Origin of the sequence: Cryobacterium tepidiphilum, from assembly GCF_003716325.1 — a bacterium.
Lineage (GTDB): Bacteria > Actinomycetota > Actinomycetes > Actinomycetales > Microbacteriaceae > Cryobacterium > Cryobacterium tepidiphilum.
This window is the reverse complement of sequence record NZ_RDSR01000024.1, coordinates 1-51,562: the sequence shown is the minus strand read 5'-3', so window position 1 is coordinate 51,562 and position 51,562 is coordinate 1. Positions and strand designations below refer to the sequence as shown.

The 51,562-nt window shown below is 69.2% G+C and carries 49 protein-coding genes, 3 tRNA genes and 1 pseudogene; 17 read left to right on the top strand and 36 right to left on the bottom strand.

Annotated features, from left to right (window positions below; genetic code table 11):
• Window positions 1-462: pseudogene (locus EEJ31_RS12475) on the bottom strand (hypothetical protein); the annotation flags it as partial.
• A gap of 315 nt (window positions 463-777) precedes the next feature.
• Between EEJ31_RS12475 and EEJ31_RS12470 the strand changes: the two are divergent.
• The gene (locus EEJ31_RS12470; protein ID WP_123046619.1) at window positions 778-1,446 is read left to right on the top strand and encodes an SDR family oxidoreductase; all 669 of its coding nucleotides are present in this window, start codon (window positions 778-780) and stop codon (window positions 1,444-1,446) included.
• Between the two features lie 71 nt (window positions 1,447-1,517).
• On the opposite strand, the gene EEJ31_RS12465 is transcribed toward EEJ31_RS12470, so the two are convergent.
• The 10 genes from EEJ31_RS12465 to rplU all read right to left on the bottom strand — a co-directional run bounded on the left by EEJ31_RS12465 (window position 1,518) and on the right by rplU (window position 8,352).
• Window positions 1,518-1,593 (bottom strand) — tRNA-Ala (locus tag EEJ31_RS12465).
• A gap of 71 nt (window positions 1,594-1,664) precedes the next feature.
• The gene (rsfS, locus tag EEJ31_RS12460) at window positions 1,665-2,042 is read right to left on the bottom strand and encodes a ribosome silencing factor (RefSeq protein ID WP_123046618.1); all 378 of its coding nucleotides are present in this window, start codon (window positions 2,040-2,042) and stop codon (window positions 1,665-1,667) included.
• Between the two features lie 47 nt (window positions 2,043-2,089).
• Window positions 2,090-3,073, bottom strand: coding sequence for a hypothetical protein (locus tag EEJ31_RS12455; protein WP_123046617.1), 984 nt, complete (start codon window positions 3,071-3,073; stop codon window positions 2,090-2,092).
• Window positions 3,070-3,672, bottom strand: a complete 603-nt coding sequence (nadD, locus tag EEJ31_RS12450) for a nicotinate-nucleotide adenylyltransferase (protein ID WP_199727348.1) — start codon at window positions 3,670-3,672, stop codon at window positions 3,070-3,072. The genes EEJ31_RS12455 and nadD overlap by 4 nt, the downstream gene beginning before the upstream one ends.
• Window positions 3,673-3,728: 56 nt before the next feature.
• The gene (locus EEJ31_RS12445) at window positions 3,729-3,959 is read right to left on the bottom strand and encodes a hypothetical protein (protein WP_123046616.1); all 231 of its coding nucleotides are present in this window, start codon (window positions 3,957-3,959) and stop codon (window positions 3,729-3,731) included.
• A 55-nt stretch (window positions 3,960-4,014) separates the two neighbouring features.
• Window positions 4,015-5,280 (bottom strand): glutamate-5-semialdehyde dehydrogenase, encoded by a 1,266-nt coding sequence (locus EEJ31_RS12440; protein WP_123046615.1) that lies wholly within the window; start codon window positions 5,278-5,280, stop codon window positions 4,015-4,017.
• Between the two features lie 9 nt (window positions 5,281-5,289).
• Window positions 5,290-6,114 carry a glutamate 5-kinase gene (proB, locus tag EEJ31_RS12435; RefSeq protein WP_123046614.1) on the bottom strand — a complete coding sequence of 275 codons (825 nt, stop codon included), beginning with the start codon at window positions 6,112-6,114 and terminating at the stop codon, window positions 5,290-5,292.
• Window positions 6,111-7,691 carry a GTPase ObgE gene (gene obgE, locus EEJ31_RS12430; protein ID WP_123046613.1) on the bottom strand — a complete coding sequence of 527 codons (1,581 nt, stop codon included), beginning with the start codon at window positions 7,689-7,691 and terminating at the stop codon, window positions 6,111-6,113. Before obgE ends, proB begins: the two co-directional genes overlap by 4 nt.
• A 76-nt stretch (window positions 7,692-7,767) precedes the next feature.
• On the bottom strand, window positions 7,768-8,025 hold the full coding sequence (gene rpmA, locus EEJ31_RS12425) for a 50S ribosomal protein L27 (protein WP_123046612.1): 258 nt from the start codon (window positions 8,023-8,025) through the stop codon (window positions 7,768-7,770).
• An 18-nt stretch (window positions 8,026-8,043) separates the two neighbouring features.
• Window positions 8,044-8,352 carry a 50S ribosomal protein L21 gene (gene rplU / locus EEJ31_RS12420; protein WP_123046611.1) on the bottom strand — a complete coding sequence of 103 codons (309 nt, stop codon included), beginning with the start codon at window positions 8,350-8,352 and terminating at the stop codon, window positions 8,044-8,046.
• A gap of 212 nt (window positions 8,353-8,564) precedes the next feature.
• Here rplU and EEJ31_RS12415 point away from each other — a divergent pair, with 212 nt between their 5' ends.
• Together EEJ31_RS12415 and EEJ31_RS12410 are read left to right on the top strand one after the other, a co-directional pair.
• A complete protein-coding gene (locus EEJ31_RS12415) occupies window positions 8,565-8,837 on the top strand; it encodes a DUF4031 domain-containing protein (RefSeq protein ID WP_123046610.1) in 273 nt (90 codons plus the stop codon).
• A gap of 60 nt (window positions 8,838-8,897) precedes the next feature.
• Complete coding sequence (locus EEJ31_RS12410) at window positions 8,898-9,575, top strand: GntR family transcriptional regulator (protein WP_123046609.1); 678 nt, start codon at window positions 8,898-8,900, stop codon at window positions 9,573-9,575.
• Here the strand turns inward: EEJ31_RS12410 and EEJ31_RS12405 are convergent.
• Window positions 9,572-10,414 (bottom strand): HpcH/HpaI aldolase/citrate lyase family protein, encoded by an 843-nt coding sequence (locus tag EEJ31_RS12405; RefSeq protein WP_123046608.1) that lies wholly within the window; start codon window positions 10,412-10,414, stop codon window positions 9,572-9,574. The two genes, EEJ31_RS12410 and EEJ31_RS12405, sit on opposite strands and share 4 nt — an antisense overlap.
• On the bottom strand, window positions 10,411-11,601 hold the full coding sequence (locus EEJ31_RS12400; protein ID WP_123046607.1) for a CaiB/BaiF CoA transferase family protein: 1,191 nt from the start codon (window positions 11,599-11,601) through the stop codon (window positions 10,411-10,413). The genes EEJ31_RS12405 and EEJ31_RS12400 overlap by 4 nt, the downstream gene beginning before the upstream one ends.
• 127 nt (window positions 11,602-11,728) lie before the next feature.
• Here EEJ31_RS12400 and EEJ31_RS12395 point away from each other — a divergent pair, with 127 nt between their 5' ends.
• The gene (locus tag EEJ31_RS12395; RefSeq protein ID WP_123046606.1) at window positions 11,729-12,310 is read left to right on the top strand and encodes an RraA family protein; all 582 of its coding nucleotides are present in this window, start codon (window positions 11,729-11,731) and stop codon (window positions 12,308-12,310) included.
• Window positions 12,311-12,400: 90 nt separating this feature from the next.
• On the opposite strand, the gene EEJ31_RS12390 is transcribed toward EEJ31_RS12395, so the two are convergent.
• A complete protein-coding gene (locus EEJ31_RS12390) occupies window positions 12,401-14,902 on the bottom strand; it encodes an Rne/Rng family ribonuclease (protein WP_123046605.1) in 2,502 nt (833 codons plus the stop codon).
• 272 nt (window positions 14,903-15,174) lie between these two features.
• On the opposite strand from EEJ31_RS12390, the gene EEJ31_RS12385 reads away from it, so the two are divergent.
• Entirely contained in the window at window positions 15,175-15,777 is a 603-nt protein-coding gene (locus EEJ31_RS12385; RefSeq protein WP_123046604.1) for a vitamin K epoxide reductase family protein, read from the top strand.
• Between the two features lie 112 nt (window positions 15,778-15,889).
• On the opposite strand, the gene ndk is transcribed toward EEJ31_RS12385, so the two are convergent.
• Genes ndk through ileS form a run of 4 tightly spaced genes read right to left on the bottom strand, consistent with a single transcriptional unit; the run spans window position 15,890 to window position 21,477 of the window.
• Window positions 15,890-16,309: a nucleoside-diphosphate kinase gene (ndk, locus tag EEJ31_RS12380; RefSeq protein ID WP_123046603.1), complete on the bottom strand. Its 420-nt coding sequence runs from the start codon at window positions 16,307-16,309 to the stop codon at window positions 15,890-15,892.
• A complete protein-coding gene (locus EEJ31_RS12375; protein ID WP_123046602.1) occupies window positions 16,306-16,665 on the bottom strand; it encodes a DUF4233 domain-containing protein in 360 nt (119 codons plus the stop codon). Before EEJ31_RS12375 ends, ndk begins: the two co-directional genes overlap by 4 nt.
• A complete protein-coding gene (locus EEJ31_RS12370; protein WP_123046601.1) occupies window positions 16,662-18,038 on the bottom strand; it encodes a bifunctional folylpolyglutamate synthase/dihydrofolate synthase in 1,377 nt (458 codons plus the stop codon). Before EEJ31_RS12370 ends, EEJ31_RS12375 begins: the two co-directional genes overlap by 4 nt.
• Window positions 18,031-21,477: an isoleucine--tRNA ligase gene (gene ileS, locus EEJ31_RS12365; protein ID WP_123046600.1), complete on the bottom strand. Its 3,447-nt coding sequence runs from the start codon at window positions 21,475-21,477 to the stop codon at window positions 18,031-18,033. Before ileS ends, EEJ31_RS12370 begins: the two co-directional genes overlap by 8 nt.
• 696 nt (window positions 21,478-22,173) lie before the next feature.
• Here ileS and EEJ31_RS12360 point away from each other — a divergent pair.
• Entirely contained in the window at window positions 22,174-22,878 is a 705-nt protein-coding gene (locus tag EEJ31_RS12360; RefSeq protein WP_148040185.1) for a hypothetical protein, read from the top strand.
• 143 nt (window positions 22,879-23,021) lie between these two features.
• Here the strand turns inward: EEJ31_RS12360 and EEJ31_RS12355 are convergent, their stop codons facing one another.
• The gene (locus EEJ31_RS12355) at window positions 23,022-23,642 is read right to left on the bottom strand and encodes a TetR/AcrR family transcriptional regulator (RefSeq protein ID WP_123046598.1); all 621 of its coding nucleotides are present in this window, start codon (window positions 23,640-23,642) and stop codon (window positions 23,022-23,024) included.
• A 92-nt stretch (window positions 23,643-23,734) separates the two neighbouring features.
• On the opposite strand from EEJ31_RS12355, the gene EEJ31_RS12350 reads away from it, so the two are divergent.
• The 7 genes from EEJ31_RS12350 (at window position 23,735) to EEJ31_RS12320 (ending at window position 32,401) form a co-directional block, all read left to right on the top strand.
• A complete protein-coding gene (locus EEJ31_RS12350) occupies window positions 23,735-25,378 on the top strand; it encodes an ABC transporter substrate-binding protein (protein ID WP_123046597.1) in 1,644 nt (547 codons plus the stop codon).
• A gap of 15 nt (window positions 25,379-25,393) precedes the next feature.
• Window positions 25,394-26,389 carry an ABC transporter permease gene (locus tag EEJ31_RS12345; protein ID WP_123046596.1) on the top strand — a complete coding sequence of 332 codons (996 nt, stop codon included), beginning with the start codon at window positions 25,394-25,396 and terminating at the stop codon, window positions 26,387-26,389.
• Between the two features lie 62 nt (window positions 26,390-26,451).
• Entirely contained in the window at window positions 26,452-27,246 is a 795-nt protein-coding gene (locus tag EEJ31_RS12340; protein WP_233563883.1) for an ABC transporter permease, read from the top strand.
• Window positions 27,243-28,931, top strand: a complete 1,689-nt coding sequence (locus EEJ31_RS12335) for a dipeptide ABC transporter ATP-binding protein (protein ID WP_123046594.1) — start codon at window positions 27,243-27,245, stop codon at window positions 28,929-28,931. The genes EEJ31_RS12340 and EEJ31_RS12335 overlap by 4 nt, the downstream gene beginning before the upstream one ends.
• A 164-nt stretch (window positions 28,932-29,095) precedes the next feature.
• On the top strand, window positions 29,096-31,675 hold the full coding sequence (gene valS, locus EEJ31_RS12330) for a valine--tRNA ligase (protein ID WP_123046593.1): 2,580 nt from the start codon (window positions 29,096-29,098) through the stop codon (window positions 31,673-31,675).
• A gap of 8 nt (window positions 31,676-31,683) precedes the next feature.
• On the top strand, window positions 31,684-32,130 hold the full coding sequence (locus tag EEJ31_RS12325) for a GNAT family N-acetyltransferase (RefSeq protein WP_123046592.1): 447 nt from the start codon (window positions 31,684-31,686) through the stop codon (window positions 32,128-32,130).
• A gap of 4 nt (window positions 32,131-32,134) precedes the next feature.
• A complete protein-coding gene (locus tag EEJ31_RS12320) occupies window positions 32,135-32,401 on the top strand; it encodes a hypothetical protein (RefSeq protein ID WP_123046591.1) in 267 nt (88 codons plus the stop codon).
• Window positions 32,402-32,405: 4 nt separating this feature from the next.
• On the opposite strand, the gene EEJ31_RS12315 is transcribed toward EEJ31_RS12320, so the two are convergent.
• The 6 genes from EEJ31_RS12315 to EEJ31_RS12290 all read right to left on the bottom strand — a co-directional run bounded on the left by EEJ31_RS12315 (window position 32,406) and on the right by EEJ31_RS12290 (window position 37,911).
• Entirely contained in the window at window positions 32,406-33,266 is an 861-nt protein-coding gene (locus tag EEJ31_RS12315) for a methyltransferase domain-containing protein (protein ID WP_123046621.1), read from the bottom strand.
• A 302-nt stretch (window positions 33,267-33,568) separates the two neighbouring features.
• On the bottom strand, window positions 33,569-34,849 hold the full coding sequence (gene clpX, locus EEJ31_RS12310; RefSeq protein ID WP_123046590.1) for an ATP-dependent Clp protease ATP-binding subunit ClpX: 1,281 nt from the start codon (window positions 34,847-34,849) through the stop codon (window positions 33,569-33,571).
• Between the two features lie 157 nt (window positions 34,850-35,006).
• Window positions 35,007-35,675, bottom strand: a complete 669-nt coding sequence (locus EEJ31_RS12305) for an ATP-dependent Clp protease proteolytic subunit (RefSeq protein WP_123046589.1) — start codon at window positions 35,673-35,675, stop codon at window positions 35,007-35,009.
• Window positions 35,676-35,686: 11 nt separating this feature from the next.
• On the bottom strand, window positions 35,687-36,286 hold the full coding sequence (locus EEJ31_RS12300) for an ATP-dependent Clp protease proteolytic subunit (RefSeq protein ID WP_123046588.1): 600 nt from the start codon (window positions 36,284-36,286) through the stop codon (window positions 35,687-35,689).
• 147 nt (window positions 36,287-36,433) lie between these two features.
• Entirely contained in the window at window positions 36,434-37,795 is a 1,362-nt protein-coding gene (tig, locus tag EEJ31_RS12295; protein ID WP_123046587.1) for a trigger factor, read from the bottom strand.
• A gap of 39 nt (window positions 37,796-37,834) precedes the next feature.
• Window positions 37,835-37,911 (bottom strand) — tRNA-Pro (locus tag EEJ31_RS12290).
• A 182-nt stretch (window positions 37,912-38,093) separates the two neighbouring features.
• Here EEJ31_RS12290 and EEJ31_RS12285 point away from each other — a divergent pair.
• Window positions 38,094-38,164 (top strand) — tRNA-Gly (locus EEJ31_RS12285).
• A gap of 23 nt (window positions 38,165-38,187) precedes the next feature.
• Here EEJ31_RS12285 and EEJ31_RS12280 read toward each other — a convergent pair.
• The 10 genes from EEJ31_RS12280 to EEJ31_RS12235 all read right to left on the bottom strand — a co-directional run bounded on the left by EEJ31_RS12280 (window position 38,188) and on the right by EEJ31_RS12235 (window position 46,757).
• Window positions 38,188-39,111: an SAM-dependent methyltransferase gene (locus tag EEJ31_RS12280; protein ID WP_123046586.1), complete on the bottom strand. Its 924-nt coding sequence runs from the start codon at window positions 39,109-39,111 to the stop codon at window positions 38,188-38,190.
• Window positions 39,112-39,172: 61 nt separating this feature from the next.
• Window positions 39,173-40,747 carry an esterase/lipase family protein gene (locus EEJ31_RS12275; RefSeq protein WP_123046585.1) on the bottom strand — a complete coding sequence of 525 codons (1,575 nt, stop codon included), beginning with the start codon at window positions 40,745-40,747 and terminating at the stop codon, window positions 39,173-39,175.
• A gap of 81 nt (window positions 40,748-40,828) precedes the next feature.
• Window positions 40,829-42,292: an amidohydrolase gene (locus tag EEJ31_RS12270; protein ID WP_325049348.1), complete on the bottom strand. Its 1,464-nt coding sequence runs from the start codon at window positions 42,290-42,292 to the stop codon at window positions 40,829-40,831.
• Entirely contained in the window at window positions 42,289-42,921 is a 633-nt protein-coding gene (locus EEJ31_RS12265) for an FMN-binding negative transcriptional regulator (RefSeq protein ID WP_123046584.1), read from the bottom strand. Before EEJ31_RS12265 ends, EEJ31_RS12270 begins: the two co-directional genes overlap by 4 nt.
• Before the next feature lie 42 nt (window positions 42,922-42,963).
• On the bottom strand, window positions 42,964-44,004 hold the full coding sequence (locus EEJ31_RS12260; RefSeq protein ID WP_123046583.1) for an Fpg/Nei family DNA glycosylase: 1,041 nt from the start codon (window positions 44,002-44,004) through the stop codon (window positions 42,964-42,966).
• Between the two features lie 2 nt (window positions 44,005-44,006).
• Window positions 44,007-44,495, bottom strand: a complete 489-nt coding sequence (locus EEJ31_RS12255) for a ribose-5-phosphate isomerase (protein ID WP_123046582.1) — start codon at window positions 44,493-44,495, stop codon at window positions 44,007-44,009.
• 13 nt (window positions 44,496-44,508) lie between these two features.
• Window positions 44,509-44,883 carry a GntR family transcriptional regulator gene (locus EEJ31_RS12250; protein WP_123046581.1) on the bottom strand — a complete coding sequence of 125 codons (375 nt, stop codon included), beginning with the start codon at window positions 44,881-44,883 and terminating at the stop codon, window positions 44,509-44,511.
• On the bottom strand, window positions 44,880-45,686 hold the full coding sequence (locus EEJ31_RS12245) for a putative protein N(5)-glutamine methyltransferase (protein ID WP_123046580.1): 807 nt from the start codon (window positions 45,684-45,686) through the stop codon (window positions 44,880-44,882). The genes EEJ31_RS12250 and EEJ31_RS12245 overlap by 4 nt, the downstream gene beginning before the upstream one ends.
• An 8-nt stretch (window positions 45,687-45,694) precedes the next feature.
• Window positions 45,695-46,123: a VOC family protein gene (locus EEJ31_RS12240; RefSeq protein ID WP_123046579.1), complete on the bottom strand. Its 429-nt coding sequence runs from the start codon at window positions 46,121-46,123 to the stop codon at window positions 45,695-45,697.
• 31 nt (window positions 46,124-46,154) lie between these two features.
• The gene (locus tag EEJ31_RS12235) at window positions 46,155-46,757 is read right to left on the bottom strand and encodes a mycothiol-dependent nitroreductase Rv2466c family protein (RefSeq protein WP_123046578.1); all 603 of its coding nucleotides are present in this window, start codon (window positions 46,755-46,757) and stop codon (window positions 46,155-46,157) included.
• A gap of 127 nt (window positions 46,758-46,884) precedes the next feature.
• On the opposite strand from EEJ31_RS12235, the gene EEJ31_RS12230 reads away from it, so the two are divergent.
• The 3 genes from EEJ31_RS12230 (at window position 46,885) to EEJ31_RS12220 (ending at window position 50,960) form a co-directional block, all read left to right on the top strand.
• Entirely contained in the window at window positions 46,885-48,387 is a 1,503-nt protein-coding gene (locus EEJ31_RS12230) for an amidohydrolase family protein (RefSeq protein WP_158603956.1), read from the top strand.
• A 68-nt stretch (window positions 48,388-48,455) separates the two neighbouring features.
• Window positions 48,456-49,937 (top strand): SDR family NAD(P)-dependent oxidoreductase, encoded by a 1,482-nt coding sequence (locus tag EEJ31_RS12225; protein WP_123046576.1) that lies wholly within the window; start codon window positions 48,456-48,458, stop codon window positions 49,935-49,937.
• A gap of 30 nt (window positions 49,938-49,967) precedes the next feature.
• On the top strand, window positions 49,968-50,960 hold the full coding sequence (locus tag EEJ31_RS12220; RefSeq protein WP_123046575.1) for a quinone oxidoreductase family protein: 993 nt from the start codon (window positions 49,968-49,970) through the stop codon (window positions 50,958-50,960).
• A gap of 59 nt (window positions 50,961-51,019) precedes the next feature.
• On the opposite strand, the gene EEJ31_RS14020 is transcribed toward EEJ31_RS12220, so the two are convergent.
• Window positions 51,020-51,529 (bottom strand): HNH endonuclease signature motif containing protein, encoded by a 510-nt coding sequence (locus tag EEJ31_RS14020; protein ID WP_233563882.1) that lies wholly within the window; start codon window positions 51,527-51,529, stop codon window positions 51,020-51,022.
• Window positions 51,530-51,562 lie beyond the last annotated feature (33 nt).

Below are 51,562 nucleotides of genomic sequence, written 5' to 3'. Positions count from 1 at the left end.
GGTCTCCGCGCCGATTCGCCCGGCCGCGACCGCGTCCCCGAGCGCGGCGTGCCACGGCCGCGCGTCGATGGCGAGCCGGGCCAGGACCTCGTCCTCGGGGTGCTCCTGGGCTTGCTCGTCGAGGTTCCGGGCGGCTTCGGCCTCGGCAATCATCCGTCCCACGGCCACTTGCCGGCGGGCGGCGGTCTTGGAGGAGCCGGAAATCGTCTGCAGCCACGCCTCCGGCGACGCGTGGCCCTTCCGCCACGCGAGCCCGTTCTGCCCGAGCTCCCGAGCCGACCGTTTCGCGAGCGCCGCCGCGCCGAGGGCGACGTGGGCCTCAACCATCCGCTGAAAACCCGTCATCGCCGCCATCGTCGCCTCGAGGTCGGCGTCGGGGACCTGGTCGAACGACGCGGCCGTGAGCGCGTGGCCGGCGAGGGTGCCGGTGAGGCCTGTGTAGACAGCTTCTATGCTGAGCATGCCTCAATCATCACAGCAGCCACCGACATTAGAAGCTACAGACGACAATCTGTGCACAACTTCTTTCGACCAAGACCTGGGGAGGACGACGAGAAGCGCCTCGGCGACCACAGGGCGATTGCGTGTCTTGATACCGCTACTCGCGAAGTCGACCGGCGCAGCCACCCGGAATCGCCCACGCGTGAGGTCACAGACCACGTCTTGCGAACGCTGCCGACCAACCCGCACCCTTCTCTGACGACAGACTCGCCACAACCGCTCCGTGGTGCCATCGTAGAAGTGAGCCGCCCATCGCACACCCGAAGGAGCAAGAACATGTCCCGGATCGCCATCCTCGGTGGCCACGGCAAGGTGGCCCTGCACCTGGCGCGGCTGCTCATCGACGAAGGGCACGATGTCAGCTCCGTGTTCCGCAACCCCGAACACCGTGACGAGGTCGCGCGCACCGGTGCCGTGCCGGTGGTCGCCGACCTTGAGCAGCTAGACACCGACGACCTGAAGACCCTCCTTGCCGGCCACGACGCCGTCGTGTGGTCAGCGGGCGCAGGTGGCGGCAACCCGCGCCGAACGATGGTCGTCGACCGCGATGCGGCCATCCGCTCAATGGATGCTGCTGCCGCGGCTCGCGTGAAGCGCTACGTGATGGTCTCCTACTTCGGCGCCCGCGCGGACCACGGAGTGCCCGCGGACCACCCGATGCACGCCTACGCGGAGGCGAAGGCGGCCGCCGATGACTACCTGCGGCGCAGCTCCCTGCAGTGGACGATCCTGGGACCCAGTGCCCTCACGGCCGACCCGCCCACCGGCCTCATCGACGTCGGTGACCAGCACACGAGTGCGACGGTGCCACGTCAGGATGTCGCTGCGGTCGCCGCGACGGTCCTGTCGATGCCGGCGACGGCAGGGTTCTTCATCCCCTTCAACATCGGAAGTATGCCGATCCATGATGCGCTCGACGCGTTCGTCAACCCGCGGGCATCCTGAGCTGGATCGAAGCCCACGCAACACACAAGGACGCCCCGGCCGATGGCCGGGGCGTCTCATGTTCTGCGTTCTGGTGGATCTGAGGGGACTCGAACCCCTGACCCCCTGCATGCCATGCAGGTGCGCTACCAGCTGCGCCACAGACCCAGATTGTGTTCCTGAACTTCCGAAACAACTTGATTAGATTACAGCACCCGAGGGCCCAACACGAAATTGAGCTACTCTTCGATCTTGGCCACGGGCAGCTCCAGGGGAATGACCGGACAGTCCTTCCACAGGCGCTCCAGGCCGTAGTACATGCGCTCCTCTTCGTGGAACACGTGCACCACGAGGTCGCCGAAGTCGATGAGGATCCAGCGGCCCTCGGCACGCCCCTCGCGACGCAACGGCTTGGCACCGTGCTCGATGAGCTTGTCCTCGATCTCGCCCGCGATGGCGACCACGTTGCGCTCGTTGCGCCCGGTGACGAGCAGGAACACGTCGGCCAGCGGCAACGGCTGCGACACGTCGAGCGCGACCAGGTCTTCGCCCGCCTTCGAGTCAGCGGCGGCGGCAGCCACCTGAAGAAGCTCGAGCGCGTGAGCGGAAGCGGTCATCGGGTGAACCTAACGTCTTGGGGAATTTCGAGGAAAAGCATCAGCTGTTAGAAGATCTGGAACAGGTACCCGGCAGCGAACAGCGTCACGACACCCACCAGGAGAACGCCGGCCGTAATGGCCAGCACCATGGGCAGCGACACCATGTGCTTCTTCGGCGGCGTCATCACGCCCCGCGTGGAGGTGTGGGTGCTGACGGCCCGGCTCGCGCTCACCGGCGCGACATTGCTCGTCTGGGTGCTCTCGTCGGCCTGGTCGAGCATGCGGTCGACTTCGGCGGTATCGAAGCGGTCCGCCGGCGCACCGGTCGACCCGAAGCCGCGCGGCAGGTCGATGGAGCCGGTGATGAGCACTTCACCGGTCATCGACATCGCCGACCCGGAGGACGGCTGCTGCGGGATCGACGGGAGGATGAGCGTGTTGCTGGTAGTGACGCTGACACTCGCACCACGCGAGATCAGCTGGTCGAACGGCTCCGCGGTCCTCGGCTCGTCATCGTGGGCGTCGGCCAGCAGCGGGCGCGGGGCCACGGTGGGACGCAGCACCTGCTGTACCGGGTCGAGTGCCGGGATCGGCGCCTCAGACACGGGCGCGGGCGCAGCCGGCGGAGTCTTCGAGGCCGGGGCCGGGGTGGGTTCGGGCGTCAGCTCGGGCTTCACGCCGACACCGTCGGCAGCACTCTCGGCGGTCTTGGCGGCCATCATCTCGCGCAGCTCGCGTCGGGTCAGTGTGCGCTCGGGCGTCTCCGACCGGTCACCGCCCGATGGGCGTTTGAAAGCGGATGCGACGGACTCCGGCGTGCGCGGAGCGAACCCGGACGGCGTGGTGCTCGCCGGAGCCTCGACCTGTTCGATCAGCTCGGTGAAACTTGCGGCGGGCTGCTTGTCACCCTTGGGGGCAGTCGGCCGGACCATGCGCTTGGCCGGGGCGGCAGCCTTGCCGGCCTCGGCATCCGCTGTGGGCTGCTCTGCACGGGCCTGCTCACGCAGCTGCCGACGCGTGAGAGGCTGCGGGTTGTTACCCAACGTCATACCACGCTCCGATACAGGTGATGCTTTGCGATGTACTGGACGACCCCATCAGGGACGAGATACCAGACCGGGAAGCCTCGGCTCACCCGCGCCCGGCAGTCAGTGGACGAGATCGCCAGCGCCGGAACCTCCAACAAGCTTACGTGCTGGTTGGGCAAACCCGAAATATTGAGCTCGTGTCCCGGGCGACTCACAGCCACGAAATGCGCCAACTCCCAGAGCTCGTGCGCATCCTTCCAGCCGAGGATCTGGGCGACCGCGTCGGCGCCGGTGATGAAGAACAGCTCAGCATCGGGCCGGGCCCGGTGGATGTCACGGAGGGTGTCGATCGTGTAGGTCAGTCCCCCACGCTCGATGTCGACGCGACTGACCGTGAACTGCGGGTTCGACGCGGTCGCGACGACCGTCATCAGGTAGCGGTGCTCGGCCTCGGTGACATCGTGCTTCTGCCAGGGCTGGCCGGTGGGCACGAACACCACCTCGTCGAGCCCGAAGCTCTGCGCCACCTCACTGGCGGCGACGAGGTGGCCGTTGTGGATGGGGTCGAAGGTGCCACCCATGATGCCGATGCGCGGACCTCGCTTCAACGAGGGGTCCACTGCGGAGTCGATGACCACGTGACCGATTCTGTCGCCGCTGCGATCGGGCGCGCCGGCTAGTGGCCGGGGTACGGCGGAATGGAGTGGTCGGGACCGGTGGTGCCGGTGTGGGTGGCCGCATAGGCCTCGGCCTTGATCACGTGGCGGTGGGCGACGTTGCGGTAGTTCCAGAGAACGAACGCGAGCACGCCGAACAGCACCAGCGGGATCGTGCCGTACGCCCAGATCGGCATCGCCAGGGCGACGTGCTCTTCCTCAGCAGCAAGCAAAGCGATTGCGAATGTCATGAATTACTCCGATCAAGCGTGGGGCCGGCAGCCGCCCGCACCAGTCTACTGGGGACTAGACCCGCACCTGGCCCATACCGCGGACGATCCACTTGGTGCTGGTGAGCTCGGGCAGGCCCATGGGGCCGCGGGCGTGCAGCTTCTGCGTGGAGATCCCGACCTCGGCGCCGAAGCCGAACTCTCCCCCGTCGGTGAAACGTGTGGAGGCGTTGACCATGACGGCCGCCGCGTCGACCTCGTTCAAGAACCGCTCGGCGTTCACGACGTCGGAGGTGATGATCGACTCGGTGTGCCGGGTCGAATACCGGCGGATGTGCTCCATCGCCTCGTCGAGGGAGCCCACGACGCGCACGGCGAGGTCGAGGCTCATGTACTCGGTCGACCAGTCGTCCTCCGTCGCCGGGACGGCACCCGGGAATGCGGCTTGCACCCGCTCGTCGCCGTGAATGGTGACACCGGATGCCGCCAGCCGGCCGAGCACGGGCCCCAGCAGCCGGTCGGCGGCCTTCTCGTGCACCAGCAGCGTCTCGAGGGCGTTGCAGACGCTGGGTCGCTGCACCTTGGAGTTGTGCACGATGTCCTCGGCCCACTGCGCGTTGGCGCTCTCGTCGAGGAAGACGTGCACCACGCCCGCGCCCGTCTCGATGACGGGTACCTTCGACTCGGCGACCACGGTGTTGATGAGGTTCGCGCTCCCCCGCGGGATCAGCACGTCGACGTAGCCGCGCGCCTTCATGAGGAGCGCGGCGCCTTCCCGGCCGAACGGGTCGATGGTCTGCACGCTCTCGGCGGGCAGACCCACCGAGGCCAGGGCCTGCTGAATGAGACCCACGAGCACGCGATTGCTGTTCTCGGCGGCCGACCCGCCGCGCAGCACCGCGGCGTTGCCGCTCTTGAGCGCCAGGGCCGCGATGTCGACCGTGACGTTCGGGCGGGCCTCGTAGATGGCGCCGACCACGCCGAACGGCACACGCACCTGGCTGATCTTGACGCCGTTGGGGAGGCTGCTGCCGGTGACCACCTCGCCGACGGGGTCCGTGAGTCCGCTGATGGCGGTCACGGCGGAGGCGAGCGCCTCGATGCGGGACTCGTCGAGCATGAGCCGGTCGAGGAGGCCCGCGGCGAGGCCGTTCTCCCGGCCGTGGGTGCGGTCGAGCTCGTTGGCCTCAACGATCGCGGGCACGTTCTGCCGCAGCGCGTCCGCGATGGCCTGCAGGGCTGCGTTCTTCTGCAGTGTGGTCGCGCCCGCGAGCGCGAGGGAGGCGGTGCGGGCCGCCTCAAGCATGGGCGTGAGAACGGTGGGCTCGGTGGGCTCGGACATGAGTCGAGTTTACGGGAGCGGATGCACCAGGTGCTCGGGGTGCTCCGCGTGCTGGGCGGCCGGCTCGAACCAGGTGCCGACAGCCCCTCCGGCCAGCGCCTTGGCGACGAGCCCGGTCGCCGTGACCAGCACGCCGGTGCCGGCGTCGGCGGCGAGACGTGCCGCTGAGACCTTGGTGCTCGCCCCGCCCGTGCCGACCCCCGACCTGCCTGACCCGGTGAACTCGACGCCGTCGAGCTTCTCGCCGAGACCCACGCGCGCGATGCGCTCGGCGCCGGGAAGGTGCGGGGGTTTGGTGTAGAGGGCGTCGACGTCGCTCAGCAGCACCAAGACATCCGCTTTGATCAGCGTGGCGACGAGAGCGGCGAGCCGGTCGTTGTCGCCGAAGCGGATCTCGTGCGTCGCCACGGTGTCGTTCTCGTTGACGATCGGCAGTATCCGAAGGCCGAGCAGCCGCTCCATCGCGCGCTGCGCGTTGCTGCGCGGCGCCGGGTTGTCGAGGTCGCCGGCGGTGAGCAGCACCTGGCCGGCGATGATCTTGTAGCGGCGCAGGCTGTCCTGGTAACGGAAGATCAGCAGGTTCTGTCCCACGGATGCCGCGGCCTGCTGCGTCGCCAGGTCGGTGGGGCGCTCGTCGAGCTGGAGGTACGGCATCCCGGTGGCGATGGCCCCGGAGGAGACCAGCACGATCTCGGCGCCCCGGCCGTGGGCGGCGGCCAGCGCGTCGACGAGCGGGGTGATCTGGTCGGCGTTGTCACCGCTGATGGACGACGAGCCGACCTTCACGACGATGCGCGTGGCCGCGGCGATGCCGGCCCGCTCGCGCACGGTCACTCGTTCTCGCCCTTGGCACCGCCGTCCGTGCCTCCGCCGGTCTCGGCAGGGGCGTCGGGCGTCGTGAACTCCTCGCCCTCACTGTGCCAGAGGCCGGCCTCCCGCTCCCGGATGAGCTCGGCGCGCGCGGCGGCCTTGGCGTCCATGCGGGCGAAGTACTCCTCGCGGCGCTGGTTGCTGGTGCGGCGACCGGTCTCGTCGAGACGGGCGTCGGTGCCGCGCGGGGCGGTGATGAGCTCGGCCGTGGAGGTGAGGGTGGGCTCCCAGTCGAAGACCACGCCGCTGCCGGGGCCGATGACGACGGTTGAGCCCGCCACGGCGCCGGCCTTGAAGAGCTCGTCTTCGACGCCGAGCTTCGCGAGCCGGTCGGCGAGGAAGCCGATGGCCTCGTCGTTGGTGAAGTCGGTCTGCTGCACCCAGCGCTCGGGCTTGGCGCCGAGGATGCGGTACAGGTCGCCGTACGAACCACCCTCGACGCGCACCACGAAGCCACCGTCGTCGACGGCCTTCGGGCGGATGACGATACGCGGCTTGCTCTCGGCCGTCACGGCGGCGGCGGTGCGGCCGGCCTCCACGAGCTGGGCGAGCGCGAAGCTGAGCGGCTTCAGCCCCTCGTGGCTCACGGTGGATATCTCGAAGACGCGGTATCCGCGTTCCTCGAGCTCGGGTCGCACCAGCTCGGCGAGGTCGCGGCCCTCGGGCACGTCGATCTTGTTCAGCGCGACGAGCTGCGGGCGCTCGAGAAGCGGCGTCTGCCCTTCGGGCACGGGGTACGCGGCGAGCTCGGCAAGGATGATGTCGAGGTCGCTGAGCGGGTCGCGGCCGGGCTCCAGGGTGGCGCAGTCGAGCACGTGCAGGAGCGCGGAGCAGCGCTCGACGTGGCGCAGGAACTCGAGGCCGAGGCCCTTGCCCTCGCTGGCGCCCTCGATGAGCCCGGGAACGTCCGCCACGGTGTAGCGCACCTCGCCGGCCTGCACGACACCGAGGTTGGGGTGCAGGGTCGTGAACGGGTAGTCGGCGATCTTCGGCCGGGCCGCGGACATGGCCGCGATGAGGCTCGACTTGCCGGCGGACGGGAAGCCGACCAGTGCGACATCCGCTACCGTCTTGAGCACCAACTGCACGTCGCCCTCGAAGCCGAGCGTGCCGAGCAGCGCGAAGCCGGGCGCCTTGCGCTTGGTGTTCGACAGGGCCGCGTTGCCGAGCCCGCCCTGGCCGCCGGGTGCGACGACGAGCCGGAAGCCGGGCTCGGTCATGTCGGCGAGCTCGTTGCCGTCGGCGTCCTTGACCACCGTGCCGAGCGGCACCGGCAGTTCGAGGGTCTCACCGTTGAAGCCGTTGCGGTAGTCGCCCATGCCGGGGCCGCCGTTGCCTGCGCTGCGGTGCGGGGCGCGGTGGAAGCCGAGCAGCGTGGTGACCTGCGGGTCGGCGATGAGCACGATGTCGCCGCCGTCGCCGCCGTTGCCGCCGTCGGGACCGGCGAGGGGCTTGAACTTCTCGCGCTTCACCGAGACACAGCCGTTCCCTCCGTTGCCCGCTCGCAGATGCAGCGTCACGTGGTCAACGAACGTGGCCATGGGTGCCCCTTTCCGGTGGCTGAAAAAGACGTGAGGGCGAGCCGAAGCCCGCCCTCACGCTGAAACAAGTGGTTGCCTATTCGGCGGCCGCCACGATGTTGACGACCTTGCGGCCGCCCTTGGCGCCGAACTCGACGGCTCCCGCCTCGAGGGCGAACAGCGTGTCGTCGCCGCCACGGCCGACGCCTGCGCCGGGGTGGAAGTGGGTGCCACGCTGGCGGACGAGGATCTCGCCGGCGCTGACGACCTGGCCGCCGAAGCGCTTCACGCCGAGGCGCTGCGCGTTGGAGTCACGACCGTTGCGAGTGGAACTCGCACCTTTCTTGTGTGCCATCTGTTCTTCTCCTCAGGCCTAGGCGATCTTGGTGACCTGGACGCGCGTGAGGTCCTGGCGGTGCCCCTGGCGCTTCTTGTACCCGGTCTTGTTCTTGAACTTCTGGATGATGATCTTCGGGCCGCGGAGGTCGTTCAGGACCTGGGCGGTGACCTTGACATCGGCCAGCGACTTGGAGTCAGAGGTGATGTTGTCGCCGTCGACGAGAAGCACGGCGGCCAGCTCGACGTTGCCGTCCTTGTCAGCCTTGATGCGGTCCATCGTGACGATGGTCCCGACCTCTACCTTCTCCTGCCGCCCACCGGCGCGCACAACTGCGTAAACCACTTTACGTACCTATCTCTGGGGAGCCGCGAGGCCCCGATTCCTATGATGGAAAGTTACTGGAATGATCAAGCCGTACCGGCCCGCCAATCAGAAAACCCTGGCAAACGCGCGAGCTCAGGCCCCGCGCACACCAACGGTCTACTTTAGCTGATGGCCGCACCGGCGGTCAAACCGGCGGCCGGGCTCGCAGACCGTGTTCGTACAATGATGCCATGACCGTGCTGATCGACCGCCCCGCCTGGCCGGCACACGGGATGTTGTGGTCGCACCTGGTGAGCGACAGCTCGCTTGACGAGTTACACGCGTTCGCCGCCGCGAACGGGGTCCCCCGCCGTGGCTTCGACCTCGACCACTACGACGTTCCGGAGCGCAGCTACGCCGACCTGGTCGCGGCCGGCGCCGTACCGGTCGGCAGTGGCGAGCTGGTGCGGCGCCTGGTGGCGAGCGGGCTGCGCGTCACCGCGCGCCAGCGTCGCGGGCTGTAGTCGCGCATCCGCCCTGCCACCCGCGGCACCCCCACGTTCGCCGGTCAGTAGGATGACGGCATGGATGACGGCGACCGGGCGACGCGCGCTGCGCCGGACGCGCTGCCGGTCTCGAAGACCCAGTTCGTGTACGAGTGGATCCGGCAGGAGATCCTGTCCGGCGCTCTTGAGCCCGGTTCGCGGATCCGCCAGCAGCAGGTCGCCGAGACGCTCGGCGTGTCGTACACGCCCGTGCGCGAGGCGATCCGCCAGTTGCAGGCCACCGGCCTTCTCACGCACTCACCGAACCGGGGCTCGGCGGTCAGCACCCTCGGGGACGCCGCGCTCAACGAGCTCTACCTGCTGCGCGGAGCCGTGGAGGGCCTCGGCGCCCGACTCGCCGCCACCTCGATCGGCGAGGCCGACCTCGCGGCGCTCGACGGCATCCATGCGGAGATGACGGGCCTCGTCGCGAACGAGGATTCCGCACGCCTCGCGGAGCTCAGCCGTCGCTTCCACTCGGTGATCGTCGCGGCGGGCGGCCCGCACATCATCTACCCGAAGCTGCAGGAAATCTGGAGCAACCACCCGGTGCCGCGCTCCGCGTCGCTGTGGACATCGCCCGAGCACGCCGCGCGGGCCCTCGAAGCCCACGAGCGGCTGATCAGGGCGCTACGGGCCCACGACGCCGACGCCGCGGCACAGGCCATGGAGGCGCACATCGGCGAGAGCGTGCGCTTCCGCCTGCGGAAGCCCTAGCTCGTCGCCTCCCACAGGGCGACGACCTGCTGGGCGCGCACCACGACGGGCCGGTCGATGAACGTGCCGTCTGCCAGCGCCGACGCGTTCTGCGCGGGATCATCCGTGCCGGAGAGGGACGCCAGGATGGCGCGCGCCCGCTCATACTCGGCGGGGTCCGGCCGGAACGCCGCGCGGATGTGCTCGAGCTGCCCCGGGTGGATCGCGGTGCGGCCGAGGTAGCCCAGGCGGGCGAGGTGCTGGGTGTCGGCGAACAGCGCGGCATGATCACGGATGTTGAGCGAGGCGGCGCCCATCGGGCTGGGCTTGCCCGCCGCCGCGAGGGCGATGACCAGCGCGCCGCGGATCTGGTCGAGCACGACGTCGCCGGTGATCCGCAATTCCGCGCGCAGGTCGCCCTCGCCGAGGCTCACCCCGGTCACGCCGTCGTGCGCGCAGATCTCGGGCAGGTTCTGCACACCGGATGCCGTCTCCACGAGCGCGTGCACGCCCAGCTGGCGCCCGGCTCGGCCGACGATCTCGTCGAGCTCGGCCGCGGAGGCCACTTTGGGAACGCGGATGGACCGGATGGCCGGAATCGCGTGCACCATCTCGAGATCGCGCCCGAAGTCATCCGTGCCGACCGGGTTCACCCTCACCTGGAGGTGCGGCGTGTCGTCGGTCGCGACGAAACCGTCGAGTGCGGCTTGGAGGTTCGCGCGGGCGGTCCCCCGCTCCCCCGGCGCGACGGCGTCCTCGAGGTCGTAGATGACGGCATCGGCGCCGTAGCTCATCGCCTTCAGGATCCGGTCCGCGCGGTTCGGCGGGCTGTACAGCCAGGTGATCATGGGCCGGCTCATGCGATGGCACCCTTCTGGCGCATCGCCTCGATCTGCTCGGGGTCGAATCCGTGTTCCCGGAGCACGGCGTCCGTGTCCGCGCCGGTGGCCCGGCCGGTGAAGCGTATTTCCCCGGGCGTCTCCGACATGCGGAAGAACACGTTCGTCATCTTCATCGGGCCGAGGTCGGGATCGTCGATGGCGTGGATGGTTCCGAGCGCCTGGTACTGCTCGTCGTTCATGATGTCTTCGACGTCGTAGATGAGCGAGGCGGCCGCTTCGGCGGCGGAGAAGGCTGCGAGGGCCTCACCGGAGTCCCGCTCGGCGACCCACGCCCCCACGGCGGCGTCGAGCACGTCGGAGTGCTGTGCGCGCTGCTGGCCGGTCGCGAACCAGGGCTCGTCGATGTACTCGGGATGGCCGACGAGTCGCAGCACGCGCTCGGCGATCGACTGGGACGACGTCGAGATGGCGAGCCACTTGCCGTCGCGCGTTCGATAGGTGTTGCGCGGCGAATTGTTCGTGGTGCGGTTTCCGGTTCGCACCGGCTTTCTCCCCAGCTGGTCGTACGTGCTGATCTGGGGACCCAGGATTCCGAGCAGCGGTTCGATCAGGGCGAGGTCGATCTCCTGCCCCCGGCCGGTCCGCTCACGAGACCACAGCGCAACCATGATGGCGTAGGCGGCGGTGAGGCCGGCCACGCCGTCGGCGAGGGCGAACGGCGGCAACGTGGGCGGGCCATCCGCTTCACCGGTCATTGCGGCGAACCCGCTCATCGCCTCGGCCAGGGTGCCGAAGCCCGGGTCGGAGCGCCGCGGCCCGATCTGCCCGAATCCGGTCACGCGCAGCACGATCAGCCGGGGGTTGACGCGCGTGAGTTCGTCGAAGCCGAGGCCCCAGCGGTCGAGGGTGCCTGGGCGGAAGTTCTCGATGAGCACGTCCGCGGACTCCACGAGCTTGAGGAGCACCGCTCGCCCGTCGTCGGACTTGAGGTCGGCGGCGACCGTGCGCTTGTTGCGACCCAGGCTCTTCCACCAGAGCCCCTGGCCGTCCTTGGTGGCGCCATGGCCGCGGCTGGGGTCGGGGCGCCGCGGATGCTCCACCTTGATCACGTCGGCGCCGAAGTCGCCGAGCATGGTTGCGGCGAAGGGGCCGGCGAAGAGGGTGGCGCAGTCGATGATGCGTAGGCCGGAGAGTGCGGAGTCCATAGAATTATATATAACATGCAATCCCTGCGACGGGGATGCGCGACCCGTGGTTGTCTGAGCAGTGGACCGTCCGTTACTGTCGCTGCGTGAAGCCCTGTTTGCTACAGCGACGTACGAAGGACCCGCGATGACCCTTGATGACGCCAGCCGGGACCGCCTCGGTGCCCTGCCGACCGCGAACATCGGCGACGCCATGGAGCGCCTGTTCGTGATGGAGGCACCGATCAAGAGTGTCTGGCCTGGCGCGCGCATGGTGGGTCCCGCGTTCTGCGTGCTGACGGCGCCCGGCGACAACAAGGCCATCCACTCGGCCATCGACGAGGCCGCAGCGGGTGATGTCATCGTCGTCGCCGCCGGCGGATACGCGGACCGGGCCCTCATCGGGGAGCTCATGGCCGGGCGGGCGGCGGCGCGCGGCCTGGCCGGGATGGTCATCGACGGTGCGGTGCGCGACGCACAGGACATCGGCGCGATGCGGTTCCCGGTCTTCGCGCGCGGCATCACCCCGGCCGGTCCTTACCGGAACGGCCCGGGCCGTCAGCAGATCCCCGTCGCGATCGGCGGAGTCGCGGTCTGCCCGGGCGATGTCGTCGTGGGCGACGACGACGGCGTGGTGGTCATCCGCCGGCAGGAACTGGACGCGGTGCTCGCGCGGGCCGAAGCGAAGCATGCGGCCGAAGCGACGCAGCGCGCCGAGATCGGTGTCTGACCGCGCCGAGGTGGCCAGTTCCGGTCGAGACGGACAGGCGCGCCTGTCCATCTCGACCGGAAGTGGCCACCTCGGTGGCGCGGGTGCGCGTTACTGCTCGGGCGCCTCGGCCGTGGGGGTGACGATCTGCGGCGCGGAGTTCGTCGACCCGCCCGCCGTGGTCACCCGGCGGCTGCGCGAGCGGCCCTGACCGGGCTGCTTCGGCTCGGGCAACGCCTCGAGCACGGAGTCGAGGAGCTGCTCCGTGACCTGCTTGCTCACGGTGCGCTTGGAGCGCGGCGACTTCTTCACCGGGATGTCGAGGATCGCGACGGGGCCCGTGGTCTCGGCGGCGCCGGCCACCTCGGGGGCCGGGCCCGCCGCATCCGTCGCGTGCGGCTTTGCAGCGGATGCCGGGGCCGGCTTCTCCTGCCCTGATGCCGTGGCGGGTGCGTCGCTCGGCTCGCCGATGTTGATCGAGCCGGTCGTCGGGTGCAGCGTGCTCGCCGCGATCATCGCGAGGGCCTGTTTGGCGTCATCGGTGATGGCGTGCACGGCCTTGTCGGTGTGCTGGCCGGTGCTCGAACCGTTGTGGTTCGACCCGTTGCCGCCGTTGCCGTTGCCCTTGCCGCTGCGCGTGCGGCGTTCCTGCTGCGGCTGCGGCGTCTGCTTGTGCTTCAGCACGGGGTCGTGGTGCACCACGATTCCGCGGCCGGCGCAGACCTCGCAGTTCTCGCTGAACGATTCGAGGAGCCCGAGGCCGAGCTTCTTGCGGGTCATCTGCACGAGGCCGAGCGAGGTGACCTCGGCGACCTGGTGCTTGGTGCGGTCGCGGCTGAGGCATTCGACGAGGCGGCGGAGCACGAGGTCGCGGTTGGACTCGAGCACCATGTCGATGAAGTCGACGACGATGATGCCGCCGATGTCGCGCAGGCGCAGCTGCCGCACGATCTCCTCGGCAGCCTCGAGGTTGTTCTTGGTGACGGTCTCTTCGAGGTTGCCGCCGGAACCCACGAACTTGCCGGTGTTGACGTCGACGACGGTCATCGCTTCGGTGCGGTCGATGACGAGCGAGCCGCCGGAGGGCAGCCACACCTTGCGGTCGAGCGCCTTCTCGATCTGCTCGGAGATGCGGTACTCGTCGAACGCGTCGCGGTCGCCCTCGAAGCGCTCCACCCGCTCGAGCAGGTCGGGCGCGACCTGGCGCAGGTAGTTCTCGATCGTGGCGCGGGCCTCGTCACCGGAGATGACCATCTTCTGGAAGTCCTCGTTGAAGACGTCCCGCACGATCTTGATGAGCAGGTCGGGCTCGCTGTGCAGCAGGGCGGGCGCGCCGACGGTCTCGACCTGCGTGCTGATGTCGGCCCACTGCGAGGTGAGGCGGTTCACGTCGAGCTTCAGCTGCTCGTCGGTCGCGCCCTCGGCAGCGGTGCGCACGATGACGCCCACGTTCTCGGGCAGGACCTCTTTGAGGATCTTCTTGAGGCGGGCGCGCTCGGTGTCGGGGAGCTTGCGGCTGATGCCGTTCATCGACCCGTTGGGCACGTACACGAGGTAGCGGCCCGGCAGCGACACCTGGCTGGTGAGCCGGGCGCCCTTGTGGCCGACCGGGTCCTTGGTGACCTGCACGAGCACCTTGTCGCCGGGCTTCAACGCCAGCTCGATGCGGCGGGCCTGGTTGCTGTTCGACGCCTTCTCGGCGGCCGCGTCCCAGTCGACCTCGCCGGAGTAGAGCACGGCGTTGCGTCCGCGGCCGATGTCGACGAACGCGGCCTCCATGCTCGGCAGCACGTTCTGCACGCGGCCGAGGTACACGTTGCCGATGAGCGACGCGTCCTGGTTCTTGGCCACGTAGTGCTCGACGAGTACGCCGTCTTCGAGCACGCCGATCTGGATCTTGTTGTTCTTGGCGCGCACGACCATCGTGCGGTCGACGGACTCGCGGCGGGCGAGGAACTCGGCCTCGGTGATGACCGGGCGGCGGCGCCCGGCGTCACGGCCGTCACGGCGGCGCTGCTTCTTCGCCTCCAGGCGGGTGGAACCCTTGATGCGCTGCGGCTCGGTGATGAGGTCGGCCTCGCGCGGGGTGCGCACCTTGACGACGGTGTTCGCCGGGTCGTCGGAGCCGCCCTGGTTCTCCTCGCCGGAACGGCGGCGGGCGCGCCGGCGCACGGTGGAGACGGGCTCCTCGTCGTCGTAGCGGTCGGAGCGGCGGTCGTCGCCCGTGCGCTCCGGAAGCGGCGGCAGGTCGGGGGCCTGGAAGATCAGCGACGTCGTCGGGCGCCGCGCCGGCGTCGCCGACGGAGCTGCGGCATCCGTTGTCAGGGTGTTGTCTTCAGCGCCGGCGTCGGGACTCTGAAACCCGAACGCCTGGCCCGCTCCCGTCGGCGCCGTCGCCGTGCCTTCGGTGGCGGTGGCCGGTGCGGGCTCGGCAACGGATGCCGGCGGCTCGGGCTGCCGGGCCGCCGGCGCTTCAGGCGCATCCGGTGCCTCGACCGGGGTCTCCCGCGGCGTCGTCACCGGCTGCCCGCCTGTGGAGAGCGCTGCCCTCCGGGATACCTTGCGCGTTCCGAACAGGCCTTTACGCCTCTTGTTTTCGTTTTCTTCCACCATCTCTGGTGCGCTCCTTGACCGGTCTGGGTGGCCGCGCCACCCATCCGGGTACTCTCTCGTGCGAAGTGACGCCGGGGCGTTCCCTCACAAATCCTTCTCCGACGCAACCGGCTCTTGGCTCTGGTTGCTAATACCTTTGGTCGTGGGACCAATGAATTCGGGCGTTGACCGCCCATTAAGCCTTCTTGGCGTTGGCGCGAGCGCGGCTCGGCCTACCCGTCGATTATCGCACGGTATCGACCGGAGCCGGTGCCGACGCGTGGGATAATCCCATGGTGCCTGTCACCGCCCACACCAAACGTCCCGTCGGTCTCGCTGTTTTCCTCGTCGTGGCGGCGGTGATCGGCTTCGCCGCCGCCTTTGCGCTGACGCTCGACAAGTTCGCGCTGCTGGAGAACGCCGACGCGCAGTTGTCGTGCAACTTCAGCGTGCTCATCGGCTGCTCCACCAACCTGTCGTCGCCGCAGGGCGCGGTCTTCGGCTTTCCGAACCCGTTGATCGGGCTCGCCGGGTGGAGCATCCTCGGCACGATCGGGGCCGCCATCCTCGGCGGCGCCCGCCTGTCGCGCTGGTTCTGGATCTGCACGAACCTGGGGGTCGCAGCCGCGCTGGCGCTGGTGATCTGGCTGATCACGCAGAGCATCTTCGTGCTCGACGTGCTGTGCCCGTGGTGCATGGTCACCTGGGCGGTCACCATTGCGAGTTTCTGGGCCGTGACGCTCTACAACCTGAAATCCGGACGTATTCCCGTACCGGCATCCGTTCGTCGCGCCGCCGCAGGCGCCTTCTCGTGGATCGTCGTGATCACCCTCGCCAGCTACCTGGTGGTGGCCGTCATCGCCCAGCTGAAGATGGACTTCCTCAACCGCCTGTAACTGCCTCGAGACCCCACTCCCCTGGCCGCGAGTGAGCACTTTTTGCGGGAATGCCGCAGCTATTCCCGCAAAAGCTGCTCACTCGCGTGAGCGGGAACGGTGAGTGAAGGCGTCAGGCGAACCAGAGGGCGAGCTCGCGGGCGGCGGACTCGGGCGAGTCGGAGCCGTGCACGAGGTTCTGCTGCACCTTGAGGCCCCAGTCGCGGGCGAGGTCGCCGCGGATGGTGCCGGGCGCGGCCGTGGTGGGGTCGGTGGTGCCGGCCAGCGACCGGAACCCCTCGATCACGCGGTTGCCCGCGATGCGGAGCGCCACGATGGGGCCGCTCTCCATGAACTCCACGAGCGGCTCGTAGAACGGCTTGCCCTCGTGCTCGGCGTAGTGCTTCGCGAGCAGCGAGCGGTCGGCCTGCAGCAGCTTCACGTCCACGAGCGAGTACCCCTTGGCCTCGATGCGACGCAGGATTTCCCCGGTGAGGTTGCGGGCGACCCCGTCGGGCTTGACCAGGACGAGGGTTTCTTCGACGGCGTTCATACGCTCTCTTTCTGACGATCGATACGGGTGCCGCTTACCATGCAGTAGGTCCACATGGCGGCGAACATGGCTCCTACGAAGAACAATCCCGGGTTGAGAAACCCGGATGCGACGACGATGGCCTGGATGATCCAGCCAACCACGTAGGCGAACGAAAACCTAAGCAGGGCGATCGTCGCGAGCATGACGAGGCAGAGGATGCCGCCCCCGGCGAGTGCGACGACCGGCGGCAGCGCCTGCAGTCCGAAGAGCACCAGGGCGGCAAGGAACACCACGATGACCTCGAAGCCGAGAACAATGGATGCGAGGGATCGCTTCACGGAGCGCGGGGCCCGGCGGGGCTCGGGGTCACTCATCGGGTCATCCACTCCCCCGCCTCCGCGATGGCGATGGCCTCGCCGACGAGCGCGATGGAGCCGGTGACGAGCACGGCACGGCGGGGTGACTCACGCGCCCACTCCCGCGCATCCTCCAGGGCCTGCTCGACGTCGCCGGAGCGCTGCGTCTTCTCCTCGCCGAACCAGTCACTGACGCGGTCCGCGAGGTCGTCGACGGGCACCGAACGGTCGGAGTGGGACTGGGTGACGAAGTAGCGGTCCACCATCGGGTCGAGCGCGGCCAGGATGCCCGAGGCGTCCTTGTCCCCGAGCACGCCGACGACCGCGCCGATCTCATCGAAGTCGAAGTAGGTGCTGAGGGCGCCCGCCAGCGCGGCCGCGCCGTGCGGGTTGTGCGCGGCGTCGACGAGCACGGTGGGCTCAACGCCCACGAGCTGCAGGCGGCCGGGCGAGGTCGCCGCGCCCAGGCCCTCGGCCAGCACATCCCCGACCAGCGCCTGCGTGCCGGCGCCGAGGAACGATTCGACCGCGGCGATCGCCACGGCTGCGTTCTGCGCCTGGTGCTTGCCATACATGGGCAGGAACAGGTTGGAGTAGGTTCCGGCGAGGCCACGCACCGAGATCATCTGGCCGCCGACGGCCACCGTGCTGTCGGTGAGCTCGAAGGCGTCGCCCTCGGTGGCGAGGGTGGACTCGGTGAGCTCGGCGGCCCGCTCGAGCTCCTCCTGGCCCTCCTCGGTCTGCAGCGCGGAGACCACCCGGGCGGCGGGCTTGATGATGCCCGACTTGGTGCGCGCGATCTCGGCCACGGTGTTGCCGAGGCGCGCCATGTGGTCGAGGGCGATGGGCGTGAACACCGCCACCTGGCCGTCGGCGACGTTCGTGGAGTCCCACTCCCCGCCCATGCCCACTTCGATCACCGCGACGTCGACGGGCGCGTCGGCGAAGCTCGCGAACGCCAGCGCCGTCAGGGCCTCGAAGAACGTCAGCGGCTCGGCGCCCGTGGCGAGCAGCTCGGCGTCGACCATCTGCAGGTAGGGCTGGATGTCCTCCCAGTTCGCCGCCAGAGCCTCGTCGGTGATGGGAACACCATCGATCACGATCCGCTCGTTGAGCCGCACGAGGTGCGGGCTGGTGAGAAGCCCCGTGCGCAGCCCGTAGGCCCGCAGGATGCTCTCGGTGATGCGGCTGGTGCTGGTCTTGCCGTTGGTGCCGGCGATGTGGATGATCGGGTACGCCGCCTGCGGGTCGCCCAGCAGCTCCATCACCCGGCGGGTGGGCTCGAGCCGGGGCTGCGGGTTGGCCTCGCCGACACGTCCGAGGAGTGCCTCATAGACGGCGTCGCCGGCTTCACGCCACCGGTCGGCGCCCGAATCGCTCTGGTCAGACATCCGTCAGTCCCTCCTGCTTCGAAACGGCCGCCAGGAACGCGCCCCGGTTGGCGTACTGCCCGGCCTCGAAGCGAACATAGTGCGAAGGCGCCGCGCCGAGGTAGGCCTGCAGCCATTCCGAGGGCAGCCCATCGGCGCCCTCGGGCCAGCCGTGCACGGCGAAGCGGGTGGCCAGGGTCTCGGCGGCGATGTCGACGGCGGATGCCGCACCCGCGATGGCCGCCTGGTCGCCGGCATCCGCGAACACCAGGTCGAGGCGGATGCGGTCGCTCACGTCGAACCCAGCGGACTTGCGGGTGTCCTGCACGGCGCGGATCACGTCGCGGGCGAGGCCCTCGGCCTCGAGCTCCGGCGTGGTGACCGTGTCGAGCAGCACGAACCCGCCGCCGGGCAGCAGCGCGAGCGCGGTGCCTGACTCGGACTGGCCGCTGCCGACGCTGAGCTCGAGATCGTACTCGCCGGGAAGCAGCAGGGTGCCGCCGGCCGTGACCGTGCCGTCGTCCTCGCTCCAGTCTCCCGCGCGGGCGGCCTTGATGACCTGCTGCACGTTCTTGCCGAGACGGGGACCGGCGGCCCGCGCGTTCACGGTGAGCTTGGAGGTGATCCCGTACGCTGCGGCGCTGCCCTCCTCGAGCTCCACGAGGCGCACCGCCTTGACGTTCACCTCGTCTTGGAGGATCGCCTCGAACGGTGCGAGGGCGGCGCTGTCGCCGGTGACGACGGTGAGCGAGGCGAGCGGGAGCCGAACGCGGAGACCCGCCTGCTTGCGGAGCGACAGCGTGGTGGAGCTGATGGCGCGCACCTGGTCCATGGCCGTCACGAGCGCGTGGTCGGCGGGGAACGCGGATGCGTCGGGCCAGTCGGTCAGGTGCACGCTGCGACCGCCGGTGAGGCCCTGCCAGATCTTCTCGCTGACGAGCGGCAGCAGCGGGGCGGCCACCCGCGTCACGGTCTCAAGCACGGTATAGAGGGTGTCGAACGCCTCGGAACCGACACCGGATGCGTCCACGCCGGTCCAGAACCGGTCGCGGGAACGACGCACGTACCAGTTGGTGAGCACATCGCCGAAGTCGCGCAGCTTTCCGGCGGCGAGGGTGCTGTCGAGCTGTTCGAGGTCGGCGGTGACGTCGTCGATGAGTTCGCGCGTCTTCGCCAGCAGGTAGCGGTCGAGCACGTCGGCGGAGTCGGTGCGCCAACGTGCCTCGTAACCGTTCTCGCCCGACGCGTTGGCGTACAGCGAGAAGAAGTACCAGGTGCTCCAGAGCGGAAGCATGAGCTGGCGCACGCCCTCGCGGATGCCTTCCTCGGTGACGACGAGGTTGCCGCCGCGAAGCACGGACGAGCTCATCAGGAACCAGCGCATGGCGTCGGACCCGTCGCGATCGAACACTTCCCGGACGTCGGGGTAGTTGCGCAGCGACTTCGACATCTTCTGCCCGTCGTTGCCGAGCACGATGCCGTGGCTGACCACGTTCTTGAAGGCGGGCCGGTCGAACAGGGCGGTCGAGAGCACGTGCAACGTGTAGAACCAGCCGCGGGTCTGCCCGATGTACTCCACGATGAAGTCGGCGGGGTTGTGGCTTTCGAACCAGTCCCGGTTCTCGAACGGGTAGTGCACCTGGGCGAACGGCATCGAGCCCGAGTCGAACCAGACGTCGAGCACATCCGTGATCCGGCGCATGGTTGACTGCCCGGTCGGGTCGTCCGGGTTCGGGCGGGTCAGCTCGTCGATGTACGGCCGGTGCAGGTCGGTGGGGCGCACGCCGAAGTCGGCCTCGAGCTCGTCGAGCGAGCCGTAGACGTCGATGCGCGGGTAGTCGGGGTTGTCGCTCTTCCAGACCGGGATCGGGGAACCCCAGTACCGGTTTCGGCTGATCGACCAGTCCCGGGCTCCGGCCAGCCACTTGCCGAACTGGCCGTCCTTCACGTTGTCGGGAACCCAGGTGATCTCCTGGTTCAGCTCCACCATGCGGTCGCGGAACTCGGTGACGCGCACGAACCAGCTCGACACGGCCTTGTAGATCAGCGGGTTGCGGCACCGCCAGCAGTGCGGGTAGGAGTGCTCGTAGCTGGCCTGGCGAAGCAGCCGCCCCTCGGCCTTCAGCAGCTGCGTGAGCGGCTTGTTCGCGTCGAACCAGAGCTGGCCGGCCACGTCGGGAACGCTCGGCAGGAAGCGCCCGCCGTCGTCGAGCGAGATGATCACGGGGATGCCGGCGGCCTCGCAGATCTTCTGGTCTTCCTCGCCGTAGGCGGGCGCCTGGTGCACGATGCCGGTGCCGTCCTCGGTGGTGACGTAATCGGCCACGAGAACAGTCCAGGCGTTCTGCGTGCGCCAGGTGTCGGCATCCGCGTAGTAGTCGAACAGGCGGTCGTACGACACGCCCTCCAGCTCGCGGCCGGGGATGGTGCGCTCCACCGCCGCCCGCGCCTCCTCGGCGGAGTCGTAGCCGAGGTCCTTGGCGTAGTTGCCGACGAGGTCGATGGCGAGCAGGTACTCCGCGCCGAGCGCGTTCGTCTCGGCCCGTTCGACGGCGGGGGCAACGGATGCTTCGTCGCGGTCCTCGGCGACCAGCTGTTCGCGCATGACGGTCGCGTCCGGCGTTCCGTTCGGACCGGCCGGCACCACCGCGTACTGGATCTCCGGCCCCACGGCGAGGGCGAGGTTCGTCGGAAGCGTCCACGGCGTGGTCGTCCAGGCCAGCGCCCGCACGCCGGTGAGGCCGAGGCTCTCGGCGCGCGCGCCGACCAGCGGGAACGTGACGGTGACGGTCTGGTCCTGGCGCATCGTGTAGACGTCGTCGTCCATGCGCAGCTCGTGGTTCGACAGCGGCGTCTGGTCGCGCCAGCAGTACGGCAGCACCCGGTAGCCTTCGTAGGCGAGGCCCTTGTCGTAGAGCTGCTTGAAGCCCCAGATCACCGACTCCATGAAGGTCACGTCGAGGGTCTTGTAGCTGTTCTCGAAGTCCACCCAGCGGGCCTGGCGGGTGACGTACGCCTGCCACTCGTGGGTGTAGCGGAGCACGGCGTCGCGGGCGGCCTTGTTGAACGCCCCGATGCCCATCTTCTCGATCTCGCTCTTGTCGGTGATGCCGAGCTGGCGCTCCGCCTCAAGCTCGGCGGGCAGGCCGTGGGTGTCCCAGCCGAAGCGGCGGTGCACCTGCTTGCCGCGCATGGTCTCGAAGCGGGGGAAGAGGTCCTTGGCGTAGCCGGTGAGCAGGTGTCCGTAGTGCGGCAGGCCGTTGGCGAACGGCGGGCCGTCGTAGAAGACCCACTCCGGCGCGCCCTCGCGGTTGTCGATGGACGCCTGGAAGGTGCCGTCCTGCTTCCAGAACGCGAGGATCTCGGTCTCGATCGCCGGGAAGTCCGGTGAGGCCTGCACGCCCCGGCTCGGGGTGCGGAAGGAATCCGCGCTGCTGGACTGATCCTTGGGGTACGACATGCTGCTCCTGGACGGGCGTGAGACGGAAATTCTGGCCTGTTCCACGAGGACGAACAGTCACCTTCCGGAAACCGCCGCGGTACCACCTCGCTTGTCGCCTTCCGACGACCGCTCGTTGCGGCTGTGACGGGCCAACCCGTTCGGTTCTACTGGGCGGGCAGCGGATGCCTGCTGTTCTTCCGAAGACTCACCGGTGATGGCCGGTTCACTGTCGTTGCCGACAATCCTATCCCGTTCGTGAAACAGGAGATTCGAGGACGGCACGCTTGATGGGCCGGCACGCCCCATGGTTTTCCTGTTTCAGGCGTGGCAGACGGGATGAGGCGCGCGCTCGCAGGGAACGCGAGCATTCCTCTTGACGCCACGCCGCCGGCCTCTGGAGAATATGAATCACAGGCGAAGATCCGTTCACGGCAGAACGACTCTTCCCGCGGTCCCCGTCACTCCTCGGGCCGGACTGGCTCATTCCGGCACAGGATCGATTCAGGAACGAGCGCATGCTCGACCGTTTGAAACATCAACGCCCTGCTGCATGCCGGTGCGTATGACTCCATCGGGATCAGCAGGGTCTCACCTCTCTGGAAACCCAGGCCCGAAATGAAAGCCCTTCGTACGACCTTCGCGGCGGCCATCGGTGTCGCCGCCTTGCTCCTGGCTGCCGCACCCGCACACGCGGCACCGGCCCATGCAGCGCCGATGAGCAACACCACCTGCGCCAGCGGGACGATTGCCTCCGGCACCTACAACAACCTCACCGTGACGGGGGTGTGCACGATCCCCGATGGTGCGAACGTCACGGTGCGCGGACATCTCACGCTCGCCGCCGGCTCCGAACTCAAGGCGGTCACGGCGTCCACCGTGATGATCAGGGGCAACGTGCTGGTGGGACCCGGCGCCAAGCTCGGCCTCGGCTGTTCCGAAGCCCTGACGCTGCCGGCCTTCCCCGGCGGACCGACGATCTGCCCGAACGGTGTGTCACACGACCAGGTCAAGGGCAGCATCGTGGCGAACCAACCGCTCACATTGCTGCTGGACGGCCTGACAATCCATGGAAACCTGGTTTCGGTGGGCGGCGGCGTTCCCGTTCCCGGGGACAACCCCGGTTGCGAGGAAATGGGCGGCGCGCTGAACTTCCCGGTCAAGGACAACGTCATCCACGGCAACGTCCACATCAGCGGCTGGCAAGGCTGCTGGTTCGGGTTCATCCGCAACGTGCAGCACGGAACCACGAGCCTGATGTCGATCGACACCTCGTCGAGTGACTCCAACGAGATTGTCACCAACACCATCCACGGCAGCCTTGTCTGCCTGGGAAACTCGCCTGCGCCGCAGGTGGGCGACTCGCACGGTGAAGCAAACATGGTCACCGGTCACCGCATCGGGCAGTGCGCTTCGCTGTAACCCGCCCGACCGGCAGGGGCCACCATCCGTCGTGTGATGGTGGCCCCGCGCCGTCAGGAGTCTCGGCCAGTCACGAGTCTCGGCTTGTCGTGAGTCGAGGCTTGTCGTGAGTCGAGGCTTTTCGCATTTCGATGCGGCTGAGGTCACGGCTGGCTGAATCGGCCCCGGAATCCCTCGCAGACCGGGGCGATGGCCGCGTCGACGTAGGGTGCCAGGTTCCCGCGGGCCACCCCCGCGCCGGCCCACTCGACGGCCGCGGCCGCGGCCGCGGACAGCACGGCGACGGCGAAGCCGCGGCACAGCAGCCCGTCGGCCCCGTCCGCCCGACGTGCGACGAAGCCGGCGAGCAGGTGCGCCTGCGCCGACAGGCGCGACAGAGCGGATGCCTCGAGCTCGCCCGTGGTCGCCATCAGTTCCTGCTGGGTCAGGGCCCAGGGCACCCGCGCCGGGCCGAAGTCCGACGCGACGTCGAGCAAGGCCCGGCGTACGGCATCCGTCGGCTCACTCGGACCCGCCGCGCGCAACGCCGCCGGCAGGCGCTCGAGGCTCACGTCGACCTCCACCCAGAGCAGGTCGCTCTTGGCCTGGAAGTAGTTGAAGAAGGTGTTGCGGCTCACGCCGGCGTGCCGTGCGATCTGCTCGATGGTGGTGCGGGCGTAGGTCTGCTCGAGGAACAGCTCCGAGGCCGCTTCCTGCAGCATCTCCCGCGACGACCCGCGGGGCCTTCCGGGCCGGCCGGGCTCGTCCGGTCCACGTGCGTTCATGATCGCTACTCCCGAAGCTCTAGTATTGGAGGGACGCCCAGTTTATGGGCTGAGTCCACAAATTGCACACTCCGGTGTGGGAAAGCGATTCGATGCGACAGCGTGCGTCCACCCTCCTCATCGCCCTGGCGGCGGTCTCCGCGCTCGGCCTCACCGGGTGCAGCCCGGCATCGGTGACCCCGAGCGCCAGCAGCACCCCGGTGTCCGGCGGCACCCTCACCTATGCGTCGGGCGACGCGGAGCCCAGCTGCCTTGACCCGCACGTGGGCGGCAATTACCCACAGGCGCTGATCGCCACGCAGTATCTCGAGTCGCTCGTCTCCCGCAACGACAAGGGCGCCATCATCCCCTGGCTCGCGACGTCGTGGAAGGAGAGCGCCGATGGCCTCACCTGGGACTTCACCCTCCGCGACGGCGTGACGTTCACCGACGGCACCCCGTTCGACGCGGCCGCCGTGCAGGCGAACATCGCCCATGTGCAGGACCCGGCGACCGGCTCCTCCACGGGCTACCTCGCCCTGCAGAAGATCACCAGCACGGAGGCCGTCTCGCCGCAGGTCGTGCGCCTGCACCTCAGCGCTCCGGACAGCGCCCTGCTGGAGTCGCTGTCGCAGGTGTGGGTCGCCATGGAATCGCCCACGGCGCTGAAGCGCACGCAGGACGAGAACTGCGCGTCGCCGGTCGGCACCGGACCGTTCATGGTCACGAAGTGGGTGAAGCAGGACTCGGTGACCCTGGTGCGGAACGACGACTACACGCAGGGCCCGGCGGACTCCGCCCACACCGGCCCCGCCTACCTCGACAGCATCGTGTGGAAGTTCATCCCGGATTCCGCATCGCGGTACGCCGCGCTGCAGTCCGGCCAGGTGGACGTGATCGACAACGCGCAGCCCGACACGATCGTGCAGGCGGAGAAGAGCGACCAGATCGCGCACCTCGACGCACCCCGGCCGGGCGCGTCGAACCGCATCGAGCTGAACTCGGGCAAGGCGCCGTTCAACGACCCGCTTGTGCGGGAGGCCTTCATCCGCTCGGCAAACATCGACGCCGCCGTGAAGAGCCTGTTCTTCGACACGACGAAGCGCTCGACGTCGGCATTGTCGAGCGCCGAGGCACTCGCGGTCTCCCGGCCCGACCTCTTCGGCTACGACCCCGACCAGGCGAACCAGCTGCTCGATGCGGCCGGCTGGACCAAGCGCGACGCGGACGGCTTCCGCGTCAAGGACGGAAAGCGCCTGACTGTGGTGTTCCCGGTCAGCACCAACCAGTCCATCCCCGCGGAGCAGTCGCTGTTCGAGCAACTGCAGGCGACGGCGAAGCAGACCGGATTCGATGTGCAGTTGACGCCCATGGATCTCTCCAGCTGGTACGGCGCCCTTGCCGCGAACGACTACAACGCCGTGAGCGCCCCGTACACGAAGGTCGGCCCGGACGTGCTGCGCATCCTGTACCACTCCGACGGCATCACGCCGGCGCCGAGCGGCTACTTCGCGAACCTCGCCCAGGTCGACGACCCGAAGCTCGACGCGCTCCTCACCCAGGCCGCAAAGACCAGCGATCCCGACGCCCGCGCCGACCTCTACACGAAGGCGCAGAACCGCCTGCTCGAGGGTTTCTACCTCCTGCCGCTGTACGACCAGCAGAACCACTACCTCTACCGCACCACCGTGAAGGGGCTGCGGGCACTGCCGACGGTTTCGACGCCGACGTTCTACGACGCCTGGCTCGCTGCCTGACCCGCTGACTAAAGGATGCGAGAGAGCGGGTCACCGGCACCGGCGGCCGTCACGAGACGGCCGCCGGCTCGGCGTTCCCGGGGCCCGTTGCACCCGGTGCTGGTGCACAGCGCCGGCGGACTCTTCGTGCTGTGGGCGGTTGCGACGCTGACGTTCTTCGCCGTGCGCCTGATTCCGGGCGACCCGGCGCAGGCCGTGCTGGGCGGTCCCGGCTCCCAGGCGTCCCCCGAGGCGCTCGCGGCGGTACGCGCGGAATACGGCTTCGACCAGCCGCTCCTGGTGCAGTACCTGCGGGAACTCGGCCGCCTGGCCACCGGCGACCTCGGCCGCTCCTACGCCCTGAACATGGATGTCGCTCCCCTGCTGCTGGCCCAACTCGGCGGCACGCTCCTGCTCGCGCTGCTCGCACTGGCCGTCGCGTGGCTGCTCGCCCTCGCCCTCGCCACCTGGTCGACGCTCGGCGGCAAAACCGCCTGGGCGGTGGGGTCGGGGATCGAGATCACGGCCGCGGCCCTTCCCCATTTCTGGCTGGCGACCGCGCTCATCATCCTGTTCAGCACCTGGCTGGGGGTGCTGCCGCCGATCAGCACGCCCGGCCCGGTGGGGCTGGTGCTGCCGGTGCTGACCCTCGCGGTGCCGCTGGCCGGGTTCCTCGGGCAGATCATGCGCGAGTCGTTCCAGGCGGCGCTGGAATCGCCCTTCGTGCTGTCGGCGCGGGCGCGCGGCGAAGGCGAGCTCGGCATCCGCTTCGTGCATGTACTGCGGCATGCCGCCCTGCCGGCGGTGAACCTGTCGGGCTGGGCGTTCGGGTCGCTCATCAGCGGCGCCGTGGTGGTGGAGACGATCTTCGCCCGGCCGGGCCTCGGCCGCACCTTGCTGAACGCGGTGACCCTCCGCGATGTGCCGGTCGTGATCGGGGTCGTTCTGATCGTGGCGCTGGCATACATCCTGATGACGCTCGTCACCGACCTGGCCGGTGCGCTGCTCGACCCGCGCGGGAGGACTGCGTGAGCGAACTCGAGGTGCAGGCCACACTCAGCCGCGGCGAGCGGTCGCGGTCGCGCGGGCGGCGGGTGACGCCGTTCGAGGTGCTCGCGGTCGTCGTCGCGCTGTTCCTGCTGGTGGCCGGCCTCCTGCCGGGGCTCCTCGCCCCCGGCGACCCGCTCGGCATCGACCCTGCCGCGGCCTTCCAGCCACCGTCGCCGGCGCACTGGTTCGGGACCGACGAGTCCGGCCGGGACATCTGGACCCGGGTGGTGCACGGCGCGGGAACATCGCTCGTAATCGGCTTCGCGGCCACGGCCATCGGCCTCGGGGTGGGACTGGTGCTCGGCACGATCGCGGGGATGCTCGGCCCTGCCGTGGACTTCAGCGTCAACCGCCTGCTCGAGGTGCTCTTCGCCTTCCCCGGGCTGCTGCTCGCGCTCCTGTTCATCCTCATCTTCGGCCCCGGCGTGTGGACCGCCACCGTCGCCGTGGGACTCTCGGCGTCGCCCGGGTACGCGCGCATCATCCGCGGCCAGCTCCTGGCCGTTCGGCGCTCCTCGTTCGTCGAGGCGGCGACCGTGCTCGGGCGCACCCGGCGGCAGCTGCTGCTGCGCCACATCCTGCCGAACACCCTCGCCCCGCTGTTCGTGCTCGGCACGCTCGGCGTCGGACAGGCGATCGTGTGGGCGTCGGCCCTCAGCTACCTCGGGCTCGGCGCGCAGCCTCCGGCCGCCGAGTGGGGCGCCATGCTCTCCGCCGGGCGCACCTACCTCACGACCGCCTGGTGGATGAGCTTCTTCCCGGGCCTCGTGATCGTGCTCACGGCCGTCGCGGCCACGGTGCTCGGCCGGGCGATCGAGAGACGGGCGCGGTACGCATGAGCGCAGAGCCGAACACGGGCGACGCCCCCTCCGCCGTCGCCCGGGTGCTGAACCTCAGCGTCGTCTTCGGCGGCACTCCCGTCGTCAGCGGCGTCTCGTTCGACGTCTCGGCCGGCCGCTGCCTCGCCCTGGTCGGCGAGTCCGGCTCCGGCAAGAGCGTGACCGCCCGCAGCCTGCTCGGCCTCGCCGGAGCCGGCGCCCGGGTGGAGGCCGACGCGCTCGCCGTGGCCGGCTCATCCGTGCTCGGGCTCTCGGAGCGCGCCTGGCGCCGCCGCCGCGGCAAGGATGTCGGCCTCGTGCTGCAGGACGCCCTGGTGTCCCTCGACCCGCTCCGGCCGGTCGGTCGGGAGGTCGCCGATTCCCTGCGACTGCACATGCCGCTGGACGCCGTGGCGCGGCAGGCCCGCGTGCGGGAGCTTCTCGCGGCCGTTGGCCTGCCCGACGCCGGCGAACGGATGCGACAGCGCTCCGGCGAGCTCTCCGGCGGGCAGCGCCAGCGGGCCCTCATCGCCGCCGCCATCGCCCTCGACCCGCCCCTTCTCATCGCCGACGAACCCACCACCGCCCTCGACGTCACCGTGCAGGCACAGATCCTCGACCTCCTGGAAAACCTGAAAGCCGCCGGCACCGGCATCCTGCTGATCAGCCACGACCTCGCCGTGGTGAGCCGCATCGCCGACGACATCGCGGTGATGGCGGAGGGTCGAATCGTGGAGTCGGGACCGGCGGTGCGGGTGCTGGCCGCGCCCACGCATCCGATCACCCAGCGGATGCTCGCCGCCATCCCCGCAGACAAGCCCCGCCACACCGCCCTCGCCCCCACCTCCACAGACACGCGAGTCGTTGGTAGTGGTCGCAACAGGTCGGCAATAGCGACCACAACTAACGACTCGCGTGGAGAGACGGGCGGGGCGCGGGAGGTGGTGCTCGAGGCGCGCGGGCTCGTGAAGTCGTTCCGGCGGCCCGGCGGCGGGCAGTTCCTCGCCGTGGACGACGTGTCGTTCCGGCTCGAGCGCGGCACCACGCTCGGGATCGTCGGGGAGTCCGGGTCGGGCAAGACCACAACCGCGCGCCTCGCCCTCGCGCTCACCGCGCCCGACGCCGGCGAGGTGCGCCTGCTCGGCCACCCGTTCACCGGAATACCGGAGAACGAGCGGCGCGCCCTGCGGCCCGCGATCGGCGCGATCTACCAGGACGCCCTCGGCTCCTTCGATCCCCGCTTCACCGTGCAGGACATCCTCCTCGACGCGGTGACCGGCGGCAGAAGGAGCGGGCCCGCGGCATCCGCCCGCGTGCGGGAGCTGCTCGACGCCGTCGCACTGCCGGCGACACTGCTCGGCCGGCGCCCGCTGTCGCTCTCCGGCGGCCAGCGGCAGCGCGTGGGCATCGCGCGGGCGCTGGCCGCCCGGCCCGACGTGCTCGTGTGCGACGAGCCGGTCTCGGCCCTCGACGTGACGGTGCAGGCGCAGGTGCTCGACCTCCTCGACGAGCTGCAACGGGAGCGAGGGCTCAGCCTGCTGTTCATCTCGCACGACCTGGGCGTGGTGCAGCACATGAGCGACCGTGTCGCGGTGATGCAGAACGGATGCATCGTGGAGACCGGCGAGGCGTCCGCTGTTTTCGCCGACCCGCGGCATCCGTATACCGCGCAGCTGCTCGCCGCGGTGCCCCTTCTCCCCGCCTGACCGTCTCCGCGAGTGCGCCCGAACTGCCGCCTCCGACCGCGCGAGGCGGCAGAAAGCCCGCACCCGCGATGGGAGGCCGGAGGCCAGCCGCCGTCCGGTAGATTAGAGGAGACAATCAGGCACCTCACCACCGACACGGTGCCGCCTATACGAACCGGAGACCCATGAGTACTGCCGACCGCGTCCCTGAAAAGCCAGCCCTCGAAGGACTGGAATCGAAGTGGGAGGCCATCTGGGAGAACCGCGGCACCTACCGGTTCGACCGCGAGTCCGCCAGCCGCGACTCCATCTACTCCATCGACACGCCCCCGCCGACCGCCTCCGGGTCGCTGCACATCGGGCACGTCTTCTCGTACACGCACACCGATGTCGTGGCCCGGTTCCAGCGCATGCGCGGCAAGAGCGTGTTCTACCCCATGGGCTGGGACGACAACGGCCTGCCCACCGAGCGCCGGGTGCAGAACTACTACGGCGTGCGGTGCGACCCGTCGCTCCCCTACGAGAACGACTTCGAGCCGCCACACGAGGGCGGCGACGGCAAGAGCATCAAGGCCGCCGACCAGAAGCCCATCAGCCGGCGCAACTTCATCGAGCTGTGCGAGCGGCTGACCGCCGAAGACGAGAAGCAGTTCGAGGCGCTGTGGCGCACCCTCGGCCTCTCCGTCGACTGGACGCAGACCTACCGCACCATCGGCCAGGAGGCGCTCTACACCTCGCAGCTCGCGTTCCTCGGCAACGTCCTGCGCGGCGAGGCCTACCAGGCCATGGCCCCCACCCTGTGGGACGTCACGTTCCGCACCGCGGTCGCACAGGCCGAGCTGGAAGACAAGGACCAGGCCGCCGCGTACCACCGCGTGTCGTTCCACCAGCAGGGCGGCGGCACCGTTGACATCGAGACGACCCGCCCGGAACTGCTGGCAGCCTGCGTGGCGCTCGTCGCGCATCCGGACGACGAGCGTTACCAGGCGCTCTTCGGCACCACCGTGCGCACGCCCGTCTTCGACGTGGAGGTTCCCATCGTCGCGCACCACCTCGCGCAGAAGGACAAGGGCAGCGGCATCGCCATGATCTGCACCTTCGGCGACGTGACCGACGTGGTGTGGTGGCGCGAGCTAGACCTGCCCAACCGGGCCATCATCGGCTTCGACGGCCGCATCATCTCCGACGCACCGGATGTCATCACCTCCGAGCGCGGTCAGGCCGCCTACCAGCAGATCGCCGGCAAGACCGTCTTCTCCGCGAAGCAGGCCATGGTGGAGCTGCTCCGCGAGAGCGGGGACCTGATCGGCGAGCCGAAGCCGATCGTGCACCCGGTGAAGTTCTTCGAGAAGGGTGACAAGCCGCTCGAGATCGTCTCGACGCGGCAGTGGTACATCCGCAACGGCGCCCGCGACGAGGAACTCCGGGCCCGCCTCATCGCGCACGGCACCGACCTCGACTGGCACCCCGACTTCATGCGCGTGCGCTACGAGAACTGGGTGAACGGCCTCACCGGTGACTGGCTCGTCTCGCGGCAGCGCTTCTTCGGTGTGCCCCTGCCGGTCTGGTATCCGCTCGATGCCGACGGCAACCCGGTCTACGACCAGCCGATCCTGCCCACCCGCGAGCTGCTGCCGGTCGACCCGTCCTCCGACCCGGCGCCCGGCTACGACGAGAGCCAGCGCGGCCAGGCCGGCGGGTTCGTCGGCGAGGTCGACGTGATGGACACCTGGGCCACCTCCTCGCTCACCCCGCAGCTCGCGGGCGGCTGGGAGCGCGACCCGGCGCTCTTCGACCTCGTCTACCCGTACTCGTTGCGGCCGCAGGGCCAGGACATCATCCGCACGTGGCTGTTCTCCACCCTCCTCCGCTCCGAGCTGGAGCACGGCCGCTCCCCGTGGGCGAACGCCGCCCTGTCGGGCTTCATCGTGGACCCCGACCGCAAGAAGATGTCGAAGTCCAAGGGCAACGTGGTCACCCCCGCCGACATGCTCGAGCAGCACGGCTCCGACGCGGTGCGCTACTGGGCCGCCTCCTCGCGTCTCGGCACCGACGCCGCGTTCGACCCGAAGAACCCGACCCAGATCAAGATCGGCCGCCGCCTGGCCATCAAGATCCTGAACGCGTCGAAGTTCATCCTCGGGTTCGAGGGGGCCGCCGACGCCCCGGTCACCGAGCCCATCGACCAGAGCATGCTCGCCACCCTGGCCCTGGTCATCGAGCAGGCCACCGCCGCGTTCGAGAACTACGACCACGCCCGGGCGCTGGAGGTCACCGAGAACTTCTTCTGGACGTTCTGCGACGACTACCTCGAGCTGGTCAAGGAGCGCGCGTACGGGGAGCCGGGCGACGCGCAGGCATCCGCTGTGGCCGCCCTGCGCGTGGCCCTGTCCGCCATGCTGCGCCTCTTCGCCCCGTTCGTGCCCTTCGCCACCGAAGAAGCCTGGTCCTGGTCGAACGACGGGTCGATCCACGCCGCCACCTGGCCGACCGTCGCCGAACTCCCCACCGAGGGCAACCCGGGGCTGCTCGAACTCGCCAGCCGGGCACTCACGGGCATCCGACGCGCGAAGACCGACGCGAAAGCCTCCCAGAAGACCCCCGTGGCATCTGCTGTAATTAGCGGTACAACGGATGAGACAACCCTGCTTTCGCAGGTAGCCTCAGACCTGAGGGCGGTGGGTCGCATCGACGACCTGTCGTTCGCGGAAGGCACCGAGCTGGCGGTGGCCGACATCGTGCTCGCCACGGTGCCGGAGAGTTAGGAGAAGCAATGGCAGTAACGGTACGTCCGCTCAGGGACCGGGATTTCTTCCCGTGGCTCGACCTGTTCGCGGGCTATTGCAGCTTCTACGAGGTGGAAGTCACCGATGAGAAGGCGCTGCGGGTCTGGAGCTGGATCAGCGACAAGAACCACGAGCTCGGCGGCGCTGCGGCGCACGACGACGACGGAAACCTGGTCGGGTTCGTGCACTACCGGGAGGTGCCGCACACCCTCACGGCGCGCCGGGGGCTGTTCCTCGACGACATCTACGTGAAGCCTGAGGGACGGAACGCCGGGGTCGGGCACGCGCTGATGGCCTTCGCCCAGGTATACGCACGCGAAAACGACCTCAGCACGATCGAGCTCGTGACGAAGCCTGACAACAAGGAAGCCCAGAAGCTCTACGACGCCCTCGGTGCCCGCACCGAGTGGCTGACGTACGAGATCGAGGTCTGAGATCATGCAGCTCGGAACCCGGTGGCCGCTGGGAGGTGACCTGCCCGACGGACTCCCCCACGTGATGGAGCTCGCCGTGCGCGCCGTGGAGGACGAGCTTGACGCCGTCGGCGACGACGCGCAGCAGTGGCGCTGGACGTTGACCTGGCTGGAGGGGAAGCCGGTCATCGAGCTCGACGACGGCACCGTCATCCGCTACAACGCGGGCGAGGACTCGGCGACCATCACCCAGCCGGCCGTGGAGAGCGCCGACGAGGACGACTGGATCTGAGCCGCTACGCGTTCGGCGCGGCCGGAGCCTTGCGTGCGAGGATCTCCCCGTGCGGCATGGCGAACCATCCGTCCGGGTCTTTCACCCAGGCGCGCCACGCGGCAGCCATCGTCCGGAGCTCGGCAAGGTCGGCCACGCCGGCCTGGATGGCGTGTGAGGCGAAGTCCGACTCGGTGGCCCGCTCGGCCCACGAATCACCCCACCACTCGCGCTCCAGTTCGGACGCGAAGCACCAGATGGATGCGCTCGAGCGCACCTCGGTGAACCCCGCCAGGTGGGCCCAGGCCTTCAGCGCGCGCCCGGCGTCGGGGTTGCCGCCGTTCCAGAAGTGCACGTCACGATAGACCCGCATCCATTCGGAGAGTCCTTCGGAGACCGGGTACCAGACGACTCCCCCGTAGTCGACGTCGCGGGCAGCGAACAGCCCGCCGGGTTTCAGCACGCGACGGATCTCGCGCATGGCGGCCACCGGATTGGCGACGTGCTGCAGCACCTGGTGCGCGTGCACGATGTCGAAGGAGGCGTCGGGGAAGTCGAGAGCGTAGACGTCGCCCACGCGGAACTCGGCGTTGGTGACCCCTTCGTCGTGGGCGAGGGCGGCGGCCTGCTTCACGATCGAGGCCGCCGCGTCGACGCCGGTGACCTTCCCGGGTGCGAGGCGACGGGCGAGGTCGACCGTGATGGTGCCGGGCCCGCAGCCCACGTCGAGCAGGGTCAGGCCCGGCTCGAGCTCCGGGATCAGGTAGGCGGCGGAGTTTTCGGCGGTGCGCCAGCTGTGGGTGCGCAGCACGCTCTCGTGGTGCCCGTGCGTGTACGTGTCACGCACAGCCTCGTCACGCGGGGCGGACTCGATGCCCTCCGGCATCTCCGGGTCGGCCGGCGCGTATTCGGGCGCGGCCGACTCGGGGTGAAGGTCAGGGCCGCCCGGTGCATCCGTCATGTGTCGAGTGTACGACTGGCCGACTGGTCCTGCGACGGACACCGCCTTCGCAGGTGCGCGCAGAAGGTCGCTTCCGGCCCGCACACGCGGGACGGTCCTTCCGCGAGTGCGGGCAATACGTCGCCTGCCACGCCCTGAGACGGCAGAAACTGCGCACCCGCGAAGAACGACGGGCGCGACGCGCAGCCGGCGACGGACATCCACGTTCGCCGGGTGCGGAGAACTGTCTACGCGGACTTCTCTTCGCGGCGTGCCTTGTGCGGCACGATCGTGGGTGCCGCATTGTGCAGCACCGCTTCGCGGGTGACGACGACGCGGGCGACCTCGGTGCTGGACGGCACCTCGAACATGATCGGCCCGAGCACTTCTTCCATGATCGCCCGGAGGCCGCGGGCACCGGTCTTGCGGAGCACAGCGAGGTCGGCGATGGCCTCGAGCGCCTGGTGGTCGAAGTCGAGGGCGACGCCGTCGAGTTCGAACATCCGCTGGTATTGCCGCACCAACGCGTTCTTCGGCTCGGTAAGGATCTGCATGAGCGCCACCTGGTCGAGCTGTGTGACCGTGGTGACCACGGGCAGACGGCCGATGAACTCGGGGATGAGCCCGAACTTGTGCAGGTCTTCGGGGAGGACCTCACTGAAGAGGTTCACGTCGTCGCCCTTGCTGTGCAGGGGGGCGCCGAAGCCGATGCCCTTCTTGCCCGCCCGCTGGGAGATGATCTCCTCCAGCCCGGCGAACGCGCCGGCCACGATGAACAGCACGTTCGTCGTGTCGATCTGGATGAACTCCTGGTGCGGATGCTTGCGGCCGCCCTGCGGCGGAACGGATGCGACCGTGCCCTCGAGGATCTTCAGCAGCGCCTGCTGCACGCCCTCGCCCGACACATCACGAGTGATCGACGGGTTCTCGGCCTTGCGGGCGATCTTGTCGATCTCGTCGATGTAGATGATGCCCGTCTCGGCGCGCTTGACGTCGTAGTCGGCGGCCTGGATGAGCTTGAGGAGGATGTTCTCGACGTCTTCGCCGACGTAGCCGGCCTCGGTGAGGGCGGTGGCGTCGGCGACCGCGAACGGCACGTTCAGCCGCTTCGCCAGCGTCTGCGCCAAGTAGGTCTTGCCGCAGCCGGTGGGGCCGATGAGGAGGATGTTGGACTTCGAGATCTCGACGTCGTCGTGCATGGCGTCGGCGGAGGTGAGTGTGCCCTTGGCGCGCACCCGCTTGTAGTGGTTGTAGACCGCGACGGCGAGGGCGCGCTTGGCGGCCTCCTGGCCGATCACGTACTCCTCGAGAAAGCCGAAGATCTCCTTGGGCTTGGGCAGGTCGAAGTCGCTGGTGCCCTCTTCTTCGCCGGCTTCGGCGAGGCGCTCCTCGATGATCTCGTTACACAGCTCGACGCACTCGTCGCAGATGTACACGCCTGGACCGGCGATGAGCTGCTGAACCTGCTTCTGGCTCTTCCCGCAGAAGGAGCACTTCAGCAGGTCGGCGCTTTCGCCTATTCGGGCCATCTGTCAGCCTCCTCCATTGGTATCGCTCATTCGAGCCTAGCCTGTGCTACCGACAATGTGCGCACGCCCCGCCCCGCGCGTCACACCGGATGAAACGCGAACGGCGCACCGCAGGAAATCAGCGGTGCGCCGTTCGAGAACGCCGGCCGGCGCGGGTCTACTTGACCAGGGTCGGCACGTTCTTGCGGGAAGTGAGCACCTGATCGATGAGGCCATAGTCGAGGGCCTCTGCCGCGCCGAGGATCTTGTCGCGGTCGATGTCCTTGTTGACCTGCTCCTTCGTGCGGTTGGAGTGGCGCGACAGGGTCTCCTCCAGCCAGGTGCGCATGCGCATGATCTCGGCCGCCTGGATTTCGATGTCGGACGCCTGGCCGCCGCCCTGGCCTGCGACGGCGGGCTGGTGGATCAGGATGCGGGCGTTGGGGAGCGCGAGGCGCTTGCCCGGTGTTCCGCCGGCGAGGAGCACGGCCGCCGCGGACGCCGCCTGGCCGAGGCACACCGTCTGGATGTGCGGGCGGATGTACTGCATCGTGTCGTAGATCGCCGTCATGGCCGTGAACGAGCCACCGGGCGAGTTGATGTACATGACGATGTCGCGGTCCGGGTCCTGGCTCTCGAGCACCAGCAGCTGAGCCATGACGTCGTCAGCGGATGCGTCGTCGATCTGCACGCCGAGGAAGATGATGCGGTCCTCGAAGAGCTTCGCATACGGGTCCTGGCGCTTGTAGCCGTACGCCGTGCGCTCCTCGAAGGTGGGCAGGATGTACCGGGCCTCGGCGGGCCGTGCGATGCCGCCGGCCTGCTGGCCGAAGTTCGTGAATTCCATGTCTTCCCGCCCTACTTCTTGTTCACTGAGTCGTCGGTTCCGCCGCCGCCGACCACTTCGGAGGCGAACTCCCGCAGGTGGTCGACGAAGCCGTACTCCAGCGCTTCCTGCGCGCTGAACCAGTTGTCACGGTCGTTGTCGATGAGGATCTGCTCGATCGACTTGCCGGTCTGCTCGGAGGTGAGCTCCGCCATCCGCTTCTTCATGTCGAGGATGACCTTGGCCTGCGTCTGGATGTCGGCGGCGGTGCCGCCGAAGCCGCCGGAGGGCTGGTGCAATAGCACGCGGGCGTTGGGGGTGATGTACCGCTTGCCCTTCGTTCCCGACGAGAGCAGGAACTGGCCCATCGACGCGGCGAGGCCGATCCCCACGGTGACGATGTCGTTGGGCACGAACTTCATGGTGTCGTAGATCGCCATGCCGGCCGTGATCGAGCCGCCGGGCGAGTTGATGTAGAGGAAGATGTCGCGCTTGGAGTCCTCCGCGGCCAGCAGGAGGATTTTCGCGCAGATCTCGTTGGCGTTGTCGTCACGCACTTCTGAGCCGAGCCAGATGATGCGGTCCTTCAGCAGTCGGTCAAAAACACCGGGAATGGGTGCCATGTCGGCCATGTGGCGCTCCGTTTCAGTTTGCGTGTTTCGAATCTATCGGAGCGGCCGGGCCCGGAAAGCCCTGTTCGCCCTCGGCAGATTGCCGCGTCGACGGATGCGAAGAGGGCCGGGTGTCGACAGACGCCCCGGCCCTCCTCACATCAGGTGCTACTTCTGGTCGGACTCGCTCGCAGCAGCGTCGGCATCCACGTTGTCCTCGTCGGCGTCGTCCTCGTCAGCCTCGTCGACGCTCGTGTCGACGGCGACGAACTCGCCGAGGTCGACCTTCTGGCCGTTGCTGTCGACGACTTCGGCCTTGCCGAGGGCGATCGCGAGGGCCTTGTTGCGGGCCACCTCGGCCACCATCGACGCGATCTGGCCGTTGCTGGAGAGCGCCTGCACGAACTCGCTCGGGTCCATGCCGTACTGCGCGGCGCCCTGGATGAGGAACTGGGTCAGTTCATCCTGGCTGACCTGGACCTTCTCTGCTTCGGCGATGGTGTCGAGGAGGATCTGCTGGCGGAACGTCTTCTCGCTCGCCTCGGTCACCTCGGCGCGGTGCTCGTCGTCCTCGAGGCGGTTCTCACCCTCGAGGTGGCGGTGCACCTCGTCTTCGATGATCGCGGCCGGGATGGGGATCTCGACGCCGGCGAGCAGCTGCTCGATGAGCAGGTCGCGGGCCTGGGTGCCCTGGCCGAACACCTTGGAGCGGGCGGCCTGCTCCTTGAGGCTGTCCTTGAGCTCGTCGATGGTGTCGAACTCGCTGGAGATCTGCGCGAAGTCGTCGTCGGCGGCCGGGAGCTCGCGCTCCTTGACGGCGAGGACGGTCACGGTGATCTCGGCGGTCTCGCCCTCGTGCTCACCGCCGAGCAGCTTGGACTCGAAGGTGGTGGTCTCACCGGCCGTGAGCGACTCGAGGGCGTCGTCGATGCCCTCGATCAGGTCGCCCGAGCCCAGCTCGTAGGAGATGCCGTTCGCGGTGTCGACCTCGGTGCCGTTGATGGCCGCGACCAGGTCGATCTGCACGAAGTCGCCGGAGGTGGCGGGGCGGTCGACGGTGACGAGCGTGCCGAAGCGGGCGCGCAGGTTGTCGAGCTCCTCGGCCACGTCCTCGTCGGACACCTCGACGGCGTCGACGGTGAGGGTGACGCCTTCGTAGGTGGGCACCTCGATCTCGGGGCGCACGTCGACCTCGATGGCCAGGAGCAGGTCTCCGCTGAAGTCCTTGTCGCTCGGCCACTCGACGATGTCGGCCTCGGGGCGGCCGAGGGGGCGCAGCTTGTTCTCGCTGACCGCTTCGCGGTAGAAGCCGTCGAGGCCCTCGTTGACGGCGTGCTCGAGCACGGCCGACTTTCCGACGCGCTGGTCGATGATCGCCGCCGGAACCTTGCCCTTACGGAACCCGGGCACGTTCATCTGCTCGGCGATGTGCCCGTAGGCGTGGGTGATGCTCGGCTTGAGCTCATCGGCCGTCACCGTGATGGTGAGCTTGGCGCGCGTGGGGCTCAGCTTTTCGATCGTGGACTTCACTAAGAATCTCCTGTTATTGGGACGATGTGCGTGGGGTCATGGTCGGGGCGACAGGATTCGAACCTGCGACCTCTCGGTCCCAAACCGAGCGCTCTACCAAGCTGAGCTACGCCCCGAGTCGCCATATCTCAACCCGACAGGCCGCCCTCTTGGCACGCAGAAATCGCGCGACAGGCGGACTGACCTTCGCCAGTCTACTGCAGGGTGCACTGCACAGGGCGCGGGGGCGCCACCGGCATGGCACGAAGCCGCCGTGAACCTGTACTACGATGTTCGAGTGCCTCACGACCGGGGCAACGGGGATGTAGCTCAATGGTAGAGCCTCAGTCTTCCAAACTGATCACGCGGGTTCGATTCCCGTCATCCCCTCTTCGACTGCCGTCACGCCGGCGTCAGAGCAGGCGCGCGACGACGATCCCCCCGCGTGATGGCGAGCTGTCCGCGTCGCGTTCCGCACGCTCGCCCTCCTGCTCAGGAGCGCCCGGCGCACCGAGGTGCCGGCCGTAGCGCGCGGCAAGCTCACGCGGACTGTGCGCCTCTGCCACCCATCCGGCTTCCCGGAGCATCGCGACGGGGTCCGGGGGATTCGCGCGGGCCAGCAGGTCAGAGACCGGCAGCCCCGTCTGTGCGCTGAACGCGCGGAGTTTCTCGTCGAGCTCAGGTCCGGCCGGGAGCGGCACCGCCCGCTCGATCACCGCGGTCGACCCCACAGCCGACAGCGACACGATCGTGGACAGCACCGCGTGCTGCGCCTCGGCCGACAGGTACGGCAGCAGGCCTTCGACGATCCACAGCGTCGGTTCGTCGGCGTCGAAACCCTGCGCGCGAAGCGGTGCATCCCACGCGATTGACACATCGACGGGCAGCGGATGCCGCTCCCGCAGCGGCTGCGCGCCGCCTGCCTCGAGAACTCCCTGTTTGAACTCCAGTGTTGCGGCGTCGTCGAGTTCGAAGAACGGCGCGTGGTGCGCCAGCGTCAGGCGGTACGCCCGCGTGTCCAGGCCCGCGCCGAGGATGACCACCTGCTGCACATCGGCTTCGTCGGCCATGACGTCGTCGATGAACCGGGTGCGCACCCCGATGTACACGGAGGCGTGCAGCAGCGGCTGCTGGAAGGGCGACACGTCCTCGCCCGGTGCCGGCCACCGGGTCGGCAGATCCAGAGTCGTGCTCGCTGCGGCGACGAAAGCGGATGCGAACGGGTCGAGCACCAGGGCGTCGGGGCGCGTCGTCTCGACGGCGCGGCACGCCGCCACGGCCAGGGCCGTCGCGTTGACCTCTCCCCCGCCTCCTGTCGGCTTCGTCGCCGCCGTCATCGCCGTCCCCGTGTGCGCATGCCTGTCATCATCGCACCCCGGGCCGGTCGGCGTCGCGTCGCTAGGCTTCGCGCCCGCTCACCGTCATCGCGACCCTGGCCCGCTCCCCCAAGAGCTCCCGGGCGACCTCGGGAACGGGAATCTCGCCGTACCAGTGCCCGGCAGCGGGATCCCTGTCGTCGACGAGGTCGGCATCCGTCGGTTGCCAGTCGCGGAGCGCGGTACTGATCCGGGTGTTCCACGCCGCCCAGGTTCGTGGCCGGGAGCGGGTGTTGCCCGGCTGGATGTCGACCAGGAGGATGTCGCTCCAGTCGGCGGCCTGCTCCAGGTGATCGTCGAAGAAGAAGCGTCCGTGCTCTTCCCGCACCGAGATGAGGCTCAGTTTCAGCGCGTGCCGGAGCGTGGGCACCGCCGTGCCGCTGTTCATCATCGGCCGCGGCGCCTTCGTCGACAGGAACGTCGTGAACAACGGTTGGGGCGTGTCGACGGAGTCATGGCCACCGCGCCGTTCGACGAGCACGGGACAGTAGTGGTCGGCGGTCTGTTCGTGCACCAGCACGGGCAGACCGCGGATGGCCAGGCCGACCTCCATCTGGAAGTCGACGTCGTCCGCCGCATTCCTGCCGACGTCGAGCCCGAGGAGTTCCACCTTGACCTCCACGTCGCCGAAGAGGAAACGCTGCAGGTTCTGGTAGCCCTCCTCGGAGTTGACGATGCCGTAGCGGCCGCTGTGGCTGCGGTACACGATCGCCCGGTGCGCGTTCCTGACGGCGGCGTTCTCGATCTGCACCAGGCCGTCGCTGCGCGCTCCGACGGCTTTCGACGACATTCCCAAGGCCACGTCGTAGTCTTCGGGGTTGGACCCGACGAGGCAGAACAGCCGACTGAGGGGGAACCCGTCGTCGGGCATCGACGTGGCGCTGAACTTCTCCGGGGCGCTCTCGCCGCGGGAGGCGCCCGGGGTCAGGTACTGGTACATCCGGTCGGGCCCGAAGATGTCCGAGCCCTGGAAGCCGGTGGCGTCGCGGATCCGTTCGAGGAGGCCGTGGCCGATCGCGAAGCTGATGCCGCCGTGCGGCGTTGCGTAGGTGAACACCCGCGACACGTAGTCAGCTGCCGCGGCGGGATCGGGAGTGCCGTCCTCCCGGGGATGCGCCTCGGGAATCACCCGCTGGAGAACGCTCCGGCAGATGAGGCCGCCCATCGAGTGCGCGACGAGGAACACCTTCGGGGCGCCGGTCTTCTCGCGCACCAACCGGATCAGGGCGAACAGGTCGCTCGCGGCCTTCTCGAGTGAGAAGTCCGCCGCGTTGTCGGCGAACGTCGAGGCCGACACGTCGTAGAAGCGGTGGATCCAGACGGTTGCGGCGTCGACGGAGCTGTCGTCGGCCTTCTGCAGGTAGACCCGCTGGTCGCCATAGACGGGCACCTGGTATCGGTGGTCCGTCATCAGGCGCAGGAGCGGGGACTCGAACTGGTAGAACTGCGGCTGCCCGCTGCCATCGGCGCGAACGTGCACCGAGCCCTGGCTGAAGCCGTAGAACGGATCGTCGACCGCCGAGTTGATCTGCGCTCCGCTGCCGGCGAAACCCCGGACATAGATGATGGGCAACCTGCCATCGCCGTCATAGGTCATGACCGTATCGATTCTTCAAGGAGACCTTGAGACCGAGAGTACGCCGGAATCACCGGGCCGTCACGCCCCGAGAGTCGAAGGTCACACCGCGTTGTGCGTGAACCGGCCGGCGAGCAGGGTCGCGGCAACGGTCATCCGCCTGAGCTCGTCGACGGATGCGTCGAGCGGGTCGGTCTCGATGATCGCGAGGTCGGCCGCATCGCCGACCGCCACGACCGTTCGGCCGCGCGTGCTGGCGGCGAGCGCCTCCGGCACCGTGATGGCCTGTTCCGGGTGCCAGGCCTCCCGGCCGTCCCGGGTGCGGCCGACCGCGGCGGCGATGGTCACCCAGGGGTCGAGCGGTGCGACGGGCGCATCCGAGCCGAGCGCGAGCCGGGCCCCGGCATCCAGCAGCGCCCGCAGCATGAAGGCGTGCGAGGTGCGTCCCGCCCAGAAGTGGTCGGCGACGTCACGGTCGTCCAGCGCGTGCTCGGGTTGCACGCTCGCCACGATGCCGAGTCGGGCGAACCGCTCGATGTCGGCTGGCCGCAGAAGCTGGGCGTGCTCGATGCTGCCGGCGCAGCCGAGCTCCTCGAACGCGTCGAGCGCGAGCGCGTTGGCCTGGTCTCCGATCGCGTGCACGGCGGGCAGCAGGCCCGCCGCCACCGCGAGGCGCACATTGGCCAGCAGTTCCTCCGGTGGCACGGTGAGCTGCCCGCGGGCGTCGACGGTACCCTCCAAGCCCGGGTATTCGTCGAAGCAGTAGGCGGTGCGCGTGTTGAGGGAACCGTCGGTGATCACCTTGTACGGGCCCACCGAGAGCAGCCCCCGGGTGCCGGCGATGCGCTGCCCGGTGCGGAGGCCGAGGCCGATGGCCCGACGCAGATCCTGCGTGTAGACGCCGAACTCCACGCGCAGGGAATCGGTGCCGCTGTGGATGCGCCGCTCCCAGGCGCCGAGGTTCCACGCCATCTCCAGGTCCACGACACCCACTACGCCGCGGGCGGCCGCCGCCTGCGCGGCGGTCTGCACCCACCGGTCGAGCGTCGCATCGTCGACCGTGTTGATGACGCGTTCGATGCTGAACGCATCCTCCTCCCGCAGCAGCCCGTCGGCACCGGCGGTGAAGCCATACTGCGCGAGGGCAGCCGAGTTGAGCCAGCAGCAGTGCAGGTCGGCACTCACCAGCACGACCGGCACGCTCCCGGCAGCGGCGTCGAGCGCCTGCACACTGGGCGGGTCGGCCCACAGTCCGTCACGAAACCCGAAACCGACGAGGGTCTCCCCCGCCGCCGTCGCGTCGGCCCGCACCGCGACATGGCGCGCCGCCTCCGCCGCGGATGCCGCCGCCGAGACATCGAGGCGCCGTGTGGTCAGCGCCCACTGGTTCATGTGCACGTGGTTGTCCCACAGTCCCGGGATGACGTACCGGCCGTCGAGGTCCACCGTCTCGCCGGCTGCCCTGCGTTCACCGGCCGGGCGCATCGCCCGCACGACGCCGTCGGCGATCTCCAGGTCCACGGGGGCGCCGCCGGGCAGCCGCCCGTTCTGCAGGAGCAGGGTCACCGGGCGCGCCGCTCGCGCACGCGGCGCATCTCCCCGGCGAGCGCGGCACTCGCGTACGGCCCGGACCCCTCCAGTTCGCCGATGATGCGCTCCACCGTCTCGGCCGGTTTGTTCTGGCTCATCTTCTCCTTGGCGACGACGCGTGTGACCTCGAGGCGGAACCCGACGGTTCCGGCGGCGATGCGTGCCGCGTAGTCCGCGTTCTCGATCGTGCCGTTCATGCGACGCGGCTGCGGCATCCGCTCTTCGAAATGGTCGACGAGGGCGGCCAGCACCTCGAGGTTCTCGTCGTCGCCGAGCAACTGCGGCACCCCGTAGAGGTGGGCGACCACGAAGTTCCAGGTGGGCACGGCCGGGTTCGCGTCGTACCAGCCCGGCGAGATGTAGCCGTGCGGGCCCTGCACGATCACGAGCAGCTCGTGCCGGCCGAGTTCGTGCAGCTGTTCGTCGGGCCGGCCGACGTGACTGAGCAGCACCACGCCGTCGCGCGACTCGTCGAGGATCACCGGGTAGTGCGACGCGACCAGCCCGTCAGCGGTGTGGCTCACCATCGTCACCCACGGGTTCTCCCGCACCAGCCGCTTGAGCTCGTCGGGATCGCCGAGAACGAAGCTGGGGTTCTGTCTCATCGGTCTCCTCGGCGGGGCTCGGGCATCAAGCGGATGCCTCGGCTACTTCTGGCAATACGGGCACCAGTACAGCTTGCGGGCGCCCATCTCCTCCAGGGTGATGTGTGTGCCGCACACGCGGCACGGCAGCCCCTCGCGCTTGTACACCCAGTGCCGGTCGGCGCGGTTCGCCATCGCCCGCACGTAGTCGTCATGGTCGAGGTCGTCCATGGTCATCATCTGTCCGGTCTCCACGCCGATGCGCAGCAGGTGGCCCCAGTCGCGCCACAGGTGCCGCACCACCTCGTCGGAGAGCGACTTCCCCGGGGCGTGCGGGTCGATCCGCGCGCGGAACAGCAGTTCGGCGCGGTAGACGTTGCCGATGCCCGCCACGACGGCCTGGTCCATGAGCAGCAGCCCGATCGGCGTGGGCTTGCGGCGCACGACGCCCACGAACCGGTCCTCGGCCTCCTGCGACCCGTCGAGGAGCGGGTCGGGCCCGAGTTTCGCGATCACGGCGTCGACCTCGTCGGGGCGGAGCACCTCGCAGGCGGTCGGCCCGCGGAGGTCGGCCGACACGGCATCCGTCAGCAGGCGCACCCGCACCTGCCCCACCGGTTCCGGCGGGAACGTGTCGAATGCGCCCGTCTCCTTCTCCTGCTCCGCCATGCGCACGCGTGTTCGCCGGGGCGCCCCGATCGAGTGCATCGAGTTCTCGCCGGCCCGGTCGAAGATGCGCTCGTCGCCCTCTCCGTCACCAGCGGCATCAGCGGTGGCGTCTGCGGGAACAACGTCGAGGATCGTGCCGCGCTGGTTGGTCTGCCCCATGCGGCCGTTCGCCGATGCGATCGTGGCGTCCATGATGATGTCGCCGGCGAAGTCCCACGCTCCGTACATGCCCAGGTGCACGCGCAGCCACAACCCGTTGTCGAACTCGAGGAACATCTGCTTGCCGACGGATTTCGCATCCGTCATGATGTGGCCCGAGATCTGCGCGGCGCCTTGCGCGAACCGGCCCTGCGGGGAGGAGACGGTGACCGGCTTGCCGACGAAGTTGCGGGCGAACTGGCGGGTGATGCGGTGGACGGAGTGGCCTTCAGGCATGGCTACTGGTCAACGCCCTTGCCGAGGATGTCGCGGGTCGCCTCGTACTCGGCCAGCTGTGCGATGCGCCGCACGTGCCGTTCCTCACCGGTGAACGGCTCGGCGATGAACGCGTCGATGAAGCTGATGGCCTCCTCGAGCGTGTGCTGGCGGGCGCCGATGGAAATGACGTTGGCGTCGTTGTGCTGGCGGGCGAGCACGGCCGTGCTGTGGTTCCACACCAGGGCGGCGCGGGCGCCGAGCACCTTGTTCGCGGCGATCTGCTCGCCATTGCCGGATCCGCCGAACACCACCCCGAGCGCGTCGATGCCCGCGGCCCGCTCGCGAACCACCGCGTGGGCGGCGTTGATACAGAACGCCGGGTAGTCGTCGAGTGCGTCGTAGGTCGCCGGTCCGTGGTCGATGACGTCGTGGCCGGCCTCGGTGAGGTGGGCGCTGAGCTGCCGGCTGAACTCGAGGCCGGCGTGATCGGTGGCGAGGTGAATGCGCATGGCAGAAGTCTATTCAGCGGATGCCGAGGGCGGCTTTCACGATGCCGAGCGCTTCGGCGGGTTCGATGGCGAGCTCCCGGGTGCGATCGGCGTAGGCGGTGGCGGCCAGTTGCGCCTGCTGCACCGACGGGTCGCCGAGGGTGGCGATGAAGGAGCCCCTGCGGCCGCGGGTCTCGATGATGCCGTCGTGTTCCAGCTCCCGGTACGCGCGCGCGACCGTGTTGACGGCGAGACCCAGCTCGTCGGCCAGCGAGCGAACCGTCGGCAGCTTGTGCCCCGGCGCCAGGTCGCCGGCGCGCACCGCCTGCAGGACGTGGGTGCGCAATTGCTCGAACGGCGGGGTGGCGCCGTGCGGGTCGATGCTGAGCTGCAGGCCTGTCGCGTTCATCGGTTCTCCCCGGTCCCGGCGGTGCCGATCACCACTGTCGCGTCCCACTCCTCGGAGCTGACGATGCGGGCCGTGAGTCCCGCGTGCTCGAAGATGGCCGCCGCGACGGGCGCCTGGTCGTCGCCGGCCTCCACGAGCAGGTGACCACCCGGGGCGAGCCAGTCCCGGGCGCCGGACGCGACGCGGCGCTGGACGTCGAGGCCGTCCCGCCCGCCGTCGAGCGCAGCGGTTCCCTCGTGCAGGCGCGCCTCCCGCGGCATGGTGGCGATCGCGTCGCTCGGCACATAGGGCGTGTTGGCCAGGAGCAGCTGCACCCGCCCGCGAAGCGCCGTCGGCAGGGCGTCGTACAGGTCGCCCTGGTACACCCGGGCGGGGTCGAGATTGCGGCGGGCGCAGGCGACGGATGCGGCGTCGATGTCGGCGGCGAACACCTTCGCCGTTCCGGCGAAACCGGCGACGAAGGCCGCGCCGAGTGCGCCCGAGCCGCAGCACAGGTCGACCACGACGGGTGCGGCCCATCCGCTGGCGAGCGTGATGGCCTGCTCGACGAGGAACTCCGTGCGGCGGCGAGGCACGAAGACGCCCGGGTCGACCTGGATGCGGAGGCCCGAGAAGGCGGCCCAGCCGAGCACGTGCTCGAGCGGGGTGCCGTCGACGCGCTGGGTGAGCATCCGTTCGAGGGCGGCCGGTGTGGCCGCCTCGGCCAGCAGCAGCGCCGCTTCCTCCTCGGCGAAGACGCAGCCGGCGGCGCGGAGGCGCGCGACCACGGCGGCTTCGTCGGCGGCGGTGTGCGCGAGGGGCATGCGTGCTGTCAAGCGAGCACCACGGCCCCGGATGGCTCGATGCGCCAGCCTGGGTTGTGCGCGATCTCCCAGATCAGGCCGTTCGGGTCGGTGACGTGGGCGTGGTAGATGCCGCCGAAGGCGCCGTCCCGGGGCGGGGTCCGCACGGTGCCGCCCGCGGCCGAGAGCGTCTCTACGACGCGGTCGACGGCGGTGCGGCTCTCGACGTTGTGCGACAGCGTCAGGCCCGAGACGCCGGTGGCGCCTGCGTCGCCCAGGTCGTCGGCGAACTTCACCGCGTCGAAGAGCCCCAGCACGACACCCGGCGCCACCTGGAAGAAGACGATCTCGCCGGGGACGTCGACGAGCGCCTGCCAGCCGAGGCCGTCCACGTAGAAGCGCCGGGCTGCGTCAAGGTCGAGTGTCGAGCACGTGATGAAGTGGACTGCCTGGTTCATCGGTTGCCCCTCTTCTTGCCCGCGGAACGCGTCAGGCGAAGCTCGGGCCGCGGGTGCGGCTGCGCTTGAGTTCGAAGAAGCCGTCGTATGCGGCCGCGGCGACAACGCCGTCCCAGAGGGTGAGCGCCTGCTCGCCCTTGGGCGCCGGTGAGATGACCGGCCCGAAGAACGCCACGTCGTTCACGGCGATGACGGGCGTGCCGACGTCTTGCCCGACGCGGTCGATGCCCTCGAAGTGGCTGGCCCGCATCTGCTCGTCATATTCGTCGCTATCGGCGTACGCCGCGAGATCCGCCGGCAGGCCCGCCTCGGCGAGCGCCGCGGGGATCACCTCGTCGGGATCGGTCGAGCCGCCCGGGTGGATGCGCGTGCCGAGGGCATCGTAGAGGCGCTTCACGACCTCCTGGCCGTGCCGTTCCTTCGCGGCGGTCACCAGGCGGGTGTACTTGAGGGCGCGCGGGAAGAAGGCGCGGTAGTCGTCGCTCACGTCCTTGTCCTCGTTCAGCACGGCGAGGCTCATCACGTTCCAGGTGACGTCGAGGTCACGGTGTTCCGCCACCTCGTCCACCCAACGCGACGTCATCCAGGCCCAGGGGCAGGAGGGATCGAACCAGAACTCAACGGAATCAGCCATGCCTCCAGCCTATGCTCCCCCTCATCCACGTCGAACGGCATTGCGCCGCCCCACCCGGTTCTGCGACCGTTGGAGCCGCGGGAGACGAAGGGCCCGCGCGCAAGCGTCGCCGATTGAAAGGAACATCGTGGAGATCCCCCGTGGCGAGGCCGTCAGAGATGTCGAGCACGGCCGGCGGTTGGTGGTGCGCGGGGGGATGCATCTGGACGATGCCGGCCGCCTGACGGAGACGGACATCGTCATCCACGGCAACGTCATCGCGGACATCGGGCCCGGGTGTGCCGACCGTTACCCGCACGCTCAGGCGATCGATGCCCGGGGCTGTCTCATCCTCCCCGGCTTGGTGAACGCCCATACGCATTCCTACAGCCAGCTGTGCCGGCACGACGGCGCCGGGCTGCCGCTCGAGCCCTGGATGATGTACGCGTGGGCTGCCACCGCCGGCCGCACGCGGGAGGAGGTGAAGCTCACCGCCCAGTTGCAGGCCATTGAGGCCCTCCGGACCGGGACGACCTCACTCCTCGACCATCTGGGCGGCGCAGTCCAGCATCAGGAGGCGGCCCTGGAGGCGTACGAGGAGATCGGGATCCGGGCGCGGGTCGCACCGATGATCTCCGACGTTCCGCTGCCGCAGACGATCGGCGTGGCCGACGAGGACTGGCCCGCCGCAGCCCGCCATCGCGACCCCGTGTTCGCCCAGCCGGCCGGCGACGACCTCATCGACGCCACCCTCGACCTGCACCGTTCCTGGCACTCGCCCAGCGGTCGCACCGGCGTTATGTTCGGCCCGTCCTCACCCCAGCGCTGCACGCCCGCCATGATGGCCAGGATCGCCGCGATCTCACGGGAGTCCGGCATCCGTGTTCACACCCACCTGCAGGAGACCCGGGTGCAGGCGTCTCTTCCCGCGCCGCGGGGCGCGTCGGGCTGGCTGGAGGTGATGGATCAGCACGGGCTGCTGACGCCCCTGCTCAGCACGGCCCACAACGTCTGGCTGACCCGGTCCGATCTCGACGTGCTCGCCGAACGCGGCGTGACCCTCGTGCACAACCCGCAGAGCAACCTGCAACTGGGCAGCGGGATCGCCGAGCTGGCCGCGTGGCGGGGTGCGGGTGTCGACGTGGCCCTCGGCACTGACGGCGCGAACTGCGGCGGTTCCCTGGACATGGTCAATGCCATGCGATTCGCGCTGCTGCTCCACCGCCCGGGCCGGCGCGACCCCGCGAGGTGGGAGACGCCAGCCTCCGTGCTGCACCTGGCCACGCGGGGCGGGGCTGGGCTCCTCGGCCTGGCCGCCGGGCGGATAGCCGTCGGAGCCCTTGCGGACCTGTCGGTCTTCTCTCTGGAGCAGCCGGTGTACGCCAGCGGGGAGGACCCGCTCGCCACGCTCATCCTCAGCAGTTGGGACCACTCTGCGCGAACCGTCATCGTGGACGGCGACCTGGTCGTGGCAGACGGACGGCTCACTCGCATCGATGAGGCCCAGGTGATCGGCCAGGCCGCCGAGGCCCGCCGCGAGCTCCTCGCGCGGAACGCCCCGCTGGCCGACTATGCGCGCGCCCAGGAGCAGTTCCTGATCGAGGTCGCGGCCCGGGCGGAAAGCCCTCGGCCGCTGATGCCGATCGACTGACCCGGCGCCCGGCCGGCACGTCGAGCGGTCCGGCTGGAGGCATCAGCCACACGACGTAGAATTCTCGGATGAGCTCGGAGACCCTCGCCCCTGCCGGATCGGGCATCGACCCCCGCGACCTCGAGGCGACCCTCCGTGTACTGGCGTCGCTCAGCGACATCGACCCGGAGCATCCGGATTTCACCACCGTGCGGCAGGCGACAGCGAAGATGTTCAAGTCGGTGAAGACCGTGCGCCGCGCCGAGAAGCGCCTCGCCATCGCGGATGCCGACCGTTCCGTCATCGCCGCCACGGCCACCGGTGCTCCCACCCGAATCGACGACGAGACCCGCGGGGCGCAACTCACGCGCGGCACGGAGGCGCCGATCGCCGGCGAGCTCCTCGTCGCCCGCCCCTGTTACATCTGCAAGCAGCGGTACACGCTCGTCGACTCCTTCTATCACCAGCTCTGCCCGAGCTGTGCGGCCATGAGCCACCAGAAGCGCGACGCCCGCACCGACCTCACCGGCAAGCGCGCCCTGCTCACCGGCGGCCGGGCCAAGATCGGCATGTACATCGCGCTCCGGCTGCTGCGCGACGGCGCGCACACGACGATCACGACGCGATTCCCGCGGGATGCCGTGCGCCGGTTCACCGCAATGCCCGACTCCGCGGACTGGCTGCACCGGCTCCGCATCGTGGGCATCGACCTGCGTGACCCCGCCCAGGTCATCGGCCTTGCCGACTCGGTCGCCGAGCAGGGGCCGCTCGACATCCTCATCAACAACGCCGCCCAGACGGTGCGCCGCTCCCCCGGCTCGTACTCCCCGCTCGTCGAGGCGGAGCAGTCGCCGCTGCCCGACGGGCCGCTGCCGGAGATCGTGACCTTCGGGCACACCAGCGACGCGCATCCGCTGGCACTGGCGGCGTCGGTCGCCAGCCACCCGATCCTCGCCGCCGCGGCGAGCTCCGGCACGCTCACAGCGGATGACCTCACCAACCTGGCCTTGGCGCCCGGCTCCTCGTCGCTCGCGAAGCTGGCCGACGGCACCGCTATCGACGCTGGCGGGCTCGTGCCCGACCTGCACCACGAGAACAGCTGGACCGCGAACGTTCAGGACGTGGACCCGCTGGAGATGCTGGAGGTGCAGCTCTGCAACACGACGGCGCCGTTCCTGCTGGTGAGCCGCCTGCGGGCGGCGCTGAAGGCATCCGCTGCCCGGCGCACCTACATCGTGAACGTGTCGGCGATGGAGGGCGTCTTCGGGCGCGGGTACAAGGGGCCGGGGCACCCCCATACGAACATGGCCAAGGCTGCCCTCAACATGCTCACGCGCACCAGCGCGAAGGAGATGCTGAGCGACGGGATTCTGATGACGAGCGTCGACACCGGCTGGATCACCGACGAGCGTCCGCACCCCACCAAGGTGCGCCTCGCCGAGGAGGGCTTTCACGCCCCACTCGACCTCGTCGACGGGGCGGCGCGCGTATATGATCCGATCGTGCGCGGCGAAGCGGGCGAGGACCTCTGCGGCGTGTTTCTGAAGGATTACGCTCCCGGCACCTGGTAGGTAGGAGCACCGACAAGCGAGGGAGCAGCAATGAAGGCGATCCGGATCGAGCGATACGGCGACGCCGACGTGCTTCAGCGTCAGGAGGTACCGGTTCCGCAGCCGGGTCCCGGCGAAGCCCTGGTGAAGGTCGCCTTCGCCGGCATCAACTTCATGGACGTGCACACGCGCCAGGGGAAATACGAGACGTCGCGAACGTACCCGGTGCGCCTGCCGCTCACCCTTGGCATGGAGGGTGCGGGAGCGGTCGAAGCGGTCGGGCCGGGCACGAACCGCGTGCAGCCCGGGGACCGAGTTGCCTGGTGCATCTCCTGGGGATCGTATGCGGACTTCGCCGTCGTACCGGTCGAGCGCCTCGCCATCGTGCCCGACGAGCTCGACCTCGACCTGGCGGCCGCCTCGATCTTCCAGGGCTCCACCGCCCACTACCTCACCCATGATGTGGGCCGGCTCGGACCCGGCAGCACGTGCCTGATCCACGCGGCTTCGGGGGGAATCGGCCAACTGCTGATCCAGTTTGCCAAACGACTGGGCACCACGGTCTTCGCGACGACCAGTTCCGAGGAGAAGGCCGACGTCGCCCGACGTCATGGCGCAGACCACGTCTTCCTGTACGACGGCGGCCGGTTCGCCGACAAGGTTCGCGAGGCAACCGACGGCCGAGGTGTCGACGTCGTCTTCGATGCCGTCGGAAAACCCACGCTGCGCGACAGCTTCCGGGCGACGCGCATCCGCGGTCTGGTGGTCAACTACGGGTCGGTCGGCGGTTCGCTGAAAGACCTCGACCCGATCGAGCTCGGTGAGGCGGGGTCGCTGTTCCTGACCCGTCCGCGTCTGGCCGACCACCTCGCCGACGCCGAAACCGTGCAGCGACGAGCGGATGACGTGTTCCGCGGCCTGCTCGACGGTTCGCTGTCGATCGAGATCACCGGCCGCTACGGCTTCGACGAGGTCGAGAAGGGGCTCGCCGCGCTTGAGGAACGCCGCCAGATCGGCAAGGCCGTCCTCGACCTGCGCGCCTGATTCCGCTGGATGAGCGCCACGCTGGCGCCCATCAACGCTGCGATCCGAAAGGGTGCGTCTTAGAACGGCGGCGGTGCGTGGGGGTCGAGGGGAGGCGGTTCGGCTGTGCGGGACGCCGCGGGTGGTTCGGTCCGTTCGGCTCGCTCGGACGTCGCGGGTGGTTCTGACTCTTCGGCTGGTTCGCTCCGTTCGGTTGGTTCGCTTCGTTCGGTTGGTTCCGGCGGCCCGGCGGGTTCGGTCGCCCCGGCCGGTTCGGCCGGCGGGTTTTGGCTTCGCATTCTCACGGCGGGTTCGGTGCGGTGCACGCGGCCGGTGGGGGTGGTCCATTCCAGGGTGCCGCCGCCGTGTTGTTTCACTTTCCAGGCGGTGAGGTGTTTGAGCTGGTGGCAGGGTTCGCAGAGGACGGCGAGGTTGGCCGCGTCGGTGGGTCCGCCGTGGGCCCAGTCTGTGGTGTGGTCGATGTCCGCGTGGGTGGCGGGTCGTGTGCAGCCGGGGCGGCGGCAGGTCTGGTCGCGTAGCCGCAGCCACCGTTTGAGGTCTTTGGGGACTTTGTATTTCGTCTTTCCCATGGAGAGCACCACCCCGGTCTCGGGGTGGGTGAG

Bases quoted from the DNA above. Each gene is read 5' to 3' on its own strand.
- ndk (WP_123046603.1), bottom strand. From the start codon at position 16,309: ATGAACGCCGTCGAAGAAACCCTCGTCCTGGTCAAGCCCGACGGGGTC.
- EEJ31_RS12370 (WP_123046601.1), bottom strand. From the start codon at position 18,038: ATGTCTGACCAGAGCGATTCGGGCGCCGACCGGTGGCGTGAAGCCGGC.
- EEJ31_RS12315 (WP_123046621.1), bottom strand. From the start codon at position 33,266: ATGCCGGAGGGCATCGAGTCCGCCCCGCGTGACGAGGCTGTGCGTGAC.
- EEJ31_RS12300 (WP_123046588.1), bottom strand. From the start codon at position 36,286: ATGGCCGACATGGCACCCATTCCCGGTGTTTTTGACCGACTGCTGAAG.
- EEJ31_RS12245 (WP_123046580.1), bottom strand. From the start codon at position 45,686: ATGCCCCTCGCGCACACCGCCGCCGACGAAGCCGCCGTGGTCGCGCGC.
- EEJ31_RS12320 (WP_123046591.1), top strand. From the start codon at position 32,135: ATGCAGCTCGGAACCCGGTGGCCGCTGGGAGGTGACCTGCCCGACGGA.
- rsfS (WP_123046618.1), bottom strand. From the start codon at position 2,042: ATGACCGCTTCCGCTCACGCGCTCGAGCTTCTTCAGGTGGCTGCCGCC.
- EEJ31_RS12255 (WP_123046582.1), bottom strand. From the start codon at position 44,495: ATGCGCATTCACCTCGCCACCGATCACGCCGGCCTCGAGTTCAGCCGG.
- EEJ31_RS12395 (WP_123046606.1), top strand. From the start codon at position 11,729: ATGACCCTTGATGACGCCAGCCGGGACCGCCTCGGTGCCCTGCCGACC.
- EEJ31_RS12410 (WP_123046609.1), top strand. From the start codon at position 8,898: ATGGATGACGGCGACCGGGCGACGCGCGCTGCGCCGGACGCGCTGCCG.
- clpX (WP_123046590.1), bottom strand. From the start codon at position 34,849: ATGGCCCGAATAGGCGAAAGCGCCGACCTGCTGAAGTGCTCCTTCTGC.
- EEJ31_RS12375 (WP_123046602.1), bottom strand. From the start codon at position 16,665: ATGAGTGACCCCGAGCCCCGCCGGGCCCCGCGCTCCGTGAAGCGATCC.
- EEJ31_RS12390 (WP_123046605.1), bottom strand. From the start codon at position 14,902: ATGGTGGAAGAAAACGAAAACAAGAGGCGTAAAGGCCTGTTCGGAACG.
- EEJ31_RS12440 (WP_123046615.1), bottom strand. From the start codon at position 5,280: ATGTCCGAGCCCACCGAGCCCACCGTTCTCACGCCCATGCTTGAGGCG.
- EEJ31_RS12360 (WP_148040185.1), top strand. From the start codon at position 22,174: ATGAGCAACACCACCTGCGCCAGCGGGACGATTGCCTCCGGCACCTAC.
- EEJ31_RS12445 (WP_123046616.1), bottom strand. From the start codon at position 3,959: ATGACATTCGCAATCGCTTTGCTTGCTGCTGAGGAAGAGCACGTCGCC.
- EEJ31_RS12260 (WP_123046583.1), bottom strand. From the start codon at position 44,004: ATGCCTGAAGGCCACTCCGTCCACCGCATCACCCGCCAGTTCGCCCGC.
- EEJ31_RS12235 (WP_123046578.1), bottom strand. From the start codon at position 46,757: ATGGCTGATTCCGTTGAGTTCTGGTTCGATCCCTCCTGCCCCTGGGCC.
- EEJ31_RS12265 (WP_123046584.1), bottom strand. From the start codon at position 42,921: ATGAGACAGAACCCCAGCTTCGTTCTCGGCGATCCCGACGAGCTCAAG.
- EEJ31_RS12405 (WP_123046608.1), bottom strand. From the start codon at position 10,414: ATGAGCCGGCCCATGATCACCTGGCTGTACAGCCCGCCGAACCGCGCG.
- EEJ31_RS12275 (WP_123046585.1), bottom strand. From the start codon at position 40,747: ATGACCTATGACGGCGATGGCAGGTTGCCCATCATCTATGTCCGGGGT.
- ileS (WP_123046600.1), bottom strand. From the start codon at position 21,477: ATGTCGTACCCCAAGGATCAGTCCAGCAGCGCGGATTCCTTCCGCACC.
- EEJ31_RS12355 (WP_123046598.1), bottom strand. From the start codon at position 23,642: ATGAACGCACGTGGACCGGACGAGCCCGGCCGGCCCGGAAGGCCCCGC.
- rpmA (WP_123046612.1), bottom strand. From the start codon at position 8,025: ATGGCACACAAGAAAGGTGCGAGTTCCACTCGCAACGGTCGTGACTCC.
- EEJ31_RS12400 (WP_123046607.1), bottom strand. From the start codon at position 11,601: ATGGACTCCGCACTCTCCGGCCTACGCATCATCGACTGCGCCACCCTC.
- EEJ31_RS12385 (WP_123046604.1), top strand. From the start codon at position 15,175: ATGGTGCCTGTCACCGCCCACACCAAACGTCCCGTCGGTCTCGCTGTT.
- obgE (WP_123046613.1), bottom strand. From the start codon at position 7,691: ATGGCCACGTTCGTTGACCACGTGACGCTGCATCTGCGAGCGGGCAAC.
- EEJ31_RS12220 (WP_123046575.1), top strand. From the start codon at position 49,968: ATGAAGGCGATCCGGATCGAGCGATACGGCGACGCCGACGTGCTTCAG.
- EEJ31_RS12350 (WP_123046597.1), top strand. From the start codon at position 23,735: ATGCGACAGCGTGCGTCCACCCTCCTCATCGCCCTGGCGGCGGTCTCC.
- EEJ31_RS12250 (WP_123046581.1), bottom strand. From the start codon at position 44,883: ATGAACGCGACAGGCCTGCAGCTCAGCATCGACCCGCACGGCGCCACC.
- EEJ31_RS12335 (WP_123046594.1), top strand. From the start codon at position 27,243: ATGAGCGCAGAGCCGAACACGGGCGACGCCCCCTCCGCCGTCGCCCGG.
- EEJ31_RS12325 (WP_123046592.1), top strand. From the start codon at position 31,684: ATGGCAGTAACGGTACGTCCGCTCAGGGACCGGGATTTCTTCCCGTGG.
- valS (WP_123046593.1), top strand. From the start codon at position 29,096: ATGAGTACTGCCGACCGCGTCCCTGAAAAGCCAGCCCTCGAAGGACTG.
- EEJ31_RS12240 (WP_123046579.1), bottom strand. From the start codon at position 46,123: ATGAACCAGGCAGTCCACTTCATCACGTGCTCGACACTCGACCTTGAC.
- EEJ31_RS12455 (WP_123046617.1), bottom strand. From the start codon at position 3,073: ATGACGTTGGGTAACAACCCGCAGCCTCTCACGCGTCGGCAGCTGCGT.
- EEJ31_RS14020 (WP_233563882.1), bottom strand. From the start codon at position 51,529: ATGGGAAAGACGAAATACAAAGTCCCCAAAGACCTCAAACGGTGGCTG.
- EEJ31_RS12280 (WP_123046586.1), bottom strand. From the start codon at position 39,111: ATGACGGCGGCGACGAAGCCGACAGGAGGCGGGGGAGAGGTCAACGCG.
- EEJ31_RS12305 (WP_123046589.1), bottom strand. From the start codon at position 35,675: ATGGAATTCACGAACTTCGGCCAGCAGGCCGGCGGCATCGCACGGCCC.
- EEJ31_RS12470 (WP_123046619.1), top strand. From the start codon at position 778: ATGTCCCGGATCGCCATCCTCGGTGGCCACGGCAAGGTGGCCCTGCAC.
- EEJ31_RS12415 (WP_123046610.1), top strand. From the start codon at position 8,565: ATGACCGTGCTGATCGACCGCCCCGCCTGGCCGGCACACGGGATGTTG.
- EEJ31_RS12345 (WP_123046596.1), top strand. From the start codon at position 25,394: ATGCGAGAGAGCGGGTCACCGGCACCGGCGGCCGTCACGAGACGGCCG.
- EEJ31_RS12225 (WP_123046576.1), top strand. From the start codon at position 48,456: ATGAGCTCGGAGACCCTCGCCCCTGCCGGATCGGGCATCGACCCCCGC.